This window comes from Nonomuraea sp. NPDC003754, from assembly GCF_053605785.1.
Genome location: NZ_JBSGJX010000011.1, coordinates 107,513 through 162,530, shown reverse-complemented (window position 1 = coordinate 162,530; position 55,018 = coordinate 107,513). Strand labels below are relative to the sequence as shown.

Sequence of the window (55,018 nt, the reverse complement as noted above, 5' to 3'; positions counted from 1 at the left end):
ATCTTTGCCCGACGGCGACCAGTCCCCCGCTGGTGGCCAGTTCATGACCACCAGCGGGGACACGCACCCGCCTTCGACAAGGATGAAAAGGGTTTGCTCACGAAAAACCTTTGGATCGACTCCACCTAAGGCTCTTTTTCCAGGCTTCGTTGACAAACATGACGACGTCACCGTCACTCGATATGGAGTACTTCTCCCAGCCGTCGAAGCCTTCGGTAAGGTGCGTATCCCACTTTTCGAGTGTGCTCGCGCCGACTATGGCAACGGACTCCTGCGGGGGTTCGCCGTCAAAACAATAGGTTCCCCAGTTGGCAACAGCCGCAACCGTTCCCGCCTTGGCCTCCAATTCGGTGCCCTGACACGGGTGTTCCTTCGTTCGATAAAGCAAGACGGGCCTGGTCCATCCGCCATCTGTTGGATCGAAGTGTTGCTCCATGAGGCCCTTGTCGGCGGCATAAAACATCGCCACCCGCCGACCGTCGGCGAGCTCTGTCTGTGCGTTATAAGAGCTGGCATCTGTGTCGCTCCAGTCGCTCTTCTGCAATTCGAAGGAGTAGGCCGAGCGCTTCGCGCGAGGCGCGGTGATCGTGGGCTGAGGAGACATGCCTCCAGTCCTGGCGCCCGGGGACGTAGGGGAGCCGCTTGCGACGACGAGGTCCCGCTGTCCGCAGCCCGCCGCGACAGCGATTACCGCGGCAACGCTCAAGGGGGCCATGCCTCTCATGAATTCATGCATTCCATCTCCATGCCCGCTGTGAGGCCACGCCTGTCTTGGACAACGGTTCGACAAGGCCATAAACCTACCGTCATTGGGCGCATAACATCATGCCCAAGCATGAGGGAACGGATGCCGCCGCCCTGGCCCGCCTGGCGCGAGTGTTGGCTCCGACCGCCGCTCGCCGCCTCTTCCAGTGGTACCTGTCACCCCCACGAGGCAGGATTCATATCCCAGGTTGCCTCTTGGGTGAGTAACGGCATCGCCGGGCTGTTCACCGCGGAGCCGCAGGGCGAGGTGCGTCCCGGCGGGCAGCAGGTCAACCTGCCCGGTAGCCGAGCGTCCGCTTCCACCGCGGCGGCGAAACAGCCGCCGCCGGGCAAGCGCGTCAGGGACCCTCACCGGGATGGTCAACGCCTGGTATGCCACCGTCGATGCGCCGATGCACGGCTACGACCGGAGAGGCCGTCGAACCAACATCGGCGACTACAACGACCGCGGTGCCGTCACGAACGCGCTCGCTTCGCTGGGCTGTTGCCGATTCTCCACGAACTGGCCGGCAGATGGCCTGCCCTTGCCTGTCAAATGGTTGACCATGCCGGATTCCATTCATACCGTCCGATTCATGACCTCTGCTGCCGATGGCCAGCGCGAGGCGATCCTGCAGATTGCGACCCGCATGTTCGCGGCTCTCGGATATGACGGGACTTCCCTTCAGCAGATAGCGGAGGCCGCCGGATTCGACGTCGCCAAGGTGACCTCCCTGTTGGGGAGCAAGCGGGACCTCTACCTGACCATCATGGAACGTGCCCACGAGGCTGATCGCGCTGCGATCGAGGCGGTCATGGCCCGATTCACTCCGCTGTCCCCCGCCGACGCCCCCAAGATGATCCATGCGCTGGCCGACAGCTATCTGGACTTCTGCCAAGCCAACCCGCAGATCCCCGCACTCTGGGCGCACCGCAGCCTCTTCGACGCCCAGGACGTCACCGACCTCGAGCGTCGCTACGTCTGGCCGCTGCACGCCCAGATCCACAAGAGCATCCAGCCCGCCCTCGAGGCAGGACACATCGACGACGCTCCCGACTTCAGATACGTCCTCTGGACGATGGTCTGGTGCGTCGAAGGCTTCTGCTGCGGCGACGTACTCGACGACGAGGGCAACCGCCTCGGCCCCGATGATCGGAAAGCCTCCATCGACTTCCGCAGGTACCTCCACCTCCTGCTCGACCGTCTGCTCATCCCGCCGCAGAAGACCCCCTGACGCAGGCCGAAGCTGGAGACCATTCAAGGACGCGGTCCACTGCGGGGCATGATGAGTCGATGCGACGTCCGGTTCAGCAAGCAAGCCGATCGGCGCGTGCGGCGAGCCTCTCCAAGACGATGACGGCGTACATCGTGCTCAAGCAGGTATGCCAGCCGACATGGTCGAGGTCACCCCGCGAGGACGTCCGGTACGCGGCGCAGGGCCGAGCCTCGATCGCGAACCTGCGCTCGGGAGACCGCTCCACAGTCGAGGACCTGCCGTACGCGATGCTGCTCGCCTCCAGCGCGGATGCCGACCACGCGCTGGCCCGCACGTACGGCTCCGGGATCGGCGGGTTCGCGGCGAAGGTGAACGTCATCGTGGGGCGTCATCGCAGTCCGTGAACCGCTTGGTGCTTTCTGGCCGGACCGGCGTGTCAGGCGAGCCGGAGGCCGGCCGGTCGGGTCATCGACGCGATCAGGGCCTGGACGAGGCGCATGATCAGCGCCTCCAGGAGCATGAAGGCGGCCTTGGCAAGCAGGGAAGCCAAGAAATCAGACACTTGCTACCTCACATGGAGAAAGACACTGTTATAGGCATATTTCGCTATAAATTTCCGTGTTCGGGTGTCGTTCGGATGACGGTCAGGTGAACTGTCCAGAACGTTTCCGCCCCAGGCTTTCGATCACCGTGGCCAGCAGCACCGCGAGCGCCGCGCACCCGAGCCCGATGCCCCAGCCGAGCGGCCCGATCGGCCGGTTCCCGAAGAACTGGCTGAGGCCGGGGACCGAGACGATCATGCCCAGCGCCGCCAGCGACGACACCGAGGCCAGCACCACCACCCGGTCCCTGCTGCCCAGCGCCAGCGTCTGCAGCAACTGGGCGCCGACCAGGGCCACCAGCCCGACTGTGTCCGCGCGGCTACGGGTGCCGGTCATGCGGGCGAGGATCCAGGCCGCGGTCGCCGCCGCGGCCGTGGTGGCCGCGCGCAGGTAGATGTCCCGCGTCAGCGCGGCGCCGAGCGACGCCTCGGGCCCCTCCGCCAGCAGCGCCTCCGGACTGGCGGCGCCGGGCGGCCGGACGGCCACCGCCATCGCCGGCAGCATGTCGGTGAGCAGGTTGACCAGCAGCAACTGGCGGGCGTTCAGCGCGCTGCGCCTGGTGAGCAGGCTCGAGCCGAGGGTGAAAGCGATCTCTCCGATGTTGCCGCCGAGCAGGATGCCCAGCGCGTCGCGGACGGAGCCCCACATGGCCCTGCCCTCGACGATCGCGTCGATGATCGTCTCGATCCGGTCGTCGATCACGACGATGTCGGCGGCGGCCCTGGCGGCGGGAGTCGCACGGGGTCCGAGGGCGACACCGACGTCGGCGAGCCGGATGGCCGGCACGTCGTTGGCGCCGTCGCCGGTGACGGCCACCACCCTTCCCGTCCGGCGCAGGCTGGTCACGATCCGCGCCTTGTGCTCGGGGGTGACCCGGGCGAAGACCGCCACGTCCGGCAGCGCCGCGCCCAGGGCCGCGTCGTCCAGGCCGTCGAGCTCGGGGCCGGTCAGGACGCGCCCGCCGTTCAGGGCGTTGATCTCGGCGGCGATCGCCTCGGCCGTGCTGGGATGGTCGCCGGTGATCATGACCACGCGGACGCCCGCCCGCATCAGTCCTTCCACGCTGCGCTTGGCCGTCGGCCGCACGGGGTCGGCCAGACCGAGGAAACCCAGGAAGGAAAGGCGTTCGATGCGGGACTCGTCGAGGTCGGCGCGGCTGGAGGCCGGCCGTTCGGCGACCGCGAGCACGCGGTAGCCCTGCAGCGCGAGCCGGTCCACCTCCTTCTCCAGCGCCCGCCTGGCCGCCGGGTCCAACGGGACCCGCCGGCCCCCGCGGACCAGGTCGGCACAGCGGGTGAGCACGACCTCGGGAGCGCCTTTGACGCTCAGCAGATGACCGGACTCCGACAGGCCGAGGACCGCGTGGTAGCCGCGCCCCGGTTCGAAGGGCAGTTCGTCGACCCGCTCCCAGCGCGCCAGCCCGTTCCGCGCGGTGACCCCCAGCCGGGCGGCCCCCTCGACCACGGCCCGGTCCGTGGGATGGGGAATGGCCCGCCCGCCGCCGAACCGCGGTCCCGCGCGCAGCGCCGCGGCGACGATCTCCCGCAGCGCCGGCGTCGCCGCCTCCAGCGCCTCCTCGGACCACCCGTTCGACACCCTGCGCAGGCTGATGTGCCCCTCGGTCAGGGTTCCCGTCTTGTCGAAGCAGAGCACGTCGACCCGGCCCAGCGCCTCGATCGTCGACGGGTTGCGGACGAGCGTGTTGCGCGCCGACAGCCGCTTGGCCGAGGCGAGCTCGGCCACGGTGGCGACGAACGGCAGCCCCTCGGGGACCGCGGCCACCATCATGCTCACCGCGGGCGCCACCGCCTGCGCCAGCCGCGAGCCGCGGACCATCTCGACGACCATCAGGACCACCCCGGAGCCGACCGCGGCGGGCAGGATCCTGCTGCTCAGCTCGCGAAGCCGCAGCTCCACCCCGCTGTCCGGCGGCCGCTCGCGGGCCAGCCTGGCGGTCCTGCCCGCCTCGGTCGCCTCGCCGGTGGCCACGACCACGGCGAGGCCATGGCCGGCCGCGACGGTCGTCCCCTGGTACACCATCGAGGCACGGTCCGCGACGGCGCGCGCCGCGGTCGGCGCCGCCGTCTTGGCGACGAGCTGCGATTCGCCGGTGAGGACCGACTCGTCCAGCTCGAGGCCGGTCTCCTGGATGAGCCTGCAGTCGGCGGGTACGGCGTCGCCGGCCCGCAGCTCGATCACGTCCCCCGGCACCAGGTCGTCGGCGACGCCCGTCATGCCGCCGCCGGGCCGGCGCAGCCGTACCCGCACGGCGGTGGCCTCGGTGAGGCGGCGCAGCGCCCGGTCGGCGCCCTGCCGCTGGGCGCCGCCGATGAGCGCGTCGACGACCATCACGCCGCCGATGAGCACGCTGTCCAGCGCCGAGCCGACGACGGCCGACAGACCGGCGCCCGCGGCCAGGACCGGAGTCAGCGGGTTGGCCAGCTCGTGCAGCGACGCGCCCACCAGGGACGTCGGGCCGGCCGCCTGCCGTCGCGGCGCCTTCCGGCGGCGCCGGGCCGCCTCCGTCTCGGTCAGGCCGCCGGGCGAGGTGCGCAGCCGGGCCAGCACGTCGCGCACCGCCATGGCGTGCCAGGGCGTGTGGTCGGCCTGGATCGGCGGCAGCCGGCGCTCCATGTGACGTCCCGCCCACTCCCCGACGACCAGCGCGGCCAGGGAGGTGCAGTCGCGCACCAGGTGGGCCTGCCGGACGGCGACCGGCTGCGGCACCAGGAACGCCAGTCCCGCCCCCGCGACGGCTCCCGCGGCGGCCACCCGCACGCTTCGCGTGCTCGCCTTCCTGGCGTACGGCAGGCACTGGAGCAGCAGGTGCACCCCGTCGAGCTCGCCGATCACGTCCGCGTCCCAGGGGACCCGCCGCGGCCGTCCGAGCACCCCGATGCCCAGGTCGGCCTGGCTCAGGCCGCGGCGCGCGCGCTGGGACACCACGGCCACGGCGTGCCCCTCGAGCTGGAGCGCGCGGACCGAGGCGGCCAGCCGGGACCCGCCGGCGACGGTCCGCTCCACGCCGAGCCGGCGGGCGAAGCCCGTGTCCCCGCCGGCCAGGACCACCTCGCAGACGCCGTCCGGCGCCGCGACCACGGCTTCGGCCAGCGGGTGCAACTCCCTGGCCAGGCCGACCAGGGCCCGCGGGACCTCACGCTCGGCCACCACGACGGCCCGGATCCCCTGCTCGCGCCACTCAGCCAGGCGGGCGGGCCCGACGGCCGCCGCGACCGGCCCCTCCGCCTCCTCGTACGGCACGGCGGTCCACCCGTCGTGCTCGCACCTGGCCGCGGGATCGGTCAGGTCGAGCAGGGTGTAGAGCCTGGCGTGCAGGTCGTCCGTGTCCACGTCCTGGGCGAGCGGGACGACGCTGTCGACCGTCCAGGCGCCGGAGACGAGCACGTCGGCGTCCAGGACGACCATGTCGATGCGATCCATGCGGTGCAGCGCGTGGCGATCCAGCACGATCGTGTCGCGTCCCGCCAGGGCACGCAGGGCGGCGCTGGTGAAGGCGTCCCTGCCGAGGCGCGCGGCCTTGGGCGCCCCGGTGATGAGCACGGACAGTCCCCGCTGGTGGTCCTGGCTGATGGCCGTGGTCACGCTGTGCGCCACCACCGAGGCCGCGCTGGCCGCGTCGGCGTAGCGCTCGACGGGCCCGTGGGGGAGCGGAACCGGGCGGGCGGTCGCCGCTGTCCTGAGATGGCGGTAGGCGCCCTGCTCGGCGGCGAACCCCTCCTCGCGCAGCGCCCAGGCCCGAAGCCCGGCCCGCGCGTCGACGTAGCGGCCCGCCGCGGCGACGGCGTCGACCAGCAGCGACAGGGGCCGCCCGGCCAGCGTCTGGGAGACGACCCTGGTCGCGGTCAGCACCGTGTCCACGGCGTGCTTGCCGAGGCGCTGCTCCAGCTCGTGGCGGATCCGCGGGGTGTCCTCGGCCAGCGCCAGGAAGGGCGGCACCGCCGCGTGCAGCCTCGGCAGGCGCGCGGCCTGGCCGGCCAGCGCCACTCCGGCTCCGACGAGGTGCAGGCCGAGGCTGACCGCGGCGCGGGCCTGCTGTTCGACGCCGTCGAGCACGCGGGTGGCCGCCGGCCCCTCCTCCGCGCTGTCGTCAGCGCTCTCATCCACGCTGCCGTCCGCACTGCCGTCCACGCTGCCGTCCACGCTGCCGTCCGCACTGCCGTCCGCCGTCTTGTCCGCGGTCGTGCCAGGGGTCCGCCCGTCCGTGTCGAGCTCTTCCACCAGCGCCAGGAGTTTGTCCATGTCGACCGTGGTGATGTCGCATCCGACGAACACGCAGCCGAGCGCCCCGTTCACCTCGGCGCGCCCGGCGCCCGCCGCGCGCAGCCGCTCCTCGAGGGCGCGCGCGAACCGCTCGCTTCCCGGCCCGCCGACGCGCCGCAACTCGATGCGGACCCCGCCCGCGCACGGCTGTACCCGGCGAGGTCGTGGAATGAAGCCGCGCACCGGTTCGGGGACCAGGTCGAGCAGCGTGTCAACCGAGGGCAGGCCGAGCCATGCCATACACCCTCCCGGCAACGGTTCGTCGAGCCGCGAGAGCGCGCGGCTCGCTGGGATCACGGGGCAACGGAGCTCACCCCGGATGTGCGCGAGCGGGGAGTGCCGGGATGACGGCCATCGGTTCCTCCTCCCCCTCCCCGGCGCGGGGCCGGGGGCGAGCACACGCCGTGATGCTCCACATCTCCCTTTCGCTTACATACCTACCCATTCCAGTCATATGTGACGTACAGCTCGTTTGGTTGCTTCAAGCCGGCTCCAGGAGCTCCTTCTGCCTCGCCCCCTGGGCGGCCTGCGCAGGCCCACCCCGTGGTCCTTGTGCCGACCTGCCGGTGAGCGGGTGGCCAACCGTGGCGCGCCGCGCGCCGTATGGGCGAGCGGGTGACGGGTAGGCGCCGTCGCATGGCTCGAATCGCTTCGGAAACACTGATCGAGAGGCTGGCCGAGTGGGGCGTCGACACCGTCTTCGGCCTGCCGGGCGACGGCATCAACGGGCTGATGGAGGGGCTGCGGCGGCACCAGGACAAGGTGCGCTTCGTCCTCGTCCACCATGAGGAGGCCGCCGCGTTCATGGCCGCCGGGTACGCCAAGGCCACCGGCAGGATCGGCGTGTGCCTGGCCACCTCGGGCCCCGGCGGGCTGCACCTGCTCAACGGCCTCTACGACGCCAAGCTCGACCACGCGCCCGTGCTGGCCATCACCGGCATGCAGGAGACGACCGTGCTGGGCACCGGCTACCAGCAGGAGGTCCACCTCGACAAGGCGTTCGGCGACGTCGCCGAGTACAACATGGTCATCTACCACCCGGCGCAGCTGCCGGCCCTGGTGGACATCGCCGTCAGGACCGCCTACGCCAGGCGGGGGGTGGCCCACCTGTCGGTTCCCAACGACATCCAGGTCGCCGACGCCGCCGCCGATCCGTGGAAGCACGTCGGCCCCGTACGCCCACCCAGGACCGCGCCGTGTTACCTGCCCGCCCCCGGCGTCCCGAGGCAGGAGGACCTGGAGCGGGCCGCGCAGGTGCTCAACGCGGCCGAGCGCCCGGCCCTGCTGGTGGGAGCCGGCGCGCTGCACGCCAGGCAGGAGGTGCTGGCCGTCGCCGAGACGCTGGCGGCGCCGGTGATCAAGACGCTCGTCGGCAAGGCGGTCGTCCCGGACGACTCCCCGTACACCACCGGCGGGCTCGGCCTGCTGGGCACCCGGCCGAGCGAGGAACTGGTGGAGGACGTGGACGTGCTGTTCATGATCGGCACGAACTTCCCGTACACCAAGCACCTCCCCGAGCCCGGCACGGCCAGGTTCGTGCAACTGGAGGTCGATCCGGCCCGCGCGGGCACCAGGGTGCCCACGGACGTGCCCATGGTCGGCGACGCCAAGGAAGGCCTCAGCGCGCTGCTGCCGCTCCTGGAGCGGCGCACCGACCTCCGTCACCTGGTGAAGTACCAGGAGAAGATGGACAAGTGGCGCCGCGAACTGCGCGCGCTGGAGAACCCGGAGCGCGACCCGATCGCGCCGCAGTACCTGGTGTCCGTCCTCGACGAGCTGGCCGCCGACGACGCGATCCTCGCCTGCGACAGCGGCACCGTCGCCACGTGGGCCGCCCGGCACTGGACGATCCGCGGCGACCGGCGGTTCTACCTGTCCGGCAACCTCGCCACGATGGCGCCCGGCCTGCCGTACGCCCTCGCCATGCAGCACGCCTTCCCCGGCCGCCAGGTGATCGCGTACGTGGGGGACGGCGGCTTCGCCATGCTCATGGCCGAGTTCCTCACCGCCGCCCAGCACGGGCTGCCGGTCAAGGTGGTGATCAACAACAACAACGCGCTGGGCCAGATCCTGTGGGAGCAGATGGTGCTCGGCTATCCCGAGCACGGCGTGCGCTACGCCGAGCCCTGGGCCGACTACTCCTCCTGGGCGACGGCCTGCCACGGGTTCGGCGCCAAGGTCACCAGGCCGGGCGACCTGCGCGGCGCCGTCGAGCGGGCCCTCGCCCATGACGGTCCCGCGCTGGTCGACGTCGACGTCGATCCGAACGAGCCGCCCATGCCGGGCAAGGTGAGCTACCAGCAGGCCGTGAAGTTCGCCCAGGCGTTCGTCAAGGGCCAGCCGCATCGTGCGGCCATCGCCACCACGCTGTTCAAGGACCGCATCCAGAAGCTGGGCGACTGAGCCCGCTCGCCGCCCTGGCCGCTGGGCGGCTACCGCACGCGAAGGGGAGGGCCGGCTGCCCGATTCGGGTACCGGGATACGGGTTTCTCCCCTCGCCGGTCGTGCCGCCCGCGTCGCATGCTCGCCCGTGGACATGTCGTGCCAGGCATGCCGTACGCGCATCCAGCGGAGAACCGGGGGCGAACCATGTCGTACCGTCAGCGGAAACGGCCACCAGCGCGCACGCGGGACGGCGCCGCGTGAAACCGACGTCCCACACCGAGGTCCAGGCCCTCGCCGACGCGCTGACCCTGCGCGCCGGGCCGGCAGCCGACGACGCGCCTGCCGCTTTCTGGATCCTGTCGTCCAGGCCCACCGCGGTGCCGATCGCCCGGCATCTCACCCGCGTCCGGCTGCACCTGTGGCGGCTCCCGGAGTTGGTGGAGGCCGCCGAGCTCCTGGTCAGCGAGCTCGTGACCAACGCCGTACGGCACGCCGGCGGCCATGTCCGGCTCACCCTGACGGTCGACGACGGCCTCATGCGATGCGAGGTCGAGGACGGCGGGCCGCTTCTCCTTCCCGCGGAGGGCTGGTACGGGCGCGCCCTCCTCGATGCGCTGGCCTGCTGCTGGGGGACCGGCCGTACGGACTCGGGGGAGGTGGTCTGGTTCGAGATCCCCACCGCGGACCGGACCCGGACGGAACCGGTCCGGGGATGACCGTGGCACGGGCAACGTCATGAATTGACCATAAATCCGGACATAAGGTATACAAATGGCAATACCCCTCCGCGGGGAGGGCCTTCTGCCTCAGCGTGCCTCCGAGTGGTCGCCGACCCCCTCCCGATCCTCGCGCTGAGCCTTCGTTCCGGACCCCCAGGAGGAACCTCCCCGATTCCGCCCGCCTCCGCCATCCCACCGGAAAGTCGCGCCATGAGCCACGACAGCAGCAGCGCACACGCCGTCTTCCAGTTCGACCTCACCGCGGACGAGACCCGCCGACGGGCCGCGGTCATGGCGGCGCTGGGAGCGAACTGGGACCCCCTGGCGGTGATGCGCGGGGAGGAGGAGGCGTACGCGCTCCTCTACTCGGGCCTCGACCGGCAGCAGCAGGAGACCTACGACATGCTCGTGGCCGCCGAGGTCCTCCCGCGGAAGGCGCCGGGCCGTGTTGCCGATTGACCCCCAGGCCGATCGGGGCCGCCGGGCATGGGTCTCCTGCCCCCGGTGCTTCGACGGCACCGACTGCGGGGACTGCCGCGGCGGACGCACCTGCGGGGTGCACTGGCGCTACCTGCTCGGCAACACCGGCAGCCGGCTGCACCTCCAGTGCCCCGGCTGCACCCACGTGTGGGATCACGAGACCCACTTCGGGGCGAGCGGCACCTCCTGACGGGCCGCCCCCGGCACTACCCCCACCCGCTACGTAGGTACCTACCCATGCCTTACGGGTACCCATACGGGGGTTTATCCCGTCTCGCTCGTGGCGCCGTGCGGTGCAGGCTGGTTCCAGACATGAGCTCAGCCGAACCCGAATGCCATGAGAGGGGTAACGAGCCATGTGCCAGCATCAACCGCCGTGTCCATCGGCGGACGCTCCGCACCACGACGCGGCCCGCCTGGTCGCCTTCCACCCGGAACAGGGCTGGGGGCTGCTGTGCAATGGGGTCGTCATCTTCGACGACTGCGGCGAGCTGCTGCCGGACGGCCGGAGCATCGCCATCGGACCTGTGCACTCCGGACACGCGGCATGAGGCTCATGACCCCCAACCGCTTCCTCGCCTTCGCCGACGGCCTGTTCACCCGCGCCGTGCCGGGCGAGCGGAGGGCCTCCTGGGTGCTGACGGCCACGTCGTCAGCCGTGCCCAGCGCCCGCCGCATGACGCGCGCCCGGCTGGTGCAGTGGGGGCTGCAGAACGAGGCGGCGGTGGCGGACGTGCTGGTGGGCGAGCTGGTGACCAGCGCGCTGCAGGACAGCGCCGACACCGTCAGGGTCACGCTCACCGCCGAGGACGGGCTCCTGCGCTGCGAGATCGTGCACGCCGAGCCCTCGGGACGGCGCGCCGAACGCGAACACCTCCTGCTGGCCCACCTGGCCTGCTGCTGGGGCACCGCCCAGACCGACGAGGGGAAGGTCGTCTGGTTCGAGCTTCCCGCACCGGGACTCATCTGAAGGGAACCGTGACCGTGCGCAAGACCCGGATCCGCAAGACGAGGAGGTCGGCCGACCCCCACGCCCCGGACCTGCGGACACCGTCGGGACGGCCGATGCCCTACTGAGCGACCGGCTGGGTGACCGCACTGCTGGGCGACCGCGCCGCCCGCGTGGCAGGGTGTCAGCCGGACGGCTCGTCGCCGGCCACGTGACCCTGCTCGGCCACCCAGACCGCGACCTGGGCGCGTGAGTGGTAGCCGAGCTTGCTCAGGATGCGTTCGATGTGCCCCTCCGCCGTCCGCTGGGAGATCACCAGGGCGGCGGCGATCTCCTTGTTGGTCAGTCCCTGCGCCACGAGGTGGGCGATCTCCGTCTCCCGCGGCGTCAGCGGCGCCGACTTGGCCGCGGCCGGCTGCTCGTCGCCCTGCTGCGGCCGGTCCTGGCGGAGGGCGTAGGCGAGCGCCTCGTCGTAGGAGAGCCGGGCACCGCGCTTGACGGCGGTCTCGAAGGCCGCGTCGCCGAGGGCCTGGCGCACGCTCTCCACGCATTCGTCGTGATAGTGGGACAGGTGCCCGAACCCCGACAGTGGTGCGCCGATCGCCTGCCAGACGGTCTCGAGGATGCCGAGCAGCTGGGCCGCTCGCCGGTACTGCTTCTCGGCGGTGGCGATCCACGCCAGCACCTCCAGGTTGATTCCCACTCCCAGCGGGTCGTCGAGCGCGCGGTTGAAGACCAGGCTCGTCGCCTCCAGCTCGGTCGCCCGCGCGAGGTCGCCCTGCCGCCAGACCTCCACGCCGAGCGCCATCATCATGTACGCCCGGTGCCAGCCCTCGCTGTGGGCGTCGCAGAGGGCCAGGCACTGGTCGCCCAGCTCGATGGCCCGCGGGGAGTCGCCGCGGAAGGAGTACGCCAGGGACAGCCGGATGAGGGCCAGCGCCGTGCCCACGGGGTCGCCGGCGGCGCGGTGCCCGGCCAGCGCGTCCTCGTAGCGCGTGATGGCGGACTCGGCGTCGCCCTCGTACATGGCGATCATCCCGCAGTAGAGCTCGACGTAGGCCAGGGTCGCGTCCAGCCCCAGCCGCTCGGCGATCGTCCGGCTCTCCTCGAGCATCGCCTTGGCCGCGGGGATGTCGGCCTGGATGATCGCCAGCCAGCCGGCGGTCCACAGCGCCCGTGCCCGCGCCTGGCTCGGTTCGGGCGCGGCGGCCAGCGCCCGGTCCAGCCAGCGCCTTCCCTCTCCCAGCCAGTAACCGCTGATCCAGTGGTAGAGCAGGTCGGCGGCCAAGTCGAGACCGGTGGAGACCTCCTCGGGATCGCCGAAGCAGTTCTCCAGCGCGGTGTGCAGGTTGGCGTGCTCCAGCCGCAGCCGGTCGAACCACGCCACCTGCGACGGGCCGAACAGCTGGGCTCGCGACTGCGCCGCCAGCGTGCGGTAGTGGTCGCGGTGCCGCCGTTGCAGCGTCGCCTGCCGGCCCGTGTCGGCGAGCTTCTCCATGCCGTACTGGCGGATGATCTCCAGCAGCCGGTAGCGCGCCCGCGACCCGTGCTCCTCCCTGATCAGGATCGACTTGTCCACCAGACCGCACACCAGGTCGAGCACCTCGTCGCGGTCGATGCCGTCGCCGGAGCAGACCGCCTCGGCCGCCTCCAGGTCCAGGTCGCCGGCGAAGACCGACACGCGGGCCCAGAGCAGCCGCTCCTTCTCCGAGCACAGGGCGTGGCTCCAGTCGATCAGGGCGCGCAGCGTCTGGTGCCGCGGCAGCACGGCCCGAGAGCCCCCGGTCAGCAGCCGGAAGCGGTCGTGGAGGCGCTCGTCCAGCTGCTTGACGGACAGGGCGCGCAGCCTGACGGCGGCCAGCTCGATCCCGAGCGGCAGGCCGTCCAGCCGCCGGCAGATCCGGGCGACGACCTCTCTGTTCTCCTCGGTGATGGCGAAGGACGGCAGGACGGCTCTGGCCCGCTCGGCGAACAGGCACACGGCGTCGCACCTGGCCAGCGACTCGATGGGCATCCCCGCGCCGTCGTTGTCGGGCAGCGGGAGCGTGGGCACCGGCAGCGTCTGCTCGCCGGCGAAACCGAGGGCCTCCCGGCTGGTGGCCAGGATGCTCAGCTCGGGCGCGGCGCGCAGCAGCGTCTCGGCGAGAACCGCGCACTCGTGCACCAGGTGCTCGCAGTTGTCGAGGATCACCAGGGCCTGCTTGTCCCTGAGGTGGTCGACGAGCACCTCCATGGGCGAGCTGAGGCTGAGGTCGCGGATCTCCAGCGCCTCGACCACGCTCTGCGCGAGCATGTCCGGGCTCTCCACCGTGGCCAGCTCGACGAACCACACCCCGCCGCGGAAGTCGCGGGCCACGTCGAGCGCCACCCGGAGGGCCAGCCGGGTCTTGCCGACCCCGCCGGCACCGGTCAGGGTCACCCCGCGGGACAGCGGCAGGCGCCGTTTGACCTCGGCCACTTCGTGCCGACGGCCTACGAAGCTGGTCACCTCTGCCGGCAACCTCGCCGTCTGCTGCCGTCTGGAGGCGCTCGTCGTCATGGGTTTCCTCGCCGGCTGCGTCGCCGCTGGAGCGCGGCTGTAGCCGTCATCGTTCAGGGTCGTGCGCAGGGCCTCAGCGGTCCGCACCCTCAGGATCCTTGTGGCCATTCATTACAGAACGGTAAAAGCATGCCGAAAATGGCCCAGGCGTAATCTGGGTTTCGTCGGCTCCCGTCCCGACGGCACGGGTGCCTCGACGGATCCGAGCGGGTGAGCACGCATGGGGGTGGCGTCCAAGGGTTCGCAGACGCGCGGGTTGCCGGCCGAGCTGACCAGCTTCGTGGGCCGTCGGCGCGAGATAGCCGAGGTCAAACGGCTGCTGGCAGGCTCCAGGCTGGTGACCCTCGTCGGCGTGGGCGGCGTCGGCAAGACCAGGCTGGCCCGGCGGGTCGCCGCCGACGTACGGCGCGCGTTCCGCGACGGCGTGTGCGTGATCGAGCTGGCCGCGCTGGAGTCGCCCGACCTGCTCGTCCAGACCCTCATCGAGTCCTTCGGGATCGCGGACCTGTCCACCAGACCGCCGATCGAGGTGCTGACCGGCCACCTGCGCGACAAGCAGATGCTGATGGTCCTCGACAACTGCGAGCACCTGCTGCACGAGTGCGCCGTCGCGGCCGAGACGCTGGCGCGCGCCGCGCCCGGCCTGCGGATCCTCGCCACCAGCCGGCAGGTGCTCGGCGTCGCGGGGGAGCAGACGATGGTCGTGCCGTCGCTGCCGGTGCCCGACGGCGACATCGAGCGCCTGTCGAGGGAGTCGCTGGAGCAGTCCGACGCGGTGCGGCTGTTCGTCGAGCGGGCCGGGGCGGTCGCGCCCGGCTTCGGGATCACCGACGACAACTGGGAGGCCGTGCTCCGGATCTGCCGGAGCCTGGACGGCATCCCGCTGGCCATCGAGCTGGCGGCCGTCCGGCTGCGGGTGGTCTCCGTGCACCAGCTGCTGGCCCGGCTGGAGGACCGCTTCCAGCTGCTCACCACGGGATCGCGGGTGCTGCTGCCCCGCCAGCGCACGCTGCGCGCCCTGATCGACTGGAGCCACACCCTGTGCACCGAGCAGGAGCAGCGGCTCTGGGCGCGGCTGTCGGTCTTCTCCGGCAGCCTCGACCTCGAGGCGGCCGAGCGCGTGTGCGCCGGTGACGGCGTCGCCGCGGAGGAGATCGTCGACCTGGTGTGCGGCCTGGTGGACAAGTCCATCCTGATCAGGGAGGAGGACGGCGCCCACGCGCGCTACCGGCTGCTGGAGACCATCCGCCAGTACGGCAGGGACCGGCTGCGCGAGGCCGGCCAGGAGGACACACTCAGACGCCGGCACCGCGACTGGTACCAGGACCTGGCGGTCCGGGCGCACCACGCCTGGTTCGGCCCTGACCAGGTGAGCTGGTACGCGCGCCTGCGCACCGAGCACGACAACCTGCGAACCGCCCTCGACTACTGCCTGACGGTTCCGGGACAGGCGGCCTCCGGCCTGGTCATCGCCGCGGCGCTGCGGTTCTACTGGATCGCCTCCGACTCCCCGCAGGAGGGCCGGAGCTGGTTCAAACGCCTGCTCGCCGCCGACCGGCGGCCGACCCCGGTCCGGGCCCGTGCCCTCTGCGTCGAGGCGCGGCTGGCCGTCCTGCAGAGCGACTTCGCGACGGCCGCGACCCTGCTGGGGGAGGGCCGGCACCTGGCCCGCCGGTTCGACGACCCGGCGACCATGGGCGCCGCCATGTACGTCGCCGGCCTCGCCGCCCTGCTCCAGCGGGATCTGCCCAGCGCGCTGACCCTCCTCGGCGGGGCGCTGGACCACAGCCGCAGGACGGGCGACGCGATCGGCGTCGTCAACTCGTTGATCTATCTGGCCACCGTGCACTCGCTGCTCGGCCAGTCCCGCAAGGCGGTCGACAGGTTCGAGGAGTGCCTGGCGATCTGCGAGCCGCGCCGCGAGAACTGGTTCCGGTCGTACGCGCTGTGGACGTACGGGATCGAGGTGTGGAAGCAGGGCGACACGCGGCGGGCGGTCGCGATGGAACGCGAGGCCGTACGGCTCAAGGAGCCCTTCGACGACCGTCTGGGCATCGCGCTGTGCATCGAGGTCCTGGCCTGGACGAGCTGCGGCGACGGCGAAGCCGAGCGCGCGGCCCTGCTGCTCGGCGCGCTGCGGGAGATCTGGCGCTCGTTCGGCGGGCCGCTGTTCGGCTACCTGGCCGACCACCATGACGCCTGCGAGCTGGCGACCAGGAGGACACTCGGCACCAGGGCGTTCGAGACCGCCCTGCGCAGGGGCATGGGGCTCACCCTGGCCGACGCGCTGGAGTACGCGATGCGGGAGGACCGGCCGGCGGGCGGGGCCCGGCCGAAGTCCTCACCGCTGACCCGCAGGGAGATGGAGATCGCCCGGCTGGTCGCGCAGGGCATGAGCAACAAGGCGATCGCGGCGGCGCTGATGATCGCGCAGCGTACCGCGGAGGGGCACGTGGAACACATCCTCGGCAAGCTCGGCTTCACCTCGCGCGTCCAGATCGCCGCCTGGGTCAGCCGGCAGGAGCAGGAAGGCGACGAGGGGGGCCCGGCCGGAGGCTCGCCGTGAGCCCGGCCGAGCGCGCACGCGCGGCCACGACCGACCCGCCGGCGGAGGCCTCCAGGTTCGTCGGGCGGCGGCACGAGGTGGCCGAGGCCCGGCGGATGCTGTCCCGCACCCGGCTGCTGACCTTGACCGGAACGGGCGGCGTCGGCAAGACCCGGCTGGCCTTCAGGGTCGCCGAGTCGCTGGAGCGCGCCTACAAGGACGGCGTGGAGGTGGTCGAGCTGGCCACCCTGGAGGCCGGTGACCTGCTGGCGGCGACCGTGGCCGCGGCGCTGGGGCTGCGGGACGTCGGGCCCGATCCGGCGACCATGCTGGTGGACTACCTCGCGGACAAGCGGATACTGCTCGTGCTGGACAACTGCGAGCACCTGCTCGAGGACTGCGCCCGCCTGGTGGACCTGCTGCTGCGCGGCGCGCCCCGGTTGCGCATCCTGGCGACCAGCCGCCAGGCCATGGCGGTCGGCGGCGAGCAGGTCATGGTGGTGCCCTCCCTGTCCGTGCCGGACGACGGCGCCCTGCCGCCACGCGACATCGCCAGGCACGATGCCGTACGGCTGTTCATGGACCGCGCGGCGAGCGTGTGGCCTGGCTTCTCCCTGGACACGGGCAACGCGGCCGCCGTGGCGCGGCTGGCCCGGCGCCTGGAGGGCATCCCGCTGGCGATCGAGCTGGCCGCGATGCGGCTGCGCACGGTGCCCCTGGAGCAGCTCACCCGCGAGCTGGAGGAGCGCTTCGACGTGCCGGCGGAGGGCAGCCCGAGCGCGCTGCCACGCCATCGGACGCTCCGCGCGACCATGGACTGGAGCTTCGAGCTGTGCTCACCGGCCGAGCAGCGGCTGTGGGCGCGGATGTCGATGTTCGCCGGCGGGGCCGACCTCGACACGGCCGAGGCGGTCTGCGCGGGCGACGGGATCGACCCCGTCGAGGTCATCGACCTGGTGGCCGGGCTGGTGGACAAGTCCGTCCTGGTGACCGAGCACGGGGAGGCCGGGGTCAGGTACCGCATGCTGGAGAGCATCCGCGCCTACGGCGCGGAGCGGCTGGAGCCCGGGGAGGCGACGGCGCTGCGCGGCCGGTACATCGACCACTACCGTGACGTGACGGAAGGACGGCGGATCGACCGGCTCGTTCCCGACCAGCTCGACCGTTACCGCTTCCTGGGCCGTGAGTTGCCCAATGTGCGCGTCGCGCTCGAGCTGTGCCTGAGCGCGCCGGGCACGGCGGCGACGGCCCTCGACATCGCCTCGTCGATGTGGAGCTACTGGATGCTCGCCGGTTCCCCCACCGAGGGACGGTACTGGCTGCGGCGCGGCCTTGACCAGGTGCCCGGCGAGGGCCGCACCCGAGCGATCGCGCTGTGCACGGACAGCATGCTGGCCCTGCGGCAGGGCGACCTGGACGCGGCGACGCCGAGACTCGAGGAGTGCCGAGCCATGGCACAGCTGGCGGGCAACGAGAGCGTCCTGCCGCTCGTCCTGCGGGCCTCCGGCCTGGCCGCCTTCTCCACCGGCGACGCGCGACGCGGCCAGGCGCTCATGGAGCAGGCCCTGGCCATCCACCGCGCCGCCGGGGACCTCGCCGGCGTGACCGTCGACCTCTACTACACGGCCGCCTACGGCTCGATGGAGGACCCGGCGCGAGCGGCGGTGATCGGCGAGGAGGTGCTGGCGCTGTGCGAGGCCCATGGCGCGATCCTGTGGCGCGCCTATGCCCAGCTGTCGCTCGCCATCGCCGCGTGGAACCTGGACGACTGGCACCGCGCCGAGGAACTGGCGAGCGAGGCCGCCGAGTTCACCAGAGGGGTCAACGACCGCTGGGGCCTGACCCAGTGCCTGGAACTGCTGGCATGGACGGCCTGCGCCAGGGGCGACCACCGGCGGGCGGCCCGGATGCTGGGGGCGGCGCACACGTTGTGGCAGGCGGTGGACTCCTCGCCGACCCGGCTCTGGTACCAGGCGACATGGCACGAGCGCTGCGTCGAGCGAACCCGCCAGGAGCTGGGGGAGCGGGAGTTCGCCGCGGCCTTCCGCGACGGGGCCAGGCAAGCCCTGACATCGTGCCGCTCTTGACGGCGCCCGCGCGGCTCGGCTGACCGGCCGCTCCTGAGGGTGCCCGCGCGGTCCGGCTGACCGGCCGCATCTGACGGCGCCCGTGCGGCCCCGCGGACCGGCCGCCGCGCGGGCCCCGGCGCGAAGGGCATGGTCAGCCGGTGGGTCGCGGTCGTACGGTGGAAGACATCCGCATACGGCTCGGGCCGTGGCAATGCGCGATCGAGTAGAGACCATGTCCGAGAATCCCGTCACTCCTCCAGAGGAGGAGCTCGCGACGCTCCGCAAACGTCGCGCCCATCTGCGCCGCGCCGCCGAGGAACTCGACCGCGCCCTGGCCGCCCCGCCGGCCGGCCGGGCCGCCGAGTGGGCGCATGAGCTGACACCGGTCCTGGCCAGGATGCGGGAGGCGTTCGACGCGCACATCTCGATCGTGGAGGGGCCCGACGGGCTCTTCGACGAGGTCCGTACGGCGGCGCCGCGGCTGGACGGCATGCTGCGCCGGCTGCACCGGGAGCATCTCGAGATCGCCGCGCAGCTCGCCGCCGCGGAGGACGAGCTGGCGGCGCCCGGCGACGAGCCGGCCGTGGAGCGGCTGAGGCAGCGGCTGACCGCGGTGGTGACGGCGCTGGGCCGCCACCGGCGGCGGGGGGCGGACCTGCTCTACCAGGCCTACGAGATCGACATCGGCGGCGAGTGACGTGCCGTCTCAGCCGAGCCAGGTGGTGATCTGGCCCATGGCGTTGGTGGCCCAGCCGAGCTTGAGGTGGTTGAGGGGCAGGGTCACGGCGGCGGCCCGGTTGGCCACGCCGTCGGGGGCGGCGCAGCTGGCGACGAACACCGCGCCGTCCGACGGGCCGGTGTGCTCGTTGTGCAGCAGCGCCATGTCGGGAGAGTTGCCGCAGAGCTGGTAGACCGGCACACCCGCCGGGGTGCCGGCGTCGATCAGCGGCCTGACCAGCGAGCCCCTGTCGATGGCGTACTGGATGCCGCGGCCTGCGGTGTAGAAGCCGGTGCCGCCGTAGTAGGTGGTGTACCAGTCCTGCTCGGCGGCGGGCAGCGGGTAGACGTCGTCCCAGCGGTAGAGCATGTCGTCCGAGCCCGGGTAGGCGTCGCCCTCGTAGCTCAGTTCGGGGTGGTTGCGCCAGAGGCCGTAGCAGATCATCTGGGTGTGCGGGGCGGGCGCGTTCAGCGACCCTCCGCATTCCGGAAATATCGCGAAATCGTGGGTCCAGCCGTGCCGGTAGCCCCAGTCGAAGCCCTTGTTCGGACCGCCCACGAGAACGAGCTTGCGCACGTCTCCCGCGTAGGCCGTGCCCCACGAGCGGCGCAGCGACGAGACGTACATGCGCGCGTTGAACGCCCCCTTGGACCAGCCGATCACATCGACCTGGGCCGCGCCCGTCTTGGCCTTGATCCGCGCGATGGCGTCGTGGATCTGCTCCGCCCAGTAGTAGCCGTCGCCCGTGACGTGCGGGAAGCCGATCGCGAACACCTTGTAGCCCTGGCCGCTGAGGTGCTGCATGAGTCCGGTGGTGGGACAGCTCGCCTGGCCGCAGCCGTACGAGCCGCGGGCGTTGGGGTTGGCCCAGGCCAGGTCGGCGGTCTGGTTGGCGCCGTGGACCAGCAGCACGGGGGTGGCCTTGGCGCCGGTCTGCCAGCCCGGCGCGTGGTACAGCAGGAACCGCGACGCGTGCGGGCGGGCGACGTCGCCGAACAGCCGCCTGGTCTGGCCCGTGTGGTCGCCGCGGCCGTCAGGGGGATAGGTCTCGGCCTGGAACCCGCTGGAGGCGTCCCGGTAACGCTCGACCTGCGCCCAGCCGTTCTCCAACCCGGTCGTGTAGGTGGCCTCCAGCGTGACCGATCCGGCCACGGCCGCCGCGGGCGCGGCCGGCGCCGTGAACACCGCTGTCGCCACCAGCGCTAAAGCGGTGGCGGTTCGTCCCCAAGGACGTCGCATCATCTCACATCTCCCAGAACCGATCGTGCAGGGACAGGTGAGCTCATCTCGCCGGATCGAGGCGGCCGGGTCAATGTGGGCCGGCGCCATGTCCGCGTCCGTGGCCGTGGGTGCGCGACATGCCGATCACGCTCAGACGTAACGGGAGTTCACGCGCGCGCGACCATCGGGAACCACAAATTTCCCAATCGTCGCTCTTGTCAGACAGTTCACCACTGATCAATTATTGGCCCGTCAGCGGGAGGCGATCGCGGACCGATGACGAGGCGATGACTTCACTTCCTCCGACCGCTGTCCTCCACTTTGTTCTGCCCTCGTAGCAATACTCCAGCGAGCCCGCCACCCGGCGTTCTCGCTGGTTGCCATGCCTTCATCGAGACTCAGGGAAAGGAAGGCGGAATGGGCCAGAATTCAACCGTCCGAACCATTGACAACCAGCTTTTAACGCTTGACATCGACGGTGTGGAGCAGGACGATCTCCACGCCTGGACGGGCCACATCCGTTACACCCCCCGCTACGGCGTGCGCGAGACGACCGCCGACGTGTGGGCGCTGGAACTGGCCCCGAAGTCGTCGCTGGGCGTGGGCGTCTCCTCCGTGCGCGGCCGGGAGCGCGAGCGTTTCTCCCTGGCCGGCGGCGAGGTCGTGATCTACGACTGCGAGGACCCCTCGGACGCGCGCTGGGCGACCTGGCTGGGCCCGTGGAACATGGCGCACGGCCTGTTCTACGCGCCGGAGTGGGAGTCGGCCGACGTGGTGGCGGTCTTCTCCAGGCTGCAGTGGACCGACACGCCCGAGGGCCTGGTCGCCACGCCGAACCGGCGTTTCGACCTCCAGCAGGCGGTCTACCTGCAGACCGTGGCCGGGGTGGGAACCATGCAGGTGGAGCCGAAGCGGCTGGCCGCCGGCCAGGTCCCCCGCTTCCGCGGCTTCTCGGCCCCCGCCGGCGAGGTGTGGCGGGTGCCCAGCTCCGACGGGCAGGACCGCGAGACCCTGCTGATGGTCACCGACACCGCGGTGATCAGGGTGAGCCCGTGGGACGCCCCACGCAAGGGTCTGCCGGCCGCCAACGGGGTGGCCAAGTCCGGCGGCGGCACGCCGGAGGCGGCCGCGGAGTTCCTCACCAAGGTCAAGCGCGTCACCTGGGGAGCGTGAGGAGTGGACCCGATCACTGCGGCGGTGGTGATCCTCTTCGTCCTCGTGGCGCTCACGTTCGCGGCCGGGGCCGGTCTCTACCGGCGGGTGCGCGAGCTGGAGCTGGCCACGTACAAGGGCGTGGGGATCCGCGTCGCCGCGGGCGGCGAGGAGCGCACGGGGATCGGCCGTCCCGGCCAGACCACCATCGCCGTCAAGGTCAACCGCCGGTGCCCGATCTGCGAGGACGTGCTGCTCGCCGTCGGGAAGCTGGCGGCCGACCTGCCCGAAGGCGTCGGCTTCACCGTGGTGTCCGACGACCCGGGCTTCGACAAGGAACTCCCCGAGTCCGTGCAGGTCATCAGGGATCCGCAGGTCTGGCGCTCGATCACGGTGCCCTACGTGCCCGCCGTGCTCGTCGTGGACGAGCAGGGGTTCGTGGTGCACACGACGCCCGCGGGCTCAGGGGAGATCGTGCCGGAGACAGTCGAACGGGTGATCGCCCGGCGAAAGGAAGCGAAGCTGTGAAGAACCTCTCCCGTCCCTCCATCCTCGACCAGATCCCGAGCGTCGCGGACGAGCCGGAGTCGCCGGAACCGTCCAGGTACGCCGTCACCGAGCAGCGCTGGAGCCGCCGCCGGCTCTTCGGCACGGTCGCGGGCGTCACGGTCGCCGCCGGGCTCGGCGCGCTCGACCTGCTTCCCTGGTCCAGGCCGAGGGCGGCGATGGCGCTGACCGAGTGGACCGACGGCTGCCACGGCTACTTCAACTCCTCCACCGTGTGCACGCCCTCCTCCGCGTACTACGGCAGTGACAACTGCTCAGGCAGCTGGCACAAGAACCAGGGCGGCTCGGGCACCTGCTACAACTACCGCTACACGCCCAACGAGACCTCCTGCGGCGGCCGGAACGCCTGGCGGTGGACCGGCAGCGTCGCCCGCCGCAAGTGCTCCGACGGCTGGTACGAGTACCACGACTGCGGTGGCGGCAACATCTCCCGCTTCTCCATCTGCCGGACCGCGATCTGACGCATGCGGACCCTGAATCCCGCCACCCGTCTGCTGGTGCCCGCCATGGGCCTGGTCGTCGCGGCGGAGGCGGCGACGCTGAGCGCGTTCGCCTCCGGCTTCGACGTGCGGGGCTTCACCTGGCTCGTGGCGGCCCTGGTGGCGGGCTTCTCCCTGTCGGGCTCGGTTTGAAGCCTCAACAGCGCCTGGGTGCTGTCCTCGTCGGTCCGACGGGGTTCTGATGCCGCCGGCTTCATCGCCGGCCTGTTCCTCGGTGCGTTCCCCACCGCGTTCGCCTTCATGGTCATCGGCTCGGTGGTGCGCTCGCCGCTGCCCGTGATCGCGTGCCAGGTTCTCGCCGGCCTGGCGGCGGTGGTGTTCCTGTTGCGGGAGTTCCACGTCTTCAGCTTCCCGCTGCTGCAGAACGCCCGGCTGGTCCCGCAGTTCGTCGCCCACACCCCGGTCTGGGGCGCGGTGCAGTTCGGCGCGGAGATGGGCACGGGAATGCGCACCTACTCGCCGACCGGGTTGCCGCACATCATGGCGATCTCCCTCTTCCTGCTGGGCTCGTGGTCCGACGCGCTCATGGCGGGGGCGGGGTTCGCCCTGGGCAGGGCGCTCATGCTGCTCACGTTCCTGCTGGCACGGGACAAGATGCGCGCCGACACCGCGTTCGACTTCGCGCTGCCGAAGATGACGTGGCTGTTCGCCCTGATGTTCGTTCCCCTGGTCGCGATCCTGGTGGCGGCATGACGCTCCTTGTCCTCCGGTACGGCCTGGCCGCGATCCTGGCCGTGGCCGTGCTGGGCAAGGCGCGACACTTCGCCGCCTTCCGCGGCAGCCTGGGCGGGTACGGGCTGTACGGCCCGCTCGCCTGGGCGGGCGCCTTCACGGTCCTCGCCGTGGAGGCGCTCGCCGCGGCCCTCGCCGTGTCCACGGTGGACGCCGCGCTCGTCGGCGTGGTGGGCACCGTGCTCGGCACGATCTTCACCGGCCTGCAGGTCCACCTGCTGGCCACCGGCAACCGGGCGCCGTGCCTGTGCTTCGGCACCGCGGCCCCGGTGTCGGCCACCTCCCTGGCGCACGCGGCCGTCGTGCTGCTGGCCGGGCTGGTGCTGCTGCTGGCGGGGTGAGCCGCCGCGGCTAGCCCTGGTCGAGCTCGAAGGCACGGGCGACGAGCTCGTAGGAGCGCAGGCGGTTGGCGCCGCCGTACACGCCGGTGGTGATCATCAGCTCGTCCGCCTCGGTGCGGTCGCGCAGCGCGGTCAGGCCGGCGCGGACCTCGTCGCCCGTCCCCATGACGACGTTGCGGAGATAGCCGTCGACGAAGCTCCGCTCGACGTCGGTGTAGGGATGGGCCGCGGCCTCCTCGGGGGAGGGGACGGGGCTCGGCCGGCCGCGGCGCAGCCGCAGCATGGCCAGCGCGATCGTACCCGCCAGGCGCAGAGCCTGCTCGGAGGTGTCGGCGGCGACGGCGCTGACCCCGATCATGGCGTACGGCTTGTCGAGCCACTGCGACGGCTGGAACCTCGTGCGGTACAGCTCGAGCGCGGGCTCGGTGTTCTCGGCGCTGAAGTGGTGGGCGAAGGCGAAGGGCAGGCCGAGCATCCCGGCGAGCTGGGCGCTGAAGCCGCTGGAGCCGAGGAGCCAGATGGGCGGCCGGTCGGCGTTGAGCGGGTAGGACTGCAGGCCGGCGGGCGCGTCGCCGTCCAGGAAGGCGGTCAGCGTGGCGACCTCCTCGGGGAAGGCGTCGGCGTCGCCCCTGCGCATCGCTGCGGCCGTGGCGGGATCGGTGCCGGGCGCCCGGCCCAGGCCGAGGTCGATCCGGCCGGGATGGAGCGCGTGCAGGGTGGCGAACTGCTCGGCGACGATCAGCGGCGGATGGTTGGGCAGCATGACGCCGCCCGAGCCGAGCCTGATGGTCTCGCTGTGGGCGGCCAGGTGGGCGATCAGGACCGCGGGGGCGGAGCTGGCGACGCTCGGCATGCCGTGGTGCTCGGCCACCCAGTAGCGGTGGTAGCCCCAGCGCTCGGCCCGCCGTACGAGCTCGGTGCTGGTCCGGAGGGCGTCGGCGGCGGTGCCGCCCGCGCTCACGGTCGCCAGGTCGAGGATGGACAGCGGCACGTCGGCCCGGCCGCGGGCGGGGCCCCTGATCTGATCGGTCATCTTCCGGGCAACCCGCGGGCCCCGTGCGTCTATTCCACCGCCCCTGCCGCGGGAACGGCCGAGCCCGCCCTCAGCGCAGGGAACGGCCGAGCCCGCCCCCTGCGCTGGGGCGGGCTCTGTCCAGGGAAGCGGAGCGGCGGCGGCCACCCGGGGGCCGGTGGCCGCCGCACGGAGGGGGCGGCTACGGCCTGTTCAGCCCGAGGGTGTAGGAGCCGGAGCCGGAGTAGGCGTGGACCCGGTACCTGTAGTAGCCGGCGGTGCCGTTGTAGCTGATCGACTCGTCGGGGTTGGCGCTGTCGCTCTTGGCCACCTGCGCCCACGAGGAGCCGTTCCACTTCTCCAGATAGAGGTCGAAGTCGACGCCGCTCGGACCGTCGAGGCAGCCGGCGTGCGTGCCGGACACGGTCGACTGGTAGGAGGAGTTGTTCGGCTGGTACTGGTTCTGGCCGCTGGTCAGCGAGCCGTTGAAGACCTCGCGGTAGTTCTGGCAGCCGGTGGGCGGGTTGCCGCCGCCGGTGACGAGGGTGAGCCCGTAGGCCGAGAGGATCTCGTTGACCGGCTGGAAGTAGGTGGTGCCGCCGGAGGAGCAGTTGCCCGACCCGCCGGAGGTCACGCCCTGCGCCTGGTTGCCGGAGATGTACGAGCCGCCGGAGTCGCCTGGCTCGGCGCAGACGCTGGTCCTGGTGACCTCGCGCACGGTGCCCTGCGAGTAGGTGACGCTGGTGTTGAGCTGCTGGACGGTGCCGCAGTGCCAGCCGGTGGTGGAGCCGGCGCGGCAGACGGAGGAGCCGACGGGGGCCACGGTCGAGCCGTTGACCGGGATGATGCCGGCGCTGTAGCCGTTCACGACGCCGACGGGGGTCCAGCCGGTGTTGACCTCGACCCACGCGTAGTCGTTGCCGGGGAAGGAGGAGCCGCGGAAGGTGCCCTGGGCCTGCTGGTTGGCGCCACGGGTGGTGGCGCCGACGGTCCCGCAGTGGCCCGCGGTCACGAAACCGCCGTTGGTGCCGGCCTTGGTGACGGAGAAGCCGACCGAGCAGCGGGAGCCGCTGCCGATGTAGTAGGCGTCGCCGCCGCGGATGTCGGCGTACGGCACGGGCTGCTCGCCGGACTGCTCGACCCGGACGAGCGCCTTGTCGGCGCCGCTGGCCGCGATGAAGGCCTCGGCCTCGGCGGGCGCGGAGGACAGGATCACGACGCTGTTGGACCGCACGTCGACGTACCAGACGGGAGCGGTCTTGGGAGCGCCGGCCGCGGCCTTGTCGAGGGCTTCCTTGGCCGCGTCGAGCTGGGCGAGCGAGTGGGTGACGACCTTGAGCCGCGCGCCGGACAGGCGGCGCTGGGCGGCGTCGGTGGTGGCCACGACCAGCGCGCTCTCGGGGCCCTCGACCCAGGCGCCGGCGAACTGGCCGCCGAGGCGCTTGGCGAGCCCCGCGGCGGTCTGCGCGGCCCGTTGCTCGTTGGCCAGGCGCGTGAGCGCCTGCTCCCTGGTGAGGTTCAGGTCGCGCTGCATGGCCTCGACCATGCCCTTGGGCGGGTTGACTTCGGCGGGGACGGAGGCGATGGCCGGGGTCGTGGTCAGCGCTAAAGCGCCGATCGCGATGGCGACCAGCGCACGGGTGCGGCGAAGCATGCGGTCTCCTTCGCTTGCTGGGGGTGCCGTCACCGTAACGGCGTGCGACCAGCGCGAGGAGATATCAGTTGCCCCCTATCGCGGTGTTATGGGGAGGTGCCGAAGCCGGGGTTGCGGAGGACCCATTCGTGGTAGACGGGGCTGCGCCGTACGGCGTCGGCGTGGGCGGCCTTGGCGTGCGCGGCCATCCATGACGCGCCGGGCGCGCCCGGGTGGTGGCCGAGCATCTGGCGCCAGCGCAGGGGCGCGCCGGCGATGGGCACCATGACGAGGCCGGGGGCGAAGGGATGGGTGGCCTGGCACAGGACCACCGCCCGGCCGACCTGGGCGAGATGGACGCAGGTGGCCACGTCGGTCTCGTACATCGTGCTGGGCGTGAAGCCTGCGCGCGTGCACGCGGCGGCGAAGCAGTCGCCGAAGCAGCCGTCGCCCGGGGTGACCGCCCACTGCTCGCCGGCCAGGTCGGACAGGGTCAGCTCCTTCTCGCCGGCCAGCCGGTGATCCTGGGCGACCATGACGAAGACGGGGTCGACGCCGATGGTCTGCCAGGCGATGTCGCCGTCGGGCACCCCGTCGCCGCACGATCCGGCCAGCACGTAGTCGAGCCTGCCCTGGGCCACCATGGCGGCGAGCTCGCGCGACGACCAGGAGGTGTAGGTGGAGACGGGCCCCGCGGCGGCCAGCCGGTCGACCAGCCCGCCCAGCACGGGCCCGTTGGTCGCTCCGATGCGGTAGCCGACCGCGGTGGCGTTGGCGAAGCGCACGGCTTCGTCCTGCAGTTCCTGCGCCGCGGGCAGCAGCACGCGGGCTCGGGAGAGCACCAGTTCCCCGAGGGGGGTGGGCCTGGCGCCGTAGCGGTCGCGCTGGAAGAGCGTGCCGCCTAACGCGCGTTCGATGCGCTTGAGCTGGGCGGTCAGCGCCGGCTGGGCCACCCCGAGCCGGGTCGCTGCCTTGCTGACGCTGCCCGACTCCGCGACCGCTCGAACGATCTTGAGGTGCCGGAGCTCGAGGTCCATACCGGGAAAGTAAAACCACCACCACCTCCTCGCAATCCCCGGTTGTCAGGAAATTTGACGTATGTTGTGGTAGCGCGTCGCCGGGTAGCTCACTGTCCATGGGAATCGATCCAAGGGACCTGTCGGAAGAGGACCTGCTCCGCGAGCTGCGGCAGCTCTACCAGACACGGATGCAGACGCTGTTGCACGGGCCGGACGACGCGCTCGCCCGCCACACCTCGCGGACCAACGAGCTGGAGAGCGAGTACCTGCGCCGCCATCCCGTGCGGGACATCGATCCGGGCCGGTTGCGGGAGGGAGCACGGCAGCGATGACGGAACCACACGACGTGCAGGCGCTGTCCGACACCGACCTGGCCGTCTACGAGGCCGTCGCCGCCATCGCGGTCGGTGGCGACGAGGCTCGGGTGGCCGAGGTGTCGAGAATGGCCGGACTGAGCGAGGACGAGACGCGGCGCAGCATGGCCACGCTCGTCGCGATGGGGCAGGTGGTGCCCAGGGGCGAGGGCTTCGGCCTGGGTCGCCACGACTTCGGCCTCGAATACTGAACGATCACCCGCGGGGCTTCCCGCGGGTCTTGATCGCCTGTGGGATGTGCGGGATCGTGGCGGGAGACATCGCTCCGGCCATGGAGACGACATGCATCCTCCTCCAGCGGGCTACGGGGAAGGCGAGTGGCACCACGTTCCCCCGCCACCCCCGCACCCCCCGGCCCCCACATCGGGCACCGCCGTCGCCAGTCTCGTCTTCGGCGTTCTCGGGCTGGTCGGCAGCTGGTGCCTGTTCGGCGTCCCGTCGATCATCGCCATCGTCCTGGGCCACGTGGCCACCTCGAAGACCAAGCGCGGCCTGCGCCCGGGGCACGGCCTGGCCGTCGCGGGCCTCATCCTGGGCTACATCGTCGTCGTGCCCGCGCTGATCGTCACGCTGATCATCATCGCGAGCTCCGACGCCTCCTCGCTCGCCGGCTGGGTCAACGCCGTCCTCTCCTGGCTGGATTCCATGCTGAATTAGCCCACGTCCCGAAAAATCAGAACATCGGCTGGCAAAGCTGTGACAAGACCGTGGCCATGACCGCCCCGTGAGGGTAGAGCCCCTCCCGAGGGAACCGATCGGGGGACGCGGTGAGAGCACAGGTCATCGGCGGGCTTCTGGCCGTTGCCGGACTTGCCGTCGCATGCGGGACGGCGGGGCAGTCCGGGGAGACGGGGGGCGCCAGAGGCGGCACCGCCAGCGCGAGCGCCATCGGCACCGTCGAGCAGGGCTTCAAGATCGGCCTGCTGCTGCCGGAGTCCAAGACGGCCAGGTACGAGAAGTTCGACCGGCCGTACATCACCAACGACATCAAGGCCTTGTGCCCCAAGTGCGAGGTCGTCTACAACAACGCCAACCAGGACCCCAACCTGCAGCAGCAACAGGTCGACTCCATGCTGACCAACGGGGTGAAGGTGCTGATCCTGGACGCGGTGGACGCCAAGGCCATCGCCTCCTCCGTCTCCAAGGCCAAGAGCCAGGGCGCCATGGTGGTCGCCTACGACCGGCTGGCCGGCGGCCCCATCGACGCCTACACCTCCTTCGACAACCTGCAGGTCGGCAAGGCGCAGGGGCAGGCCCTGCTGGATGCGATCAAGGCGGGCGGCGACCCCAAGCGCGGGCCGATCGTCATGGTCAACGGCTCGCCCACCGACCCGAACGCGGGCGACTTCAAGAAGGGCGCCCACTCGGTGCTCGACGGCCAGGTCACCATCGGCAAGGAGTACGACACGCCCGACTGGAGCCCCGACCAGGCCAACACCGAGGCGGCGGGCGCGTTCACCGCGCTCGGCCCGAGCAACGTGATCGGCGTCTACGCGGCCAACGACGGCATGGCGGGCGGCATCGCGAGGGCCATGCAGAACGCGGGCGTCAAGCAGGGCACCCCGCTGACCGGCCAGGACGCCGAGCTGGCGGCCATCCAGCGGATCCTGCTCGGCACCCAGACGATGACGATCTACAAGCCGATCAGGCCGGAGGCGAAGAACGCCGCCCAGATGGCGATCGACGTCGGAACCGGCAAGCCCGTGCAGAGCACCGCCAAGGTGGACAACGGGGCGAACAAGTCGATCCCCGCGCAGATCATCGCGCCCGTGGTCGTCATCAAGAGCAACATCAAGGACACCGTGATCAAGGACGGCTTCTGGACGGTCGCCGAGGTCTGCACGAGTGCCGTGAAGGTGGCCTGCGAAACGGCAGGAGTCACCTGAGATGGCCCCCGTCCTCGCCCTCGAGGGCATCTCCAAGCGGTTCGGCGCGGTCCAGGCGCTGACGGACGTCGATCTCGAAGTCAACGCCGGCGAGGTCGTCGCGCTGGTCGGCGACAACGGCGCCGGCAAGTCCACCATGATCAAGGTGATCGCGGGGGTGGGCCCGCCCGACGCCGGACGGATCACGTGGGAGGGACGGCAGGTCACCATCCACAGCCCCTCCGACGCGCAGGGGCTCGGCATCGCCACCGTCTACCAGGACCTGGCGCTGTGCGACAACCTCGACGTGGTCGGCAACCTGTTCCTCGGCAACGAGCTGACGACGGGCGGCGTCCTCGACGAGGTCGCGATGGAGAAGCGCTCCCGCAACCTGCTCCACACGCTGTCGATCAAGATCCCGAGCGTGCGGATCCCCGTGGCCTCGCTGTCCGGCGGACAGCGCCAGACGGTGGCCATCTCGCGCTCCCTGCTGGGCGAACCCAAGATCGTGCTGCTGGACGAGCCGACCGCCGCCCTCGGCGTCGAGCAGACCGCCCAGGTCCTCGACCTGGTCGAACGGCTGCGCGCCCAGGACCACGGCGTCATCTTCATCAGCCACAACATGGTCGACGTCATGGCCGTGGCCGACCGCGTCGCCGTACTCAGGCTCGGCCGCAACAACGGGGTCTTCGACGCCAAGGCCACCTCCCGGGAAGAGATCATCTCGGCGATCACCGGGGCCACCGACAACGCCGTGACCCGCCGGCAGAGGAGGCTCGGTGAGTGAATCCTCGATAGACCCGCGGCTGGTGGTCCGCGAGCAGGGCCTCACCGGCTATCTGGGCGAGTTCCAGCGGCGGGTGAAGGGCGGCGAGCTCGGCGCGCTGCCCGTCATCATCGGCCTGATCGTCATCTGGGCCGTGTTCCAGAGCCTGAACAGCCAGTTCCTGTCCTCCCAGAACCTGTCCAACCTCAGCGTCGACATCGTCCCGACCGGCCTGATCTCGGTGGGCATCGTGTTCGTGCTGCTGCTCGGCGAGATCGACCTGTCGGCGGGCGCGGTCAGCGGCGCCTGCGCGGCCGTCCTGGCGGTGCTCAACGTCAACCTCGGCATGAACCCGGTGCTGGCCATGGTGTGCGCCGTCGTCGTCGGCGCCGTGCTCGGCCTGATCCACGGCTTCTTCTTCGCCAAGATCGGGGTGCCCTCCTTCGTGGTCACGCTGGCGGGCTTCCTGGCCTGGACCGGTTTCCAGCTGTGGGTGCTCGGGCCCAACGGCACCATCAACCTGCCGAACGACGGCTTCATCGCCGGGCTGACCAGCACCTACTTCGCCTACGTGGTCGCCGCCTACGGCCTGGCCGCGGTGGCCGTGGCGGGCTTCCTGGTCGTCTCGCTGGTCGGCAACAACAGGCGCCGCGCGGCCGGGGTCCCGTCCAGGACGACGGGCGACATCGTCTTCCGCACGGTCGTGCTCGCGGTGGTGGCCTTCGGCGCGGCCTACATCCTCAACCTGTACAAGGGGCTCCCGCTCGCGCTGCTGATCTTCCTGCTGGTGGTCGTCGGCACGGACTTCGTGCTGCGCCGTACGAGGTACGGACGCATGATCTTCGCGGTCGGCGGCAACATCGAGGCGGCCAGGCGGGCGGGCATCAGCGTGGCGCTCATCCGGATCTCGGTCTTCGTCATCTCGGGCTCGTTCGCGGCCCTCGGCGGCATCTTCGCCGCCTCCCGCATCTCGAGCGCCAGCCAGGCGACAGGGCAGAGCAACGTGCTGCTGATGGCGATCGCCGCGGCGGTCATCGGCGGCACCTCGCTGTTCGGCGGCCGGGGCACCACCTACTCGGCGCTGCTGGGCATGCTGGTCATCCAGTCGATCGCCTCGGGAATGGCGCTGCAGGGTGTCAGCAACGCCATCCAGTTCATGGTCACCGGAGCGGTACTGCTGGCCGCCGTGGTCATCGACTCGGTCTCCCGCCGGAGCCAGAAGGCGGCAGGGCGCGCGTAACGTGGGGTCATGAAAGCCGCCCTTCCCTTACAGCGCTTGACCCCCGGCGAGGCACGGGCCCGGTTCCGGGCGGGGGAGCGCACGCCCACGGCCGGCTGGTGCGAAGGCTGGACACAGGCCAACCTCATCGCCGTCCCCGACACCCTCGCCGGCGACCTGCGCCTGTTCGCCGAGCGCAACCCGCAGGCCTGCCCCGTACTCGACGTCGGCGAGCCTGGCGCGACCAGCACCCGGATCTTCCCCGGCGACCTGCGCACCGATCTGCCCGGCTACCGGATCTACCGCGACGGCAGGCCGGTCGCCGACGTCGACGACGCCGTCGAGCACTGGCGCCCCGACCTCGTCGCCTTCCTCATCGGCTGCAGCTTCACCTTCGAAGCGGCCCTCATGCGGGCGGGCGTGCCCGTGCGGCATGTCGAGCTGGGCGTCAACGTCCCGATGTACCGCACGGCGGTGCCCTGCCGACCGGCGGGCGCGCTGCGCGGTCCGCTCGTGGTCTCCATGCGTCCCGTCCCCGAACACCTGGTGGCCACCGCGGTCGAGGTCAGCGGGCGCTACCCGCGGGTCCACGGCGCGCCGGTGCACGCCGGCGACCCCGCGGAGCTCGGCATCGCCGACCTGTCCCGGCCCGACCACGGCGACCCCGTCCCCGTACGGCCCGGCGAGGTGCCGCTCTTCTGGGCCTGCGGCGTCACCCCGCAGGAGGCCGTCATGGCCAGCGGCGTCGACTACGCCATCGGCCACCTGCCCGGCCATATGGCGATCACCGACCTTCGGGAGACCTAGCCGGCTACGTGGCCGGGCGGGTGGAGACGCGGACCGGCTCGCCGCCGTCGACCAGCCGGTCGAGCGGGAGCGTCAGCGGTGCCGACCCCCCGGCCGAGGAGGACGCCTTCACCCGGTCGGTCCGCCTGTTGCCGGCGGTGTTCGCGGCGGCCTTCACCGTGTTGGTCCATCTGTTGCCGGCGGTGTTCGCGGCGGCCTTCACCCTGGTGGTCCCCCGGCTGCCGGCGGTGTTCGCGGCGGCACACCCGCCGCGCTGAGCTGCTCGCCCACGGTCGGCGCGCCCCGCCGGTTGTCGATCTCCAGATGCGGTACGGCCGGCGGCTCGTCCACCATGATCGCCTTCAGGTAGGCGTCGAACGCCGCCAGCTTGCCCTCGTCCCTGGCCAACCCCCTGGCGACGAGCCGCTCGCGCAGGGTGGCCCCGTCCGAGCGGACCCACACCAGCCTGACCGGGGGCCCGCCTAGCCGCTCGACCCAGTCGGCCCACAGCGCCGCCGAGTGCACCTGCGAGGTGAACGGGCCGTCGAGCAGCACGGGGCAGCCGTGCGCGCGGATCTGCCGGGCCAGCCGCGTCAGGCCCGCGTACTCGTGCCGCTTGACGTGCTCGTCGTACCACGGACCCTCACGCTCACCCCGCGGCCTGCCGTGCACCGACAGCAGTTCGGCGACGAAGTCGCCGTAGACGGCGTCCTTGTCCAGCAGCGCGGGGACCGGGTCGAGCCGCGCCAGCAGGGCGGCGGCGACGGTCGACTTGCCCGCGCCGGGCGGGCCGCTGATCACCCAGACAGGAACCACAAGGTCAGAGCGTACGCGGATCTGCGTAGGCCGATGCCGCCCGCCTGCGGACGCCCTCCCGCGCGATCATGGACAGACTCGGCGCATGCTCACCATCGTCCTGCGCGCCTTCTCGATCCCCGACCTGCGCAAGAAGCTGCTGTTCACGCTGGGCGTCATCGTGCTGTTCAGGCTGGGGCAGGTGCTGCCCGCGCCCGGCGTCGACATGGTGGCGGTGCAGCAGTGCCTGAGCGGCGCGCGCGGTGGATTCGTCGACCTGGTGCAGCTGTTCAGCGGCGGCGCGATGCTGAAGCTGTCGGTCTTCGCCCTCGGCGTCATGCCGTACATCACGGCCAGCATCATCATGCAGCTGATGGCGGTGCTCATCCCGCGCCTGGACCAGCTCCGCAAGGAGGGGCAGAACGGGCAGGTGAAGATCACGCAGTACACCAGGTACCTCACGGTGGCGCTGGCCGTCCTCAACGCCACGACCGTCGTCGCGCTGGCCCGCTCTGGAATGCTGCTGCCCGGCTGCACCCGCCCCGTGCTGCGCGAGACCGGCCCGCTCGCGCTCGCCGTACTGGTGGCCGTGCTCGTCGCGGGCACCTGCGTGGTGATGTGGCTCGGCGAGCGGATCACCGACAAGGGGATCGGCAGCGGCATGTCCATCCTGATGTTCACCCAGGTCGTCGCCGTCTTCCCGGCCTACATGTCGACGATGTTCGTGCTGAGCCCCTTCACCGCGGTGGTGATCCTCGTCTCGGGCCTGTTCCTCGTCGCGGCGGTCGTCTTCATGGAGCAGGCGCAGCGGCGCGTGCCCGTCCAGTACGCCAAGCGCATGGTCGGGCGCCGGATGTACGGCGGCAGCAACACCTACATCCCGCTCAAGGTCAACCAGGCGGGCATCGCCCCGGTGATCTTCGCCTCGTCCCTCCTGTACATCCCCACCCTGGTCGGCGGCTCGGTGCCGTGGATCAGCCAGTACACGGCCGGCGACCACCCGCTCTACATGCTGGTCTACTTCCTGCTGATCGTGGGCTTCTCCTACTTCTACGTCTCCATCACCTTCAACCCGGCCGAGGTGGCCGACAACATGAAGCGCTACGGCGGCTTCGTGCCCGGGATCAGGCCCGGCCGGCCCACCGCCGAGTACCTGGACCACGTGCTGTCGCGACTGACCGCGCCCGGCGCCGTCTACCTGGGCGTGCTCGCGCTGCTGCCCCTGGTGGCCTTCGCGATCCTGCGCGACCCCTCGACGCAGCAGAACTATCCGTTCGGCGGGACGAGCGTGCTCATCATGGTGGGTGTCGGGCTGGACACCGTGAAGCGGATCGAGGCCCAGCTCCAGCAACGCAACTACGAGGGCCTCCTCAGGTGACCGCCGGTCCTGCGGCCGGGGCGGCGTGCCCGGCTGCCCCCCTACGCCCCGGGAGAACCAGGCCGCCGACGCCGGCGAGACTCACCCGGAGGAGCCCCGCTCGTGCGGCTCACGGCTGAGCGCGCTGGCGTCGCTCCGGCGGGGAGGCGGGCTCGCTTGGGCCGGTCAGGGGGGAAGGGTCAGGCCCGCTTGCGTCGCTCTGGCGGGGAGGGGCGGGCTTGCTTGGTCGGTCAGGGGGGAAGGGTCAGGCCCGCTTCCGTCGCTCTGGCGGGGAGGGGCGGGCTTGCTTGGGCCGGTCAGGCGGGGAGGCTCAGGCCCGCCCGCATGGCGAACACCACGAGCTGGGCCCGGTCGCGCGCGCCCAGCTTCACCATGGCCCTGCTCACGTGAGTCCGCACGGTGTCAGGGCTGATCACCAGCTCCCTGGCGATCTCGTCGTTCGACCTGCCGGTGGCCACCCACGCGGCCATCTCCCGCTCCCGAGGCGTCAACGTGTCGAGTCCGGCGACGGGCTCGGCCCCGCCCGTCCTGCCGAACAGGCCGATGACCTTGCGGGTGATGGCGGGCGACAGCAGCGCCTCGCCCGCCGCCACCACCCGGATCGCGCTGACCAGCTCGTCGGGAGCGCTGTCCTTGAGCAGGAACCCGCTCGCGCCCGCCTGCAGCGCGGCGAAGACGTACTCGTCGACCGCGAACGTCGTCACCACCACGATCCTGGTGTCCCGCACGTCCGGCTCGGCGGCGACGGCCCGCAGCACCTGCACGCCGTCCATGCCGGGCATCCTGATGTCGAGCAGCAGCACGTCAGGACGCTTCTCCCTGACCAGCGCCAGCGCCTGCCCGCCGTCGGCCGCCTCGCCGACCAGCTCCAGGTCGGACTCCCTGGCGATGAGCGCCCTGAGCCCCATCCGCACGACCGCCTGATCGTCGGCGATCCCCACCCTGATCATCGCGCCCCGCCCCCGCCGAAACCGTCCTCGACCGGGATTACGACATCCCGCCTCTCGCCGGGTTCGCCTTCGGCCGGGATCACGCGGCGCCTCGCGGGAAGCGGGCGACCACGCTGAAGCCGCCGCCGTCCCTGGGGCCCGCGCTGAACTCGCCTCCCGCGGCCAGCACCCGCTCCCGCATGCCGGACAGCCCCCTGCCCTCGCTCGCCACGGAGGCCCCGCGCCCCCGGTCGGCCACCTCGAGCACGAACCCGCCGCGCCCGTCGTCGACCGCCTTCACCAGCGCGCTGGTCGGCCCCGCGTGCCTGATCACGTTCGTCAGGGACTCGCGGGCCACGCGGTAGACGGTGCCGCGCAGGTGCGAGGGCACGTCGGGCTCGGCAGGCTCGAGATCGACGGGCAGGCCCGCGGCCCGGACCTCGGCGACCAGACCCGTCAGCTGGTCGTCGCCCTCCCGCGCATCGATCAGGTCGAGCGCGCCACGCAGGCCTGCCAGCGCCGCCAGGCTCGTCTCGCGGATCGCCCGCAGCGACTCCCTGGCCTGCTCGGGATTCTCCTCCAGGACCAGCAGCGCGAGCCCGGCCTGCATCGCGATGGTCGAGAAGCCGTGGCCCGCCGCGTCGTGCACCTCACCGGCGATCCTGGCCCGCTCCCGCGCCACCATCTCCGCCGCCAGGGCGCTCGCGGCAGCCCGGCCGTCGGTCGTCTGTGTGGTCAGGGTGTTGGTGTTGGCGCGCGAGCCGGTCGTCTTCGTGGCCGGGGCGCTCGCGGCGGTCCGGCTGTCGGTCGTCTGTGTGGTCAGGGTGTTGGTGTTGGCGCGCGAGCCGGTGGCCAGGGCGCTCGCGGCGGTCCGGCCGTCGGTCGTCTCCGTGGGAAGGAAGTTCGCGGCTGCCTGGGTGCCGGCCGTCCCTGTCGCCAGGGCGCTGGCGGGGGTGCGGGTCGAATCGGCGGACAGGGGGCTCACGGCGGGCCGGGTGTCGGCGGGTGCGGCCGGGGCCGGGAGCGAGGACTGCCACAGGGCGGCGGCGGGCGATCCGCTCGTGCCCCGTGCCGACCAGGCGTGCCGCCCGGCGGGGCGCGCGGAGCCGTCGAGACCGACGGCCCCGTCGGACAGGTCGCCGTAGCAGGCGGGGCGCGCCGAGAGGTCGAGACCCGCAGCCGCCTGGGACCCGTCGCCGTAGCACGCGGCGTGCGATGCGATGCCGGGCGCACCGGCGGTGTGGTGGCGGGCCTGATAAGCCGCCGCGTCGTGACCGTGGGGCAGGTGGGAGGCGCCGTGACGTGCCGCCCCGTCGTGAGCGCGGGGAACATCCGAGGTGCCGTGGCTCGACGCCAGGTCGTGTGTGTGGGGCGCAGGCGAGGTGCCGTGGCGTGCCGCCCCGTCGTGTGTCTGGGGCGCATGGGAGGTGCTGTGACGTGGCGCACCGTCGCGAGCGGCGGAAACGCCTGACGTGCCGGGGTGGTCGGTCGAAGGCGCGGGCAGCGGGCTGTCGTGGTCGTAGGCGGCGGCCACCGCCGCGCGGGCCTGGGCCAGACCGCTCAGCGAGAGCGGCACCGCCAGCCACCCCGCCCATACCAGCATGACGACGGCGGGCATGTCGCCCATGCGGGCAGCACGGGAGGCCGCCGCGGACATGGACTCCCACAGGCGGCGGACAGGGCGTCGGTCCCGTGTCACCATTCCGCCCAGATCCTAACCAGTTTCGGTGTCCCCGCGATCGACCCTCCCGCGCCCTGAGCCCGGCGGCGCGGCGTGGTCCCGCCCGCGACGGGCGATCAGGCGTATTCGTCGTTGAGCCGCCACCACTCGTAGGGCGCGGTCTGCGGCCAGCCCTCGGGGGAGTCCTCCCAGCTCTCCTGTCTGCCGTACGGGGTCAGGTCGAGCAGGTTGAAGTCCATCCGCAGCCGGTCGGCGCCACGCGAGGTGGTGAAGTAGGTGCGGAAGACGCGCTCGCCGTCGCGCAGGAACACGCTGATGCCGAAGCCGTCACCCGTGCCGCAGTCGAGGTTGAACTGCGGGCCGGAATACAGCGGCTGTCGCCAGTCGAGGCGCTGCCGTACCTTCTCCAGGTCCGCGTACGGCGAGCGCGAAACGACCGCCATGGCGGTGTCCCTGGCCCGCAGGTGCGCCAGGTTGGGGATGTTGTCGGTGAAGGACGCGCATCCCCGGCAGGGCAGGCCGTCCTTGTGCAGCGGCATGAAGTGGTAGACCACGAGCTGGCGGCGGCCCTCGAACAGGTCGAGCAGGCCGACCTTCCCCTCGGGGCCTTCGAAGACGTAGTCGGTGCCGAACTCCACCATCGGCAGGCGACGGCGCTTGGCGGCCAGCGCGTCGAGCAGCCGGGTGGCCGCCTTCTCCTCGACAAGCAACGCGTCGCGAGCCGCCTGCCACTCCTCGGCGGAGACGATCTTCGGAAGGTTCATGGTGGTTCTCCCCTCGTTTCGTCCTACTCCTAATTTAGGAGTAGACACTTAGATTAAACAAGAGGAAGCGGTATGCTGATCACGTGCGTAGCTATCAGGACCCGTGCGGGGTGGCCCGCGCGCTCGATCTCGTCGGCGAGCGATGGGCGCTCCTGGTGATCCGCGAGCTCATGCTCGGCCCCAAGCGCTTCACCGACCTTCACCGCGACCTGCCGGGCAGCAGCCAGAACGTGCTGTCCCAGCGGCTGCGGGAGCTGGAGACGGCCGGAGTCGTACGGCGGCGCAAGCTGCCGCTGCCCGCGGCCGTCTGGGTGTACGAGCTGACCGAGTGGGGGCTCGGCCTCGAACCGGTCCTGCTGCACCTGGGGCGCTGGGGCAGCCAGGCGCCCATCACGACCACCAACCAGCTCGGGGTCACGTCCCTGCTGATGGCGTTGAAGACGATGTACCTGCCCGGCACCGAGGCGGTCATCGAGCTGCGGACAGGGGAGGAGACCTTCCATGTGCAGGCGTCGCCCTCCGCTGTCTCGGTCGGGCGGGGTGGCGCGGCAGGCCGTCCTGACGCGGTACTGAAGGGGGAGGCGGGGGCGCTGGCCTCGGTGCTCCTCCAGCGCGGGGACCTCAGGGAGGCGGTCGCCACGGGGGCGCTGGAGATCGAGGGCGACGAGGCGGCCGTGACCCGCCTGATCGCCCACCTCGCCGTCTCCGCCTGAGCAGCGCCTCCACCTGCGCACCGTCTCCGGCGGGACGCTGTCTCCGCCTGTGCGCTGTCTCCGGCGGGGCACTGTCTCCGCCTGAGCAGCGCCGGCGCCTGCGCGTCCTATCCGGCTGAGCCGCGGCTCCGCAGAGCGCGGCCGAGGTGCCGGTTTCGTGTTCGTGCGTGGCTGCGGGGGTGGAGCACCAGCCCGCCGCGGGCACGCAGGCCGCAGGTGTAGGTGATCACGTCGTCGCCGAAAACCTTCGGGCGGCCGCCGAAGCGACCATGCTGGCGTGCCGAGGCCTGGCCCTCCAGGGATTTCTCCCGATCTACTCCTGGTTCGGGCGTTGTGGTTGCTGGGGTCTCGGGATCGCGGTCGTGCCGGGCTCTGGGCGAGATGCTGGGCAGGGGCCTCATCGGCGACTGGGGCTGTAGCCATCGGTGCGGGCATGGTCGTCTTGGGCGTGTGGTAGTCGGCGCACGGCGGCGGAGGCCAGCGGGAGGACGGCAGCGACGGCGTAGACGATGCCGGCGGCCGCAGCCACCTGGAAGCCGCCGAACCTGTCGGCGAGCAGTCCTACGCCCAGCTGACCGACAGGGATCGCGATGTAGGACAGCAGGTCGTCGTAGGACGAGACGCGCGAGAGCACCTGCGAGGGGACGTGCTCCTGCAGCGAGGTTTCCCAGCCGACGGCGGCGACTGCGGATCCCAGTCCGGCGACGAAGGCGGCGGCGATCAGCCAGGAGGCGGGCAGGTGAGCACCGAGTGCGAGGAGGGGGAGCGCGCCGAGCGCGCTCATCAACTGGCCCAGCCGCAGCAGGTGCCTGACCACCAGCCGGTACATCAGCGCGCTCACCATCAGCATGCCGACGCCACGGGCGCTGAGCACGACCCCCCAGGTCTCCTCGCCGCTGAGCTGCTTGGTCAGTACGGGTCCCAGGATCTGCCAGGTGCCGACCTGCACCAGGTTGATCACGCAGCAGCACAGGGACACCGTCCACACCCAGCGAACGCGCCGAAACTCGGTCCAGCCGTCGCGGATGTCGGCCAGCATCCTGGAGGAGGGCCGCGGCGAGGTCGGAGCTGCGGCGAGGGACAATCGGGCGAGGAAGCCCGCCGCGAGGAGGTACGTCAGCGCGTCGAAGGCGATGGCGGGACCGCCACCGGCAGCCGCGACCGCGATCCCGGACAAGCTCGGTCCGAGGATCTTCGTGGTGTTCCTCGCGGATGCCAGCAGGGCGTTCGCCTGCCGTATCCGATCCCCGGGGACAAGCTGGGGCACGATGCCGCGCAGCGCCGGCGTGGTGAACGCAGCGAGGACGCCGCTGAGGAACCCCAGGGCGGCCACCGGCGGCAGCGCGTACCTGTCGGTGAGCAGGAGGGCGGCGACGCCGCCCTGGGTGAGGGCCGAGCCCAGGTGGGCGGCCACCAGGACCGTTCGGCGCGGGATGCGGTCAGCGACGGCCCCGCCTATCAGGAGGAAGGCCAGCAGCGGCACCATGTGGGCGGCCAGGACGACACCGAGGTCGCTGGTGCTGCCCGATGCATCCAGGACCCCGAACGCCAGCGCGACCGGCGCCATGGAACTGCCCAGCAGGGACACCACGTGTGCGGAGAGGAACCAGCGGAATTCGGTCAGTCGCATGAGGGTCGAGCGCATGGGCCGGGAGTCTGCGGGAGCACCGAAGCGGACACTATCGTTTCGGCAGGAGGCGAAAGATGATGCTGTTGCGGCTGAGCACCCTGGCCCTGTCGCGGTCCAGGTTCGCACTGTCCCCGCTCGCCGAGACGCTGGGGTCGATGATGGTGCTTGGCAAGCCCTGCACCGATCCGTGGCTGGCCTCCTGGCATGCCCGCCACCACGGCGCGTTTCGCGCCGCTCTCGAGGCGGACCCCTTCGCCGAGGGCCTGGTCAGGCTGCTGGGTTCGACCAAGTGGCTGCCGAGTCACGTCGTGATCCCGCCGGCGGGCGGCATGCACACCACCCTGCAGGACGAGCTCGCGCAGGTCATCCAGGCGCCCGACGAGGAGGTGCGCGCCGAGTTGGAGAAGTCGGTGGCGCACAGCTGGAAGCAGCACGATATGGACTGGCTGACCGGACGAGCCTGGGCGGCCCGCACCGCCGACCTGATCAAGTACACGTGGGAGGCCCATGTGGCCCCCGACTGGCCGCGCCGACGAGCACTACTGGAACGCGACGTCACCTACAGGGCGGGGTTGCTGGCGGCCTACGGCTGGCCGCGTGCTCTGCAGCGCATGAGCCGCCGCAGCGCCTGGGTCGGCGACGACGCCATCCGCTTCAGCGACCAGGACTCCCCGGACCGCGTCGTCGGCGATGAGGGCATGCTGTTCGTCCCGGTCGGCGTGATGAGCAGCGGCACGTGGCTGTGCGAGGCGCCGCCGACGTCGTACGCACTGGTCTACCCTGCCCGCGGATCGGCCGACGGCGCGGCGCGAACTCGGCCCGCCCGGTCGCTGGAGCGGCTCATAGGTACCGGCCGCGCGGCCATCCTGCGCGAACTCGAACATCCCGCGACCAGCAGCGAACTCGCCGCACATTTCGGCCTGTCGCTCGGCACCGTTGGCGGCCACCTGACCATCCTGCGCGATGCGGACCTCGTCGTCGGCACGCGGGTCGGTCGGCGCGTGGTCTACCGGCGCACCGAGACCGGTCACCTGCTCGCCGGCCGAGTGGGCGTCGGGGAGTGAGTCCGCCCGGGGTCAGCGCAGGACGGAGCGGTCCACCGTGCCGGGGTCCAGGACGTGCTCGATCACCATGACCGCCGCGCCGACGACTCCCGCCCGGTCGCCGAGCTCGCTGGTGCGGATGCTCAGGTGCTGGGTCGCCAGCGGGAGCGACCTGCTGTAGATGACCTCCCGCACCCCCGCCAGGACGTGCTCGCCCGCCTCCGCGATGTCCCCGCCGATCACGATCACCGCGGGGTTGAAGAAGTTCACGATGGAGGCCAGTACGTCGCCGACCTCCCTGCCGGCCTGCCTGATCAGCTGGACGGCCTGGGTGTTGCCCTGGCGTACCAGGGTGACGACGTCTCGGCTGTTGGCCGCGGGCACGCCGGCGGCGGCCAGCTTGGCCGCCACGGCGGCGCCGCCCGCGACCGCCTCGAGGCAGCCGGTGTTGCCGCACCGGCAGATCACGTCGGCCGCCGAGGAGACGCGCACGTGGCCGATGTCGCCCGCGGCGCCCTGGGCGCCCCTGTGCAGGCGGCGGTCGGAGATGATGCCGCACCCTATGCCGGTGCCGATCTTGACGAACACCAGTTGGTCGGCCTCCGGCCTGGCCGCCCAGTGCTCGCCGAGCGCCATGATGTTCACGTCGTTGTCGACGAGGACGGCGGCGCCGAGCCGTTCGCCGAGCCACTCGGGGACGGGGAAGCCGTCCCAGCCGGGCATGATGGGCGGGCTGATCGGGCGGCCCGAGGCGTGTTCGACGGGCCCGGGCAGGCCGACGCCGACGCCGCAGATCTGCTCGACGGTGTGGCCGGTCTCGGCGAGCAGGTCGAGGAAGGTGTCGACGAGCCATTGGAGTGTCGGCTCGGGGCCGCGGTCGATCGGCAGGTCGGCGGTGCGCTCGGCGAGCACGGTGGTGGCCAGGTCGGTCACCGCGACCCTGGCGTGGGTGGCGCCGAGGTCGGCCGACAGCACGACGCGGGCCGCGCTGTTGAACGCGAACGCCACGGCGGGCCTGCCGCCCGAGGAGATGGCCTCTTCGGTGGGCACGATCCACTGGTGGTTCAGCAGAGCGTCGAGCCGCTGCGAGACCGTGGACCTGGCCAGCCCGGTGAGCTGGACGAGCTCGGCTCTGGTGCGGGCCTGGCCGTCCCTGAGGATCGCCAGCAGTGCGCCTGCTCCGGCGACCGCGCCGCCTGGTTCGTTCAGCATGTCCGACGACAACCCCCGCTCCTCCCGCCACCCCGATGCAATATGTCGAATTGAATCACACTTGTGCATGACCATCGGCGGAAGAATCATGTCATCTCCGCGCACGATGGCGGGCCGGTGTTGGCGCGTCCATGGCTCGTCGGACATCAGGACCCTCGCTCACGCGCACGGCATGCGCGGCGCGAGGTTCCGGTGGCGCGACGACTCACGCGGCGAGGGCATTTGGGACATGCCGGGGACGCGCCGCGCGAATCCCGGACGGCTTAGCCGTTGGTCAGCCAGCGCAGCGGGTTGTCGTGGGTGATGGACCGGATCGTCTCCTCGTCCACCCCCGTCTCCCGCAGGCGCGGAAGGAGCGTGCGGAAGGCGTGGGAGTACCCGGCCCCGCCGTACCGCTGGAGCTGGGCGACGCGGGAGACGCCGCTGCCGAGCAGCAGCCGGTCGGCGTGCCCCTCGGAGATGAGCTCCCGCGCGATCGCGGCCGCCTGGGTGGCGCCGAGCGTCACCGACGACAGCCCGACGTAGGCGCCGGCCTCGGCGACCTTGCGCGCGACTGCGGGGTCGGGGGCGGTGCAGGCGACGCTCACCCGCGACGCCGGCAGCCCCTGACCGAGCAGGATCTCCAGCAGCGCGAGGCCGTTCTGGCCGTGGGTGGCGACGGGCAGGCGGGTGGAGAGCGAGGCCCTGGCGGCGGCCACCAGGCAGCGTTCCTCGGTGGGCGTGGGCTCGGCGCCCCAGGCGCCGACCTCGCCGATGACTCCGGGCAGGATGCCGGTGCCGTCGAGGCCCGAGGTGATCTCGTCCATGAGCCGCGCGGTGAGGGTGTCGACGTCGTCCTTGCGCACCTGCGTGAACGGTTCGGCGAACAGGCCGGTCGAGGCGATGACCGGCACCCTGCTGCCCGCGGCGACGCGGGCGAGGGAGGCGGCGTCCCTGCCCATGCCGATGCAGGACAGCTCGACGGTGAGCCCGAGGTCGTCCGACTGGCGCAGCTCGCGGAGCTCTTCGGTGACGGTGCGCTCCTCGTCGAGCCAGCGGTGGGGGTCGGAGTCGATGCCGACCGCCCAGCGCAGGTCGCAGCGCAGGTGCTCGTGGGGGAGGACGGCACCGGTGATCGCGTCGGCGCGGATCGGACCGGTGACGGTGCGTATCAGAACCTCGGGCATGCACGACATTAACCGACGTTTGCCGGTAGAGGCCTAATGTCGGCAGAAAGTTTTACCCGGCGGAGGTTTCACCGCTGACCTGCGGTGACAAGCCGCGCCACTCCGGCGCGATGTCTGCCGTGGCGCGGCTTTTCCCCCATTAGGCTGGATGGGTGGCAATGGACTCCGAAACCGGTGACGCCGACCAGCTGAAGGACGAGGCGGCGCGTCGCTCCGGCATACACGGCTGGCTCGACGGCATCAGGTCGACCAGGACCGGCGCCCTCACGCTCAAGATCGTCATCGGTGTGATCGGCGCGGTGATGGTCGTGGGCGGCCTCATCATGGTGCCGTTCCCCGGCCCCGGGTGGCTGGTCGTCTTCGCGGGCCTGGCGGTGCTGGCCACCGAGTTCCACTGGGCGCACAACCTCCTGGTGTTCGGCAAGCGCGTCCTCGGCGCCTGGACCGTCTGGTACAAGCAGCAGGGCTGGACGGTGCGGATCCTCGTCCTGCTCGTCACGTTGGCCACGATGGGTGTGATCATCTGGGCCGCGATGAAGCTGAGCCTCGGCATCGACCTGGTGGTCGAAGGCCGCAAGATCCTCGGTATCTGACATTCATGCCCATTCGTTCTGCCGGCGGGACGAAGAGGTGATCGCTGCCTAGGCTGCCGCCGTGCTCTCCGTCCTCGTGGCCCTCGCCCTCATCCCCCTTCCCGGGACATCCGTGGTGCTCCAGGAGAAGCCCGGCGACCCCGTACGGCTGACCGCGTACGGCCTCGGCACCCGGCAGGCCTACCTCCGCGGCGCCACCGCCTTCGCCCGGCAGCGCGGCGCCGCCGAGGTCGTCGTCTCGCCCGACGGCCGGTTCGCCGCCGCCGTACCGGCCGCCTACACGGGCGGGCGCGACGCCCTCGTCGTCACCGACCGCACGACCGGCAAGGTGAAGCGCATCCCCACGGTCGCCAGGCCGCTGATGGCCTCCTACGCCTCCTGGTCGCGCGACGGCACGAAGGTGCTGCTCACGCTGGAGCGGAAGACCGCGGGCAAGTGGCGCACCGGCGGCTACGTCACGGTCGACGTGGCCGCGGGCACCGCGCGCACGACCGTGGTCGCGGACGCCGACCCGGCCGCCACCTACTGGTGGACCCCGGACGGCGGGGTGATCGCCCAGCAGGGTGGCGGTGCGATCGTCCTCCGGGAGGGGCGACGGCCCCGGCTCCTGCCCGGTGCCGGCACCCCCGCGGGGCCCGACCTCTTCTCACCCTCGGGCAGGCGGATGGTCACCTGGTGTCCCGCCCGGTACGCCGAGCACGTGTGCCTGGCCGACCCGGCGACCGGGAGGATCGTGACGCGGTCGCGACTGAAGCCCGAGACGGTGGTCGGCTGGTGGAACGAGAGCAGGCTGATCGCCGTCGTGCCACATCAGAAGGGCTATCGCCTCGTCGTGGCCGACACCGCCGGCCGGGTCAGGCGGGTGCTCGCGGCGATTCCGTCCGGCACGTGGCAGGCCGAACTCTGGCTGAGCTTCACCCGCAAGTGAGAAGGTGCCTCCCGTGAGCTTAAGCACCCTCCTTCTCGCGGCCACGCTCGCCCTCACCGGGGCGGACGTCAAACTGCCAGGGGCCGACGTGACCCTGCGCGAGCAGCCGGGCGACCCGAAGCGGGTCACCGCCTTCACCACCGCCGGCTCGGCCTACCTGCGGACCGGCGGCTCGTTCGCGTGGCAGCGCTCCTACAACGACCTCTCGGTCTCCCCCGGGGGCGGGTTCGTCGCCGCCGTCCCCAGGAAGTTCGCCAAGGGCTACGACCGGATCGCCATCGTCAACCGGGCCACCGGCCGGACGACGAAGATCCGCACGGTCAAGGCGCCCATGGTGGCGGGCTCGCCGTACTGGTCGCCCGACGGGCGCAGGGTCGTGCTGACCGTCTCGAAGGGCGACGACACGGGCGGCGGCTGGCGCAGCGTCGGATTCGTCGTGGTCGACGTGGCCGCCAGGCGCGCCCGGGTGGTCAAGGTGCGTGACGCCTACCACGACGCGCTGTTCCAGTGGTCACCCGACGGCCGGCGCGTGGTCTCCGACTACTGGGACGGCGTCCGCTTCTACCTGACCGACGGCAGGGTGGCCTGGACCCTGTGGCGGACGGGCGGGCTGGTCGGCGGCGAGAGCGCCTTCTCCCCGGACGGCAGGCGGATGGCCACCTGGTGCCCCAAGCGGTACAAGGCCGTCCTGTGCACCTGGAACCCCTACAACGGCAAGATCGACAAGAAGGTGAAGGTCCGCGCCGTCGCCTCCTACGGCTGGTGGGACCGCGAGCACCTGATCGCGGTCGGCAGGCAGGGCCGCGGCTACCTGGGCGTGGTGGTCGACCTGAAGGGAAAGGTCGTGCGCCCGCTGGCCGAGATCGGCCGTTCCGCGTGGCGCGACCAGGACGTCTACCTGAGCTACACACGCGGCTGAGGACCCGCCGGCGGCCGGCGGGCGGACGTCAGAGGTAGAGGCCGGTGCCGTGGTCGGTCTCGTGCGTGGCCACGGCATGCAGGTCACGCTCGCGCATGACGAGGTAGACCTTGGTGTGCAGCTCGACTTCGTACTGGTCCTCGGGGTTGAGCAGCACCTTGTCGCCCACCTTCACCGAGCGCACGTTGGCTCCCACGCCGCAGACCTCGCCCCAGGCCAGCCTGTTGGCCATCTTGACCGTCGCGGGGATCACGATGCCGGCGCCGCTGCGCCGTTCCTCACCGTCCTTCTCCAGCCGGATCATCACCCGGTCGTGAAGCATCTGGATCTCGAACTTGGGGTCTGCCACGAATGTCAGTCTACGCGGGCCCGTAGGGCCGATTCCCCTGACAGCCGGGTCAGCGGGCGATAACGTGCCGAGAGCCAGGGGGCGGGCGAGGGTTTGCGGGGGGCGGCGCGCTGTGACCCGGTTGTGCGGCGGGGGGTCGCCGGGCGCCGAGATCGGTCCGGTCTCGCTGGTGCCCGCCTACTTCCATCCCCGCACCGCGGGCGAGGCGTGGCGGCGCCTGCTGGTCGATCCGCCGCGCATGGCGGTGGTCTCCGTCGACCACGGGCCAGGCCAGGCGAGGGATCCGGGGTGCGCCGCCGCCGTGGCCGCCCTCGTGGCCGCCGGCACCCAGGTCCTCGGCTACGCCGACACCGACTTCGGCCTGCGCCCGGCCGCGCAGGTCCGCGCCGACCTGCGCCGCTACCTGGTCTGGTACGGCATCCGCGGCGCCTTCCTCGACCAGGTGGCCGCCTCGGCCGAGCGCCTGGCGCACTACGCGGAGCTGGTGGCGGAGGTGCGGGGGCCGGTCGTGCTCAACCCGGGCGTCTACCCCGACCCCGCCTACGTCTCGCTCGCCGACATCCTCGTCACCTTCGAGGGCCCGCTGCCGGCCTACCGCGCGATGCGCGTGCCGGCCTGGGCGCGGCGCCTGGCCAGGGAGCGGTTCTGCCATCTGGTGCACGGCGTGCCGTACGAGCAGGTGGCGCCGACCCTGCGCAAGGCCGCACGGCATGCGGGCACCGTCCACGTGACGGACAGGACGGGGGCGGCCCCCTGGCGGGATCTACCCACATATTTCGGGTGAGCATGGCAGGATGACCGCCATGATCATGGCGTTCGGGTCCGCGGACTGGCAGTGGATCAACCCGCCCCGCGAGTGGACCGCCGACGACGGCCTCAGCCTGGTCTGCGACGCCGGCACGGATCTGTGGCGGCGGACCCACTACGGCTACACCTACGACACCGCCCACCTGTTCGGCCGGATCGTCTCGGGAGACTTCCTGCTGACGGTGACGTTCTCGGGGGGCTACGCCGAGCAGTACGACCAGGCGGGCGCCGTCCTGCGGATCGACGAGGAGAACTGGATCAAGGCGGGTGTCGAGTACGTCGACGGCGCCTTCCACCTCAGCACCGTCGTCACCCGCCAGGTGTCGGACTGGTCGGCGCTGCCGCTGCCCGCCGCCGCGGAGAGCGTCACGTTCACGCTGGAGCGCAGAGGGGACGCGGTGACCGTCGGCTACGGCCTGGACGGCGCGGCTCCCGCGTCGACGCTGCGGCTGGCCTACTTCCCGCCGGGCGCGCCCGCGCTGGCGGGGGCGATGGCCGCGGCTCCGGTGGGCAAGGGCTTCCCCGTCCGCTTCGACTCCCTGAGCGTCACCCCGGCCTGACCGGTCACGACAGCGGTCCACCGGTCACGGCGCCCGGTCCGCCCCCGGTCACGGCAGGGTCAGCTCGGCGAACACGGGCCGGTGGTCCGTACCCGCCAGCTGATGGACGCTGAAGGACCGCACCCCCATCCGCTGGTCGGCCAGCACGTGGTCGATCGTCACCCCGGGCACGGGCCGCCACCCCTGCTGCGGCCAGGTCGCGGTGAACCCCAGTCCCGCCGCGTCGGCCGCGTCGCGGTAGCCGGAGGCGAGCAGTTCCCCGACCGGCCAGTGGTCCAGCGTGGCGTTGAAGTCGCCCGCCAGCACCGTCAGCCGCTGTCCCGCCCTGGGCAGCGCCGCCAGCCCCGACCGCCAGCAGGCCATCTTCGCGGCGTGGCTGGGCGCGCACGGATGCACGGAGACCACCTCGATCTCCGGTCCGCCCTTGACGCCGACCACGGCGCGGGCCTGCCGGAAGCCGCCGAGCGCGATCATCGGCTGCTCGGTCAGCGGGTGCGTGGAGTAGATCCCCGACCCCCAGACGCCGGTGTGGGACCTGTCGACGACGTACGGCATGCGCTCGCGCAGCCCCAGCTCGTCGAGCCGGTCCCGGGCCGCGGGCGTCAGCTCCTGGATGGCGAGCACGTCGGGCCGCAGCCGCTCGACCAGCCGCATCAGCTCCGCGCCGTCTCCCGCGCCGACGGCGAGGTTGGCGGCCAGCACCTTGAAGGCGGTGCCGCCGGAGGGGCCGGCGTCGGCGAAGGACCGCGGCAGGACGGCCAGCGCCAGCGCCCCCGCCGTCACCGCGGCCACCGCGAGGGGGACCCACCGCCTCAGCAGGCCGGCCGCCAGCACCGGCACCGCCGAGGCGGCGGCGACGTACGGGGTGAACGCGACGAGCTGGATCCACCGGTCACCCACGTCCGCCCCGGTCACCCTGAGCAGCGCCCAGACGGCGAACGGCAGCACGAGCACCCAGGCCAGCACGGAACGGATCATGGGAGGGAACCTACCTGGCCGGTGTGCAGAAACCGTGTAGACCGCCCGCGATCCCGGTGCGGCCGGAAAGGAGCCTCAGACGGTGACCGAGGACTCCACCGGCAGCCCCGCCTCGACCCAGTCCTGGATGCCCTCGCGGTACTTGCGCACGTCGGTGTACCCGAGGGCGGTCAGCCGGTTGGCCACGGCCTGGCTGTTGGGGCAGGCGGGGTTGGAGCAGTAGGTGACGATCGCCGCGTCCTTGTCGGGCAGCAGGGCGGCGGCCCGCTCCTCGACCTCGCTCTCGACCAGGGCGACGGCGCCCGGCAGGTGCTGCTGCGCGTAGTAGTCGCCGCCGAGCGCGTCCACCACGGTGACGGTGCCGGCGTCGATCGCGGCCTTGAGCTCGTCGCGGGAGATGAGCTGGGTCATTGCGACCTCCTGAAAAAATGGACTACAGTCCGGTTTGTGGATGGCACGGAAATTACCGGACCGCAGTCCGGTTCGTCAAGCGAGGTTCTGGAGATCCTGCGCAACCGCCCGCCCCAGGAGCGGGCCGACGCTGCCCGCAACCGCGAGAAGGTGCTGGCCGCGGCGGCCAGGCTGTTCGCCGACAAGGGCGTGGAGGCGGTCTCCATGGACGCGATCGCCGCCGAGGCGGGAGTGGGGAAGGGCACGCTGTTCCGCCGGTTCGGCGACAAGTCGGGGCTGGCGGTCGCCCTGCTCGACGCCCGCGAACGCGACCTGCAGGAACGCGTCCTGTCCGGGCCGCCCCCGCTGGGCCCGGGGGGCGCCGGCCGCGACGTCGCACCGGCCGAACGGCTCGCCGCCTTCGTCGCCGCCTACCTCGACTATCTGTTCGCCCACCTCGACCTGGTGCGGATGTCGGAGACGGCCAGCCCGGGGGCGCGCTACCGGATCGGCGCCTACGTCTTCTGGCACCGGCACGTGGCGATCCTGCTCGGCCAGGCGCTGCCGGGCGCGGACGCCGACGCGCTGGCGCACGCCGTCCTCGCGGGGCTCGGGGGCGAGCCCGCCACCATGCTCAAGGACAGGTACGGCGAGCCGCGCGCCCGCGCCGCGCTCACCCAGGCGGCACTGGCGGTCTGCGGCGCCGGCGAGCTTCGGAACGACGGGGCCGCGCCCGACCCCGGGTGACCACCGGCGAGCCGCGAAACGACGGGGCCGCGCACGACCCCGGCTGACCACCGGCGAGCCCGGGACCACGGGCCGCGCACGACCCCGGGTGACCGCCGGCCGATCTCGATGACCTACAGGGCGACCGGGTTGCGCGCCCTGCGCGCCTCGGGGACGATCAGCGGAGTCCCGGTCTGCGGGTCGGTCATGATCTCGCACCGCAGGTCGAAGACCTGCTCGACCAGCGCGGCCGTCATCACCGCCGCCGGGTCGCCCTCGGCCACGATCACCCCGTCGCGCATGACGACGAGGTGGGTGGCGTAACGGCAGGCCTGGTTGAGGTCGTGGAGCACGGCCACCATGGTCCGTCCCGCCTCGTGCAGGTCGGCGCAGAGGTCGAGCACCTCGACCTGGTGGGCGATGTCGAGGTAGGTGGTCGGCTCGTCGAGCAGCAGGATCGGCGTCTCCTGGGCCAGCGCCATCGCCAGCCACACGCGCTGCCGCTGGCCGCCGGACAGCTCGTCCACGATCCGCTCGGCCAGCGAGGCGACGTTCGTGGCCGCCATGGCCGCGGCCACGGCCAGCTCGTCCGCCTTCGACCACTGCCGCATCAGCCGCTGGTGCGGGTAGCGCCCCCTGGCGACCAGGTCCGCCACCGTGATCCCGTCGGGCACGATCGAGGTCTGCGGCAGCAGCCCGAGCCGCCGCGCCACCTCCTTCGACGGCAGCGAGGTGATCACGCTGCCGTCGAGGTGCACGGCGCCCGCCCGCGGTTTCAGCATCCTGGCCAGCGCGCGCAGCAGCGTCGACTTGCCGCAGGCGTTCGGGCCGATGATCACGGTGAACGAGCCGTCGGGGATCTCCACGTCGAGCGAGGTCGCCACCACCCGCTGCTCGTAGGCGAGGGTGAGGCCGGAACCGGTCAGCCGAGCCATCAGCGGCGTTCCTTTCGCAGCAGCAGGGCCAGGTAGGTGCCGCCGATGGCGGCGGTCAGCACGCCGACGGGCAGCTGGGTGGGCGCGAACAGGCGCTGGGCGGCCAGGTCGGCCGCGGTCAGGAGCACCGCGCCGGTCAGCGCGGAGGCGAGCAGCGTGACGCCGGGGGAGCGGGTCAACCTGCGGGCCAGCTGCGGCGCCGCCATCGCCACGAAGATCACCGGGCCCGCGGCCGCGGTGGCGACCCCGCACAGCAGCACGCCCGCGACGATCGCCGCCGCCCGGACGGGCTCGACCCTGATGCCGACGGCCCTGGCCGCGTCGTCGCCCATCTCCATCATCCGCAGCGGCCTGGAGACGGCGCAGCAGACGGGGACGATCAGGGCGAGCGCGACCGCGACGGGGATCGCGTGGTCCCAGCCGCGCCCGCCGAGGCTGCCGGTCAGCCAGGCGCCCGCGGTGGCCGCGTCGTTGATGTTCGCCTTGGTCAGCAGGTAGGAGTCGACCGACAGCAGCAGGGCGTTGACGCCGATGCCCACCAGGACCAGCCGGTAGCCCTGCACGCCCCTGCGGAAGGCGAGCGCGTAGACCAGCGCCGCCGAGATCACGCAGCCGAGCATCGAGCCCGCGGCGATCTGCGTCGCCGTACCGCCCAGGACGACGGTCAGCACGCCGCCGGTCGACGCGCCGGCGGTGAAGCCGATGAAGTCGGGGCTGCCCAGCGGGTTGCGGGTGAGCGACTGGAAGATCGCGCCGCTCAGGCCGAAGGCGGCGCCGACGGCCAGTCCGGTGACCACGCGGGGCGCCCGCAACTCGCTCACGATCAGTTCCGCCACCGGCGAGCCGTCGCCGAACAGGGCGGCCAGGATGTCGCCGACGGGCACGGTGAACTCGCCGGTCGAGACCGCGACCAGCGCGATCGCGACCGCGGCCACCAGCAGCGCGATGCTCACCAGGACGGCGCGGGGGGCCGGCCGCACCGAGTAGGGGCCGAGCCGAACGGGGGAGGTCATAGCGCGGCCAGCCTCCTGCGCCGGGCCAGCAGGATGAAGACGGGGGCGCCGACCACCGCGCACATGATGCCGACCTGCACCTCGCCCGGCGGCGCTATCACGCGCCCCACGATGTCGGCGACGAGCACGAGGGCGGGCGAGAGCACCGCCGCGTACGGCAGCAGCCACCGCTGGTCCGGCCCCACCACCGCCCGGACGGCATGCGGCACCGCGAGGCCGACGAACCACAGCGGTCCCGCCCCCGCCGTGGCCGCCCCGCACAGCAGCGTGACGGCGAGCGCGGTCAGCGTCCTGGTGCGGCCGACGGCCACGCCGAGCGCCCTGCCGGCCTCCTCGCCGATCGCCAGCGCGTTGAGCGGCCTGGCCAGCAGCAGCCCGAGCACGATCCCCACGCCCATGAACGGCACCAGCCGCCAGATCACGTCGGCCGTCTGGGCGGCCAGCGACCCGGTGAGCCAGAACCGCATGCGGTCGAAGGTCTGGGAGTCCAGGCGCAGGATCGCCTGGCAGACGGCGGTGAAGACCATGCCGAGCGCCACGCCGGCCAGCGCCAGCCGTACGGGGGAGGCGCCGGAGCGGGCCGCCGAGCCGAGCGCGTAGACGACCGCCGAGGCCAGCGCGGCGCCGCCGAAGGCGAACCAGACGTAGGCGGCGGGGTCGGTGAGGCCGAGCACGCCGATCGCGACGGTCGCGCCGAGCGCGGCCCCCTGGTTGATCCCGAGCAGTCCCGGATCGGCCAGCGGGTTGCGGGTCAGGCTCTGCATGAGCGCTCCCGCGAGCCCGAGCGCCGCTCCGACACCGAGGCCGAGGACCGTGCGCGGCACCCTGAGCTCGCGGACGACGGTGTGGTCGCTGGAGCCGTCGGGGGCGGTGAAGGCGCTGATGACCGTCGACAGCGGCACCGAGCGCGCGCCGAGCGCGACGCTCAGCAGGGCGACCAGCGCCAGCAGCCCGAGCGCGGCCAGCAGCCCCGCCGCCAGGACGGCGGAGCGCCCCCGCGCGGGGGCGGCTGGCTCCTTCGTGGCGGAGCCGGTCAGCGGAGGCGCGGTCACGGTGTCCTCTCGTGATAGATCCTTAGGCAAGGCTAATCTAACTCGGCGCCACGGCATTGCAGGAGGGCGGGTCCCGGGAAAAGGGAAGGTAAGGCTATGCTAACCGCCGTCTGTTTTAGGTAAGCCTCGCCTAAGGAGTAGGAAGATGTCGGTATCCCGTAGAGGACTGCTCGCGGCGGCCGCCGGCCTGGGCGCCGCTCTGGCCCTCGCCGCGTGCGGCGGGGAGTCGGCGTCCGCCCCCGCCTCCCCCGCGCAGGCCGGCGCCGCGGCCGCCTCCTTCACCTACACCGACGACCGCGGCAGGAAGATCGACCTGCCGAAGACCCCGGCGAGGATCGTGGCCCAGGTCGGCTCGGCCGCCGCGCTGTGGGACTTCGGCGTCAAGCCGATCGCCGTCTTCGGCCCGCACAAGCTGTCGAACGGCGAGCGCGACCCCCAGGTGGGCAATGTCGACATCACCAAGGTGACGGGCCTCGGCAACGTCTGGGACGAGTTCAACGTCGAGCAGTACATCGGCCTGCAGCCCGAGCTGCTGGTCAGCAGCATGTACCTGAAGGACACGCTGTGGTACGTGCCGGAGAAGTCCAAGGACACGATCGAGAAGGTCGCCCCGACGGCGGGCGTCATGCTCACCGGCAGGAACGCCACCGAGGTGATCGCCAAGTACGGTGACCTGGCGGCCAAGCTCGGCGCCGACCTCGCCGCCCCCGAGATCACCCAGGCCAGGGCCCGCTACGAGGCGGCGCTGGAGGCGCTGAGGAAGCTCGCGGCCAAGGGCCTGACGATCGAGCTGGTCTCCGGCAGCCCCGACGCGATGTACGTCTCGACCCCCGAGATGGTGCCGGACTTCAAGCTGCTGAGCGACGCCGGGCTCGACATCGTGAAGCCGAAGGTCGACGCCCAGGGCTACTTCGAGTCGCTGAGCTGGGAGAACGCCGACAAGTACGAGGCGGACGTCATCCTGTTCGACAGCAGGACCCAGGCCCTCGGCCTGGAGGAGATGAAGAAGAAGCCCACCTTCGCCAAGCTGCCCGCCGTGGCCAAGGGCCAGGTCTACCCGATGTGGGTCGAGACCCCCTACAGCTACCAGAAGTGGGCCGACCTGCTCGAGGGCCTGGTGGCCGACCTGGGGAAGGCTAGTAAGCTCCCCTGACCTCGACGATCTCCGTCAGCGGGAACTCCAGGTAGTCGCCCGCCTCCTCGCACCAGGCGTCGAGTGTGCCGCCGCGGAGCTCGCCGTGGCTGATCGTCGCGGTCAGCCCGTCGGTCAGCGTGATGCCGGCCCGTACCCCGCGGTCGACCACGAGGCCCAGCAGCGACTGCTGGGCGGTCGGCAACCTGGTGGCGTTCCTGCCGATGACCGCCCAGGTGCGCCCGCTCTGTTCCGCGCTGTCGTGGGCGCCGAGCAGGCGGCGGGCGTGCTCGTGAGGGTCGGGCGCGGGCTCGGCGAGGATGTGCGCGGGGGCGTCGACCTCGGCGACCTGCCCGCCGGGCAGCAGGATGAGCTTGCCGTTCTGCGGATCCTCGGAACCGGCGACTCTGGTGCGCCTGACCGCGATCTCGCCGGTGTCGGCGATCGGCACGGGCGCGTAGCCGTTCTCCCGCAGCGCGGCCAGCGTGGGCTCGGCCGGCGTGGAGCTGACCAGCACGGTCGGGGCCAGCAGCCGCAGGCCCAGCCGGGACAGGCCGCGGTTGTGGGCGATCTCGGCCAGCAGGGCGGGATCGGAGGCCTGCACGATGCAGGCGACCGTCGTCACCGTCACCTCGCCGTGGCGGCGCGCCATGTCGCGGACGAGATAGTCGAGCGGCTGCGGGATCGTGCCGACCTCGCCCAGCTCGGCCAGCAGTTCGTCGGCGTCATAGCCCCGGTCGAGCGCGCCGCGCACGCTCTCGGCGGTGAAGCGCCACACCGAGGCGGCGCCGCGCGACTCCCGCTCGGCCACCCTGTCGAGCAGCTCGGCCAGCTCGGTGGAGGGCGGCCCGGTGACCACGGCGGTCAGGTCGGCGCCGAACAGCGCGCTC

The 55,018-nt window shown here is 71.9% G+C and carries 56 protein-coding genes (1 of these 56 only partly in view); 34 read left to right on the top strand and 22 right to left on the bottom strand.

All coding sequences use genetic code 11. From position 1 onward, the window contains the following. Positions 1–97: 97 nt before the first annotated feature. Positions 98–736 (bottom strand): hypothetical protein, encoded by a 639-nt coding sequence (locus ACWEVS_RS16610; protein WP_452552153.1) that lies wholly within the window; start codon positions 734–736, stop codon positions 98–100. A 385-nt stretch (positions 737–1,121) separates the two neighbouring features. Between ACWEVS_RS16610 and ACWEVS_RS16605 the strand changes: the two genes are divergently transcribed. Together ACWEVS_RS16605 and ACWEVS_RS16600 are read left to right on the top strand one after the other, a co-directional pair. Continuing rightward, on the top strand, positions 1,122–1,979 hold the full coding sequence (locus ACWEVS_RS16605) for a TetR/AcrR family transcriptional regulator (RefSeq protein ID WP_452412823.1): 858 nt from the start codon (positions 1,122–1,124) through the stop codon (positions 1,977–1,979). 59 nt (positions 1,980–2,038) lie between these two features. Continuing rightward, positions 2,039–2,365 carry a hypothetical protein gene (locus ACWEVS_RS16600; protein ID WP_452412824.1) on the top strand — a complete coding sequence of 109 codons (327 nt, stop codon included), beginning with the start codon at positions 2,039–2,041 and terminating at the stop codon, positions 2,363–2,365. Positions 2,366–2,605: 240 nt separating this feature from the next. Here ACWEVS_RS16600 and ACWEVS_RS16595 read toward each other — a convergent pair whose 3' ends face one another. Further along, positions 2,606–7,084: an HAD-IC family P-type ATPase gene (locus tag ACWEVS_RS16595; RefSeq protein WP_452552152.1), complete on the bottom strand. Its 4,479-nt coding sequence runs from the start codon at positions 7,082–7,084 to the stop codon at positions 2,606–2,608. A 396-nt stretch (positions 7,085–7,480) separates the two neighbouring features. Between ACWEVS_RS16595 and ACWEVS_RS16590 the strand changes: the two genes are divergently transcribed. The 6 genes from ACWEVS_RS16590 to ACWEVS_RS16565 all read left to right on the top strand — a co-directional run bounded on the left by ACWEVS_RS16590 (position 7,481) and on the right by ACWEVS_RS16565 (position 11,398). Continuing rightward, positions 7,481–9,247, top strand: a complete 1,767-nt coding sequence (locus tag ACWEVS_RS16590; RefSeq protein ID WP_449916462.1) for a thiamine pyrophosphate-binding protein — start codon at positions 7,481–7,483, stop codon at positions 9,245–9,247. A gap of 239 nt (positions 9,248–9,486) precedes the next feature. Beyond that, entirely contained in the window at positions 9,487–9,945 is a 459-nt protein-coding gene (locus ACWEVS_RS16585) for an ATP-binding protein (RefSeq protein WP_452552150.1), read from the top strand. A gap of 213 nt (positions 9,946–10,158) precedes the next feature. After that, entirely contained in the window at positions 10,159–10,407 is a 249-nt protein-coding gene (locus ACWEVS_RS16580; RefSeq protein WP_449916458.1) for a DUF6400 family protein, read from the top strand. Next, entirely contained in the window at positions 10,394–10,618 is a 225-nt protein-coding gene (locus ACWEVS_RS16575; protein WP_354913121.1) for a hypothetical protein, read from the top strand. Before ACWEVS_RS16580 ends, ACWEVS_RS16575 begins: the two co-directional genes overlap by 14 nt. A gap of 166 nt (positions 10,619–10,784) precedes the next feature. Then, positions 10,785–10,979 (top strand): DUF5999 family protein, encoded by a 195-nt coding sequence (locus ACWEVS_RS16570; RefSeq protein WP_449916454.1) that lies wholly within the window; start codon positions 10,785–10,787, stop codon positions 10,977–10,979. 5 nt (positions 10,980–10,984) lie between these two features. Further along, entirely contained in the window at positions 10,985–11,398 is a 414-nt protein-coding gene (locus ACWEVS_RS16565; RefSeq protein ID WP_452552148.1) for a hypothetical protein, read from the top strand. A gap of 163 nt (positions 11,399–11,561) precedes the next feature. Here the strand turns inward: ACWEVS_RS16565 and ACWEVS_RS16560 are convergent, their stop codons facing one another. Further along, positions 11,562–13,865 (bottom strand): ATP-binding protein, encoded by a 2,304-nt coding sequence (locus ACWEVS_RS16560; RefSeq protein WP_452412828.1) that lies wholly within the window; start codon positions 13,863–13,865, stop codon positions 11,562–11,564. Positions 13,866–14,136: 271 nt separating this feature from the next. Here ACWEVS_RS16560 and ACWEVS_RS16555 point away from each other — a divergent pair, with 271 nt between their 5' ends. The 3 genes from ACWEVS_RS16555 (at position 14,137) to ACWEVS_RS16545 (ending at position 19,227) form a co-directional block, all read left to right on the top strand. Continuing rightward, positions 14,137–16,482, top strand: coding sequence for an ATP-binding protein (locus tag ACWEVS_RS16555; RefSeq protein ID WP_449916450.1), 2,346 nt, complete (start codon positions 14,137–14,139; stop codon positions 16,480–16,482). Further along, positions 16,479–18,548, top strand: a complete 2,070-nt coding sequence (locus ACWEVS_RS16550) for an ATP-binding protein (protein WP_452552146.1) — start codon at positions 16,479–16,481, stop codon at positions 18,546–18,548. Before ACWEVS_RS16555 ends, ACWEVS_RS16550 begins: the two co-directional genes overlap by 4 nt. Before the next feature lie 214 nt (positions 18,549–18,762). Beyond that, a complete protein-coding gene (locus ACWEVS_RS16545) occupies positions 18,763–19,227 on the top strand; it encodes a hemerythrin domain-containing protein (protein WP_449916445.1) in 465 nt (154 codons plus the stop codon). 9 nt (positions 19,228–19,236) lie between these two features. Here the strand turns inward: ACWEVS_RS16545 and ACWEVS_RS16540 are convergent, their stop codons facing one another. Continuing rightward, entirely contained in the window at positions 19,237–20,490 is a 1,254-nt protein-coding gene (locus ACWEVS_RS16540) for an esterase/lipase family protein (protein ID WP_452552144.1), read from the bottom strand. A gap of 459 nt (positions 20,491–20,949) precedes the next feature. Between ACWEVS_RS16540 and ACWEVS_RS16535 the strand changes: the two genes are divergently transcribed. The 6 genes from ACWEVS_RS16535 to ACWEVS_RS16510 are packed head-to-tail and all read left to right on the top strand — an operon-like array spanning position 20,950 to position 23,761. Beyond that, positions 20,950–21,642, top strand: coding sequence for a hypothetical protein (locus ACWEVS_RS16535; RefSeq protein ID WP_354913105.1), 693 nt, complete (start codon positions 20,950–20,952; stop codon positions 21,640–21,642). A gap of 3 nt (positions 21,643–21,645) precedes the next feature. Next, positions 21,646–22,149, top strand: a complete 504-nt coding sequence (locus tag ACWEVS_RS16530) for a hypothetical protein (RefSeq protein WP_449916438.1) — start codon at positions 21,646–21,648, stop codon at positions 22,147–22,149. Beyond that, positions 22,146–22,649, top strand: coding sequence for a hypothetical protein (locus tag ACWEVS_RS16525; RefSeq protein ID WP_452552142.1), 504 nt, complete (start codon positions 22,146–22,148; stop codon positions 22,647–22,649). The genes ACWEVS_RS16530 and ACWEVS_RS16525 overlap by 4 nt, the downstream gene beginning before the upstream one ends. A 3-nt stretch (positions 22,650–22,652) precedes the next feature. Further along, positions 22,653–22,820, top strand: coding sequence for a hypothetical protein (locus tag ACWEVS_RS16520; RefSeq protein ID WP_354913102.1), 168 nt, complete (start codon positions 22,653–22,655; stop codon positions 22,818–22,820). An 18-nt stretch (positions 22,821–22,838) separates the two neighbouring features. Next, positions 22,839–23,381 (top strand): hypothetical protein, encoded by a 543-nt coding sequence (locus ACWEVS_RS16515; RefSeq protein WP_354913100.1) that lies wholly within the window; start codon positions 22,839–22,841, stop codon positions 23,379–23,381. Then, entirely contained in the window at positions 23,378–23,761 is a 384-nt protein-coding gene (locus ACWEVS_RS16510; protein ID WP_354913098.1) for a MauE/DoxX family redox-associated membrane protein, read from the top strand. Before ACWEVS_RS16515 ends, ACWEVS_RS16510 begins: the two co-directional genes overlap by 4 nt. A gap of 10 nt (positions 23,762–23,771) precedes the next feature. Here the strand turns inward: ACWEVS_RS16510 and ACWEVS_RS16505 are convergent, their stop codons facing one another. The 3 genes from ACWEVS_RS16505 to ACWEVS_RS16495 form a co-directional block, all read right to left on the bottom strand. Continuing rightward, the gene (locus ACWEVS_RS16505; protein WP_452412832.1) at positions 23,772–24,794 is read right to left on the bottom strand and encodes an LLM class flavin-dependent oxidoreductase; all 1,023 of its coding nucleotides are present in this window, start codon (positions 24,792–24,794) and stop codon (positions 23,772–23,774) included. A gap of 181 nt (positions 24,795–24,975) precedes the next feature. Next, positions 24,976–26,427: an alpha-lytic protease prodomain-containing protein gene (locus tag ACWEVS_RS16500; protein ID WP_449916430.1), complete on the bottom strand. Its 1,452-nt coding sequence runs from the start codon at positions 26,425–26,427 to the stop codon at positions 24,976–24,978. Between the two features lie 86 nt (positions 26,428–26,513). Continuing rightward, positions 26,514–27,443, bottom strand: coding sequence for a LysR family transcriptional regulator (locus tag ACWEVS_RS16495; protein WP_452552140.1), 930 nt, complete (start codon positions 27,441–27,443; stop codon positions 26,514–26,516). Positions 27,444–27,541: 98 nt separating this feature from the next. Between ACWEVS_RS16495 and ACWEVS_RS16490 the strand changes: the two genes are divergently transcribed. From ACWEVS_RS16490 to ACWEVS_RS16460, 7 genes are all read left to right on the top strand, one after another. Next, a complete protein-coding gene (locus tag ACWEVS_RS16490) occupies positions 27,542–27,757 on the top strand; it encodes a DUF6158 family protein (RefSeq protein WP_354913091.1) in 216 nt (71 codons plus the stop codon). Further along, complete coding sequence (locus ACWEVS_RS16485; RefSeq protein WP_452552138.1) at positions 27,754–27,990, top strand: hypothetical protein; 237 nt, start codon at positions 27,754–27,756, stop codon at positions 27,988–27,990. Before ACWEVS_RS16490 ends, ACWEVS_RS16485 begins: the two co-directional genes overlap by 4 nt. A gap of 91 nt (positions 27,991–28,081) precedes the next feature. After that, complete coding sequence (locus ACWEVS_RS16480; protein WP_452552136.1) at positions 28,082–28,456, top strand: DUF4190 domain-containing protein; 375 nt, start codon at positions 28,082–28,084, stop codon at positions 28,454–28,456. 110 nt (positions 28,457–28,566) lie between these two features. Then, positions 28,567–29,685 carry a sugar ABC transporter substrate-binding protein gene (locus ACWEVS_RS16475; RefSeq protein WP_452552134.1) on the top strand — a complete coding sequence of 373 codons (1,119 nt, stop codon included), beginning with the start codon at positions 28,567–28,569 and terminating at the stop codon, positions 29,683–29,685. Position 29,686: 1 nt separating this feature from the next. Continuing rightward, positions 29,687–30,451 carry an ATP-binding cassette domain-containing protein gene (locus ACWEVS_RS16470; protein ID WP_354913084.1) on the top strand — a complete coding sequence of 255 codons (765 nt, stop codon included), beginning with the start codon at positions 29,687–29,689 and terminating at the stop codon, positions 30,449–30,451. Then, positions 30,444–31,670, top strand: coding sequence for a sugar ABC transporter permease (locus ACWEVS_RS16465; protein ID WP_449916419.1), 1,227 nt, complete (start codon positions 30,444–30,446; stop codon positions 31,668–31,670). The genes ACWEVS_RS16470 and ACWEVS_RS16465 overlap by 8 nt, the downstream gene beginning before the upstream one ends. Positions 31,671–31,679: 9 nt before the next feature. After that, on the top strand, positions 31,680–32,456 hold the full coding sequence (locus ACWEVS_RS16460) for a putative hydro-lyase (RefSeq protein ID WP_452552133.1): 777 nt from the start codon (positions 31,680–31,682) through the stop codon (positions 32,454–32,456). A 4-nt stretch (positions 32,457–32,460) separates the two neighbouring features. Here ACWEVS_RS16460 and ACWEVS_RS16455 read toward each other — a convergent pair whose 3' ends face one another. Together ACWEVS_RS16455 and ACWEVS_RS16450 are read right to left on the bottom strand one after the other, a co-directional pair. Continuing rightward, positions 32,461–32,658: a hypothetical protein gene (locus ACWEVS_RS16455; protein ID WP_452552132.1), complete on the bottom strand. Its 198-nt coding sequence runs from the start codon at positions 32,656–32,658 to the stop codon at positions 32,461–32,463. Continuing rightward, the gene (locus ACWEVS_RS16450; protein ID WP_452552130.1) at positions 32,655–33,251 is read right to left on the bottom strand and encodes an AAA family ATPase; all 597 of its coding nucleotides are present in this window, start codon (positions 33,249–33,251) and stop codon (positions 32,655–32,657) included. The genes ACWEVS_RS16455 and ACWEVS_RS16450 overlap by 4 nt, the downstream gene beginning before the upstream one ends. Positions 33,252–33,336: 85 nt before the next feature. On the opposite strand from ACWEVS_RS16450, the gene secY reads away from it, so the two are divergent. After that, on the top strand, positions 33,337–34,608 hold the full coding sequence (secY, locus tag ACWEVS_RS16445; RefSeq protein WP_452552128.1) for a preprotein translocase subunit SecY: 1,272 nt from the start codon (positions 33,337–33,339) through the stop codon (positions 34,606–34,608). A 296-nt stretch (positions 34,609–34,904) separates the two neighbouring features. Here secY and ACWEVS_RS16440 read toward each other — a convergent pair whose 3' ends face one another. The 3 genes from ACWEVS_RS16440 to ACWEVS_RS16430 all read right to left on the bottom strand — a co-directional run bounded on the left by ACWEVS_RS16440 (position 34,905) and on the right by ACWEVS_RS16430 (position 37,982). Continuing rightward, positions 34,905–35,558, bottom strand: a complete 654-nt coding sequence (locus ACWEVS_RS16440; RefSeq protein ID WP_452412836.1) for a response regulator — start codon at positions 35,556–35,558, stop codon at positions 34,905–34,907. Between the two features lie 79 nt (positions 35,559–35,637). Beyond that, a complete protein-coding gene (locus ACWEVS_RS16435; protein ID WP_452552126.1) occupies positions 35,638–37,164 on the bottom strand; it encodes a histidine kinase in 1,527 nt (508 codons plus the stop codon). 170 nt (positions 37,165–37,334) lie between these two features. Further along, positions 37,335–37,982, bottom strand: coding sequence for a DUF899 domain-containing protein (locus ACWEVS_RS16430; RefSeq protein ID WP_449916407.1), 648 nt, complete (start codon positions 37,980–37,982; stop codon positions 37,335–37,337). An 83-nt stretch (positions 37,983–38,065) separates the two neighbouring features. On the opposite strand from ACWEVS_RS16430, the gene ACWEVS_RS16425 reads away from it, so the two are divergent. Beyond that, positions 38,066–38,695: a winged helix-turn-helix transcriptional regulator gene (locus tag ACWEVS_RS16425; protein ID WP_452552125.1), complete on the top strand. Its 630-nt coding sequence runs from the start codon at positions 38,066–38,068 to the stop codon at positions 38,693–38,695. 397 nt (positions 38,696–39,092) lie between these two features. Here ACWEVS_RS16425 and ACWEVS_RS16420 read toward each other — a convergent pair whose 3' ends face one another. After that, on the bottom strand, positions 39,093–40,340 hold the full coding sequence (locus ACWEVS_RS16420) for an MFS transporter (RefSeq protein WP_452552123.1): 1,248 nt from the start codon (positions 40,338–40,340) through the stop codon (positions 39,093–39,095). A gap of 62 nt (positions 40,341–40,402) precedes the next feature. Between ACWEVS_RS16420 and ACWEVS_RS16415 the strand changes: the two genes are divergently transcribed. Further along, positions 40,403–41,389 carry a helix-turn-helix domain-containing protein gene (locus ACWEVS_RS16415; RefSeq protein WP_452552121.1) on the top strand — a complete coding sequence of 329 codons (987 nt, stop codon included), beginning with the start codon at positions 40,403–40,405 and terminating at the stop codon, positions 41,387–41,389. Between the two features lie 12 nt (positions 41,390–41,401). On the opposite strand, the gene ACWEVS_RS16410 is transcribed toward ACWEVS_RS16415, so the two are convergent. Next, complete coding sequence (locus tag ACWEVS_RS16410; protein ID WP_354913067.1) at positions 41,402–42,580, bottom strand: ROK family protein; 1,179 nt, start codon at positions 42,578–42,580, stop codon at positions 41,402–41,404. Between the two features lie 263 nt (positions 42,581–42,843). Further along, the gene (locus ACWEVS_RS16405) at positions 42,844–43,746 is read right to left on the bottom strand and encodes a phosphotriesterase family protein (protein WP_452552119.1); all 903 of its coding nucleotides are present in this window, start codon (positions 43,744–43,746) and stop codon (positions 42,844–42,846) included. 158 nt (positions 43,747–43,904) lie between these two features. Here ACWEVS_RS16405 and ACWEVS_RS16400 point away from each other — a divergent pair, with 158 nt between their 5' ends. The 3 genes from ACWEVS_RS16400 to ACWEVS_RS16390 all read left to right on the top strand — a co-directional run bounded on the left by ACWEVS_RS16400 (position 43,905) and on the right by ACWEVS_RS16390 (position 46,186). Then, positions 43,905–44,339 carry a TIGR02611 family protein gene (locus tag ACWEVS_RS16400; protein ID WP_354913197.1) on the top strand — a complete coding sequence of 145 codons (435 nt, stop codon included), beginning with the start codon at positions 43,905–43,907 and terminating at the stop codon, positions 44,337–44,339. Positions 44,340–44,400: 61 nt separating this feature from the next. Then, entirely contained in the window at positions 44,401–45,267 is an 867-nt protein-coding gene (locus ACWEVS_RS16395; protein ID WP_452552117.1) for a TolB family protein, read from the top strand. 13 nt (positions 45,268–45,280) lie between these two features. Further along, positions 45,281–46,186, top strand: a complete 906-nt coding sequence (locus tag ACWEVS_RS16390; protein WP_452552115.1) for a TolB family protein — start codon at positions 45,281–45,283, stop codon at positions 46,184–46,186. Between the two features lie 28 nt (positions 46,187–46,214). Here ACWEVS_RS16390 and ACWEVS_RS16385 read toward each other — a convergent pair whose 3' ends face one another. Next, positions 46,215–46,535, bottom strand: coding sequence for a GroES family chaperonin (locus ACWEVS_RS16385; protein WP_354913060.1), 321 nt, complete (start codon positions 46,533–46,535; stop codon positions 46,215–46,217). Between the two features lie 112 nt (positions 46,536–46,647). Between ACWEVS_RS16385 and ACWEVS_RS16380 the strand changes: the two genes are divergently transcribed. Both ACWEVS_RS16380 and ACWEVS_RS16375 read left to right on the top strand, forming a co-directional pair. Continuing rightward, positions 46,648–47,319, top strand: a complete 672-nt coding sequence (locus ACWEVS_RS16380) for a spherulation-specific family 4 protein (protein ID WP_354913058.1) — start codon at positions 46,648–46,650, stop codon at positions 47,317–47,319. A 10-nt stretch (positions 47,320–47,329) separates the two neighbouring features. Continuing rightward, complete coding sequence (locus ACWEVS_RS16375) at positions 47,330–47,902, top strand: DUF1349 domain-containing protein (protein WP_452552114.1); 573 nt, start codon at positions 47,330–47,332, stop codon at positions 47,900–47,902. A 48-nt stretch (positions 47,903–47,950) separates the two neighbouring features. Here ACWEVS_RS16375 and ACWEVS_RS16370 read toward each other — a convergent pair whose 3' ends face one another. Together ACWEVS_RS16370 and ACWEVS_RS16365 are read right to left on the bottom strand one after the other, a co-directional pair. After that, positions 47,951–48,880, bottom strand: coding sequence for an endonuclease/exonuclease/phosphatase family protein (locus ACWEVS_RS16370; protein ID WP_452552113.1), 930 nt, complete (start codon positions 48,878–48,880; stop codon positions 47,951–47,953). Between the two features lie 75 nt (positions 48,881–48,955). Next, positions 48,956–49,291 (bottom strand): rhodanese-like domain-containing protein, encoded by a 336-nt coding sequence (locus tag ACWEVS_RS16365; protein ID WP_354913053.1) that lies wholly within the window; start codon positions 49,289–49,291, stop codon positions 48,956–48,958. 36 nt (positions 49,292–49,327) lie between these two features. Here ACWEVS_RS16365 and ACWEVS_RS16360 point away from each other — a divergent pair, with 36 nt between their 5' ends. Continuing rightward, positions 49,328–50,017, top strand: coding sequence for a TetR/AcrR family transcriptional regulator (locus ACWEVS_RS16360; RefSeq protein WP_452552111.1), 690 nt, complete (start codon positions 49,328–49,330; stop codon positions 50,015–50,017). Between the two features lie 113 nt (positions 50,018–50,130). On the opposite strand, the gene ACWEVS_RS16355 is transcribed toward ACWEVS_RS16360, so the two are convergent. Genes ACWEVS_RS16355 through ACWEVS_RS16345 form a run of 3 tightly spaced genes read right to left on the bottom strand, consistent with a single transcriptional unit; the run spans position 50,131 to position 52,996 of the window. Next, complete coding sequence (locus ACWEVS_RS16355) at positions 50,131–50,931, bottom strand: ABC transporter ATP-binding protein (RefSeq protein ID WP_452552109.1); 801 nt, start codon at positions 50,929–50,931, stop codon at positions 50,131–50,133. Continuing rightward, entirely contained in the window at positions 50,931–51,944 is a 1,014-nt protein-coding gene (locus tag ACWEVS_RS16350; protein WP_452412846.1) for a FecCD family ABC transporter permease, read from the bottom strand. Before ACWEVS_RS16350 ends, ACWEVS_RS16355 begins: the two co-directional genes overlap by 1 nt. Beyond that, complete coding sequence (locus ACWEVS_RS16345; protein ID WP_449916374.1) at positions 51,941–52,996, bottom strand: FecCD family ABC transporter permease; 1,056 nt, start codon at positions 52,994–52,996, stop codon at positions 51,941–51,943. Before ACWEVS_RS16345 ends, ACWEVS_RS16350 begins: the two co-directional genes overlap by 4 nt. Positions 52,997–53,141: 145 nt before the next feature. Between ACWEVS_RS16345 and ACWEVS_RS16340 the strand changes: the two genes are divergently transcribed. Further along, a complete protein-coding gene (locus ACWEVS_RS16340; RefSeq protein WP_452552107.1) occupies positions 53,142–54,149 on the top strand; it encodes an ABC transporter substrate-binding protein in 1,008 nt (335 codons plus the stop codon). On the opposite strand, the gene ACWEVS_RS16335 is transcribed toward ACWEVS_RS16340, so the two are convergent. Next, positions 54,133–55,018 carry the 3' portion of a helicase-associated domain-containing protein gene (locus ACWEVS_RS16335; protein ID WP_449916371.1) on the bottom strand. The gene runs 1,517 nt beyond the window's last position, so 886 of the gene's 2,403 nt are visible here — the last part of the coding sequence; its start codon lies beyond the right edge, outside the window; the stop codon is at positions 54,133–54,135. The genes ACWEVS_RS16340 and ACWEVS_RS16335 overlap by 17 nt on opposite strands.

Bases quoted from the DNA above. Each gene is read 5' to 3' on its own strand.
- ACWEVS_RS16520 (WP_354913102.1), top strand. From the start codon at position 22,653: ATGCGGACCCTGAATCCCGCCACCCGTCTGCTGGTGCCCGCCATGGGC.
- ACWEVS_RS16470 (WP_354913084.1), top strand. From the start codon at position 29,687: ATGGCCCCCGTCCTCGCCCTCGAGGGCATCTCCAAGCGGTTCGGCGCG.
- ACWEVS_RS16505 (WP_452412832.1), bottom strand. From the start codon at position 24,794: ATGACCGATCAGATCAGGGGCCCCGCCCGCGGCCGGGCCGACGTGCCG.
- ACWEVS_RS16340 (WP_452552107.1), top strand. From the start codon at position 53,142: ATGTCGGTATCCCGTAGAGGACTGCTCGCGGCGGCCGCCGGCCTGGGC.
- ACWEVS_RS16370 (WP_452552113.1), bottom strand. From the start codon at position 48,880: ATGATCCGTTCCGTGCTGGCCTGGGTGCTCGTGCTGCCGTTCGCCGTC.
- ACWEVS_RS16430 (WP_449916407.1), bottom strand. From the start codon at position 37,982: ATGAACCTTCCGAAGATCGTCTCCGCCGAGGAGTGGCAGGCGGCTCGC.
- ACWEVS_RS16490 (WP_354913091.1), top strand. From the start codon at position 27,542: ATGGGAATCGATCCAAGGGACCTGTCGGAAGAGGACCTGCTCCGCGAG.
- ACWEVS_RS16510 (WP_354913098.1), top strand. From the start codon at position 23,378: ATGACGCTCCTTGTCCTCCGGTACGGCCTGGCCGCGATCCTGGCCGTG.
- ACWEVS_RS16590 (WP_449916462.1), top strand. From the start codon at position 7,481: ATGGCTCGAATCGCTTCGGAAACACTGATCGAGAGGCTGGCCGAGTGG.
- ACWEVS_RS16600 (WP_452412824.1), top strand. From the start codon at position 2,039: ATGCGACGTCCGGTTCAGCAAGCAAGCCGATCGGCGCGTGCGGCGAGC.
- ACWEVS_RS16605 (WP_452412823.1), top strand. From the start codon at position 1,122: ATGGTCAACGCCTGGTATGCCACCGTCGATGCGCCGATGCACGGCTAC.
- ACWEVS_RS16570 (WP_449916454.1), top strand. From the start codon at position 10,785: ATGTGCCAGCATCAACCGCCGTGTCCATCGGCGGACGCTCCGCACCAC.
- ACWEVS_RS16460 (WP_452552133.1), top strand. From the start codon at position 31,680: ATGAAAGCCGCCCTTCCCTTACAGCGCTTGACCCCCGGCGAGGCACGG.
- ACWEVS_RS16415 (WP_452552121.1), top strand. From the start codon at position 40,403: ATGCTGTTGCGGCTGAGCACCCTGGCCCTGTCGCGGTCCAGGTTCGCA.
- ACWEVS_RS16355 (WP_452552109.1), bottom strand. From the start codon at position 50,931: ATGGCTCGGCTGACCGGTTCCGGCCTCACCCTCGCCTACGAGCAGCGG.
- ACWEVS_RS16555 (WP_449916450.1), top strand. From the start codon at position 14,137: ATGGGGGTGGCGTCCAAGGGTTCGCAGACGCGCGGGTTGCCGGCCGAG.
- ACWEVS_RS16480 (WP_452552136.1), top strand. From the start codon at position 28,082: ATGCATCCTCCTCCAGCGGGCTACGGGGAAGGCGAGTGGCACCACGTT.
- ACWEVS_RS16420 (WP_452552123.1), bottom strand. From the start codon at position 40,340: ATGCGCTCGACCCTCATGCGACTGACCGAATTCCGCTGGTTCCTCTCC.
- ACWEVS_RS16545 (WP_449916445.1), top strand. From the start codon at position 18,763: ATGTCCGAGAATCCCGTCACTCCTCCAGAGGAGGAGCTCGCGACGCTC.
- ACWEVS_RS16435 (WP_452552126.1), bottom strand. From the start codon at position 37,164: ATGGGCGACATGCCCGCCGTCGTCATGCTGGTATGGGCGGGGTGGCTG.
- ACWEVS_RS16595 (WP_452552152.1), bottom strand. From the start codon at position 7,084: ATGGCATGGCTCGGCCTGCCCTCGGTTGACACGCTGCTCGACCTGGTC.
- ACWEVS_RS16375 (WP_452552114.1), top strand. From the start codon at position 47,330: ATGACCGCCATGATCATGGCGTTCGGGTCCGCGGACTGGCAGTGGATC.
- ACWEVS_RS16500 (WP_449916430.1), bottom strand. From the start codon at position 26,427: ATGCTTCGCCGCACCCGTGCGCTGGTCGCCATCGCGATCGGCGCTTTA.
- secY (WP_452552128.1), top strand. From the start codon at position 33,337: ATGCTCACCATCGTCCTGCGCGCCTTCTCGATCCCCGACCTGCGCAAG.
- ACWEVS_RS16495 (WP_452552140.1), bottom strand. From the start codon at position 27,443: ATGGACCTCGAGCTCCGGCACCTCAAGATCGTTCGAGCGGTCGCGGAG.
- ACWEVS_RS16350 (WP_452412846.1), bottom strand. From the start codon at position 51,944: ATGACCTCCCCCGTTCGGCTCGGCCCCTACTCGGTGCGGCCGGCCCCC.
- ACWEVS_RS16610 (WP_452552153.1), bottom strand. From the start codon at position 736: ATGCATGAATTCATGAGAGGCATGGCCCCCTTGAGCGTTGCCGCGGTA.
- ACWEVS_RS16365 (WP_354913053.1), bottom strand. From the start codon at position 49,291: ATGACCCAGCTCATCTCCCGCGACGAGCTCAAGGCCGCGATCGACGCC.
- ACWEVS_RS16410 (WP_354913067.1), bottom strand. From the start codon at position 42,580: ATGCTGAACGAACCAGGCGGCGCGGTCGCCGGAGCAGGCGCACTGCTG.
- ACWEVS_RS16580 (WP_449916458.1), top strand. From the start codon at position 10,159: ATGAGCCACGACAGCAGCAGCGCACACGCCGTCTTCCAGTTCGACCTC.
- ACWEVS_RS16485 (WP_452552138.1), top strand. From the start codon at position 27,754: ATGACGGAACCACACGACGTGCAGGCGCTGTCCGACACCGACCTGGCC.
- ACWEVS_RS16400 (WP_354913197.1), top strand. From the start codon at position 43,905: ATGGACTCCGAAACCGGTGACGCCGACCAGCTGAAGGACGAGGCGGCG.
- ACWEVS_RS16540 (WP_452552144.1), bottom strand. From the start codon at position 20,490: ATGATGCGACGTCCTTGGGGACGAACCGCCACCGCTTTAGCGCTGGTG.
- ACWEVS_RS16405 (WP_452552119.1), bottom strand. From the start codon at position 43,746: ATGCCCGAGGTTCTGATACGCACCGTCACCGGTCCGATCCGCGCCGAC.
- ACWEVS_RS16440 (WP_452412836.1), bottom strand. From the start codon at position 35,558: ATGATCAGGGTGGGGATCGCCGACGATCAGGCGGTCGTGCGGATGGGG.
- ACWEVS_RS16565 (WP_452552148.1), top strand. From the start codon at position 10,985: ATGACCCCCAACCGCTTCCTCGCCTTCGCCGACGGCCTGTTCACCCGC.